Origin of the sequence: Vibrio splendidus (assembly GCF_001557875.1) — a bacterium.
Classification (GTDB): domain Bacteria; phylum Pseudomonadota; class Gammaproteobacteria; order Enterobacterales; family Vibrionaceae; genus Vibrio; species Vibrio splendidus_F.
Genome location: NZ_LNRF01000005.1, coordinates 1 through 57,671, shown reverse-complemented (window position 1 = coordinate 57,671; position 57,671 = coordinate 1). Strand labels below are relative to the sequence as shown.

Genomic DNA, 57,671 nt, shown 5'->3' with positions numbered 1-57,671 from the left:
AATGTTGACTCGACAACACAAAGAGAAATTATTATGTCTAAATATCAAGAAGCTAAACGCATTGTTCGCGAATACTTTGATGCAATGGAAAACGCAACTCACGAGAACGTTGCAGAAGTTCTGAAAGCACACACTTCTGAAGATTACTTGTGGCGTGGTGTTTACCCATTCCGTGAGCAAGAAGGCGCGCAAGCTGCGGCTGACGTATTCTGGGCTCCTATGATGAAATCAATGACTCGCATGCAGCGTCGTCAAGATATCTTCATCGGTGGTAACAACGAAGTTAACCCAGATGAGATTTGGATAATGAGCATGGGTCACTTCATGGGTCTATTCGACGCTGAATACCTAGGCATGCGCCCTACTGGCAAGATCATGAACGTTCGCTACGCAGAGTTTAACTGTGTTGTTGATGGCAAAATCACTAAGACAGGCCTGTTCCTAGACCTTCTAGGCATGATGGATCAAGCGGGTTGCTACCCACTTCCACCATCAACTGGTAAGCACTTCGTATACCCTGGCCCACGTAACCATGATGGTCTGCTATTCGAAGATGCCGCACCAGAAGAAGGCATTGCGACACTTGATCTAGTAAACAAAATGGTTGATGACCTGTCTGCTCTTAACGACAGCGGCGCGATGGGTTGCCCACCAGAAGTACTAGCGAAGAGCTGGTCAAAAGACATGATTTGGTACGGCCCATGTGGTATCGGCGCGTCTTACACGATTCCTCGCTACCAACAGCAGCACCAACTTCCTTTCCGTAACAACCTGAAAGACAAGAAGTTCAACGGCCACGTTTGTCGTTTCGCTGAAGGTAACTTCTCTTGTTTCTTCGGTTGGCCAAACCTATCAAACACACCAACAGGTGGATTCCTAGGTATGACTGGCGGTGAAGTACGTGCAAACATGCAAGTGGTTGACGTTTACTACCGTGACGGTGACAAGCTGTCTGAGAACTGGGTTCTTATCGACCTTCCATACTGGCTACAACAGCAAGGTCTAGACGTGTTCGAACGCACTTCATCCATCATGAACCCAACGCTGTAATCGAAACGCTTTAATCCAAAAGATTGAAACGAAACAGTGGCAACCTAAATAGACATCTGATTTAGGTTGCCACGCTTACTGGGAGACCCTTCTCGCTCCTAGTAAGTGCTCCACCAACCAATTCATTATTGCTCCACTAATAATTGAATCCACTAGTACCTCATGGATGGGGTACACCCTGCCAAACCATTACCAATATAACGGGCTCGAAAGCACGGTGGCTTTCTACGGCCTGAATAAAGAGAATTACAATGAAAAAGTCGATTCTTTCAGCAGTGATCCTAACAGCACTTACCTCAGGTTCTGCTTTTGCTGCACACACTTTTACCAATGACGCGGGCGATAGCCTAACACTAGATGGCCGTTTCGACGTTCGTTACCAAGATAAAGGTGGCGATCACAACGGCGAATGGAACAGCGGTAGTTCGCGTTTCGGCCTTAAGGGTCAAATGGGACTAAACAACGACTGGACTGGCTTTGGCCATGCCGAATGGGGTTATAACTCAGGCGCTAACGGCGATAACATTTACGACCGACTTCTATACGCAGGCGTTGAGCACGAGAAATACGGTAAGATTGCTGCCGGCACAAAACAATGGTCTACCTTCTACGACGTGGCTTGGTTTACCGATATGGGCCGTGTATTTGGTTCACGTGGTTCTGGTTACTACAACCTATCTGACTGGGGTATTGCTTCTGGTACAGGCCGTGCTGAAAACTCAATTACTTACCGCAACAACATCAATGACAACTGGAAATACGGCTTCACTTACCAAACCACTCGCGAAGATGTTGGCCTAGCAGACGGCTTAACAGCAACGCTAAAAAACGGTATGGGCGCATCAACGCTGTACACTATTATGGATGGCCTAACCATTGGTTTAGCTTACCACCAGAATGAGTTTGATGATGTCGATGCGGGCGTCCAAAACATCAAAGATGGCGATACACAACGCATTGGTCTATTAGGCGTTAACTATACCAATGATGGTCTATTCGTTGGTTTCACCTACAGCCAAGGTTCAAACTGGGAAACCACCAGCCAAGCTGAATTCTACGACCACCGTGGTGCTGAATTCTTCACTTACTACCACTTTGAAAACGGTCTGCGTCCAACCTTTAACGTGAACTACTTAACGGATACCGACGACAACGCAAACGGCTACGAACGTCAGCTAATTATCCCTGGTCTTGAATACCACTTTAAGAAGAACAAGTTCTTAGTTTGGACGGAGTACCAGTTTGATAATGGTAAAGACAAGTCTGTTGGTAACCATTACGAAAACAACGATGACCAATTTGCTGCGGGTATTCGTTACTACTTCTAACGGCGTAGCGGTGTGTTGCTCATTTTACGGGTAAATTCGTAATCAAAAGCTCTGCTCTTACGCAGAGCTTTTTAGTCACTATCTCTGTAACCATACTTGTTAACCAACACAGAGAATGGGTTATACCCAATATCAAATTCAAAATAGTCATTATTCCTTATTTTTCATATTATTCCTTGGTATTGCTTTATGAGTACGTACCTAATTATGTTACTCTGTGCGCAGTCAATTTGGTTCAAAAGTATGGTCTATGAACTCTCCAAAATACTCCACGGCATCAAAGCCAACCGTCACCTCTAAAGATGTCGCTAAGCTGGCTGGCGTTTCTCAATCAACTGTATCTCGCGTATTTGTACCGGGCAGTTCAGTGTCTGAAAAAACTAAGCAGAAAGTGTTCGATGCCGCAAAGTCGTTGAATTATCGTCCCAATGCCTTTGCCCGCAGCCTGACGACAAATGAATCCAAATTGATTGGCTTAGTTTTCCCAGATGCCGACTACCCTATCCACATGAAAACTCTGCAGCTTATCTCTACTGAGCTACAAAAACAGGGTTACTCTGCGGTATTGATTCCTTGGCAAGTGGATGGAAACGACAACCACTCGATTCCTAATATCTTCCAATACCGAGTTGATGGCGTGATTGCTGCTTCTGCGACCTTTAATAAGTCGCTTTATGAAGAGTGTGAAGAGTTCGACATCCCCATCGTTCAATATGCACGTGTGGTTGAAGGGACTAAAAGTAGCCATGTAGTGAGTGACAACTACGCCGCAGGCCAAGTTGCAGCGCAGCATTTGCATAGCGTAGGAACAAAGTCAGCGGTTTACCTAACAGGTAACGTACCGACCTACACCAACGGTGAGCGTGAATCGGGCTTTTGCTCAGAGTTCGAAGATCTAACGGGCAAACAAGCTCGTGTTATTGAAGCTGATTATGACTACCTTGATGCTCTAGGTACCATTAGGACTCTGTTTTCAGAACCCACACATCCTCAAGCGATTTTCTGTGCGACAGATAACCTGGCGATGGCGGTAATGGATGTGGCGCGCTTAGAGTTCAACCTGCGTATTCCAGAAGATCTTCAAGTGATTGGTTTTGATGATATCCCACAGACTCAATGGTTGAACTACCAACTCACTACCTTCAAGCAAGATTTCAGACGCCTTGCACGTGAATCCGTAAAAATTGTCGTTAGCCAGATTCAAGAACAAGACACGAGCTTAGTTAAGCTGATGGTGCCAGTGAAATTTATTGAACGAAACACCACGCTCAAATAGAACCAACGTTAAAACGCATTCAAATAAAAATCCCGCTCAGTGTGAGCGGGATTTTTTATGATATTTAACTAATTACCTACACCACTGGTCTTCTCAGCCGGAGACTCAGGCGTCATTGGAGGCCACTCTTGGAAGGTTGCTAGATGTTGTTGGACAGCAGCTTGTGCAGGACCAAATGCCCACATTTTTTGCCCCATCCACTTCAAGTACATGCCCGACTCTTCTGCCGCTCGCTCATATGGGTCGCGACGTAAGTTAAACAGTAATGGCGCGTTTAGCTCTTCTTTAGGGCCACTCCAACCGTGGTTCTGTACAATGAAGTGCGCCTTCCAATCACCAACACGAACCGCTTGCAACTTATCTCGCTCGTAGTAGTAGATCTCTTTTCGGTTCGACTCGCCTTTCTCAGTCAGCATATCCACTTGGTTGTAACCATCAAGGTGCGCTTTAAAGCCATCGTGACCTTTCAGCAGTTTCTCTTTTAGATCCGTTGGACCACCAGCCGCAGCGACCAGAGTGGGTAACCAGTCCATACCATCAAAGATACCATTGCCTACAGTACCCGCAGGGATTTTACCCGGCCAGCTAACCAGTGCAGGAGCTCTTACGCCACCTTCCCAAGTTGTCCCTTTCTCACCGTGATAAGGTGTCATGCCGCCATCAGGCCAAGTCATGATCTCTGGGCCGTTATCGGCAGTGAAAATGATGATGGTATTGTCGGCAATACCGAGCTCTTCCATTTTCGCCATCATCTCGCCGACATGATCATCAAGATCTTTCATGACCACTTCTTGAAGTCCCCAACCATTTTGGCCAAGCATGGCTTCGTATTCAGGTGAAAGGTGCGTCCAAACGTGACCACGTGATGGACAGTACCAAGTGAAGAATGGCTTATCCGCTTCAACCGCCCTTTCGATGAAGTTGATCGCGTGTTTATTTACTTCATCGTCGAGTGTACGCATACGCTCGATCGACAATGCACCATCATCTTCGATCGTTTGACCACCTTTACCGTCTGCTCTTGCGTAAATAACATTACGAGGTGCAAAGGCATCCAAAGAGCCATCTTTGGGCCAATCTGGATCTTCTGTGTATTCCATTGCATTCAAGTGATACAACCAACCCCAATACTCATCAAAACCGTGCATTGTCGGTAGGAATTCATCTCGATCACCAAGGTGGTTTTTACCAAACTGACCCGTCACATAACCCATGGTTTTAAGGATTTCAGGAAGCGTTGGTGTGTCTGCACTTAAACCCACTGGGCCTCCCGGCAATCCGACTGAGTGCATGCCTGTTCGAACAGGGAGTTGACCCGTTAAGAATGCAGAACGACCCGCCGTACAAGAGGGTTGAGCGTAATAATCGGTCAGGAGCATGCCCTTTTCAGCAATACTATCGATGTTTGGTGTTTCACTACTCATCACACCATTGTGATAAGCACTCAGGTTTGATATCCCAATATCATCCGTGAAGATAACAAAAATATTCGGTTGCTCTTGGGCTGACCATGCTGATAGCGAAACGCTGCTCAACACACTCAGAACAACAAGGTGGAAAATCCTTTTCATAGAATGTCCTTATACTGTTTCAGATTGCTCTTTGTGAACCATTTTTACTCCTACCAAACCAAAGCCAAGCTCCAATAATAGATAGACGACAAGTAGCCAGTGGGGCATGCCATCTATCAACAAGCTAATGACTCGGCCAGCAGCCAAACCCAACATGAAGACCACCAAACTGTAGAGTGCTGGCAGTCGGTATTTCTTTAGTAGCGCCCCTGCTATCCAAAACAACGCCAACGCTAGGTACAACCCCATTACGGCACGAAAAATGTGAATGACATTGATAGGGCTAGCATCAATTCCGAAAAGATAATCAAGGGAGACAACGGGGGCATAACCGTACGACAACGCAATCGGTGTTAAACCTAAAACAGCAACGAACAAAAAACGCTTTGTGGCTTCATATCCTTACTCTTTTAATTTGGCTCTTTTCAAAAAACATAGTCTACAATCAGCAATATACAAGTTGCATATGTGAGAAATGGATAGTTAAAACACATTCACATTCGTGCTATTTCACATCGAAGATAAGGATATCAATATGGCTAAATGGCGTTACCTACTCGCATCAGCATTGGCTGCCAGTTCAACCGTAAATGCTCAGGAAGTAAGCGAACAAGCGGATACAAAAAAGTGGCAACATAGCTTCGAAATTTACGCGCTCGCACTCAATATCCGTGGAGACAGCACCATTGGTGGCTTGTCAGCAGATGTCGATGTTGATCCTGCATTCATCATGGATCATCTTGATATGACCGCAATGGTGCGTTTAGAGGGTATCTATGACAATCAGTGGGGCTATTACATTGATTACAGCTTCATGAAGTTAAGCGGAAAAACGAACTCAGTTTTAGGTAGCAACCTAGAGGTATTGAAAGGCAATCTTGATATCCGACAAGGTGTTTTAGATGTGAAGGGGTTTAAGCGCTACCAATACGACTTTGGCTCGATTGATTATCTGTTTGGGCTTCGTTGGTGGGATAACGACATTGATGCCAAGCTTTACGGTTCAGGTGGTAAGCTAAGTACAGACCGATCACTCGATGAAGATTGGGTTGACTACCAAATAGGTGTGAGATGGATAACTCAGATCAATAAGGATTGGAAGTTTCACGCAACTATTGATGCAGGACTTGGCAGTGACACCAACTTTACTTCATCTCTGCTAACTGGCGTGCGATACCAAATAAACAGTTGGTCTGACTTAAATGTTGCCTACAAATCGACCTGGGTTGATTACGAAAACAAGGGCACCTTTGAATACGATACCGCATCGCAAGGGTTCCTGATTGGTTGGGCTGCTCATTTCTAGTCAAACAATAAGAGGCAAGCCTGATATCGTTAGGCTTACCTTACAATGTCAATCTTTCAAGAGTTAATGCCGGTTTTAAATAACGAACAAGCAAAACTACCCATCAACGACCTAGTTATTCACAGTGTTTGGAACCACACACTCTTTCTTCATGATAGTTAAGCCGGCCTCGAGAGTTTCTGTCCATGCTTGTTCGACGCTTTCATCATAGTGAGGATCGTATTTTTTAACCGTATTGAGTAACGAATTGAACCACTCGTTGAGCTCTTGCTCAGAGATATCCATTCCTAAATCTTTATGTCGCTTCCCAAGCTTTTTCACCGAGTTTCGTACGCTCGGCAGACCAGCAGAGTTGTAGATAAGGATGATCGAGGCTTTAAGCATCTTAGTTTGTTGCTCTAACCCTATCTTTTCAAAACGTTCTGAAAACCTTGGATTATGCTCACAAAAATCCGCCAAAAACGTTTCAAGAAATTCTTGGTCAATCCGGCAGCGCTCGAAGCTTTCATAAAACAGTTCGTTCGATGTCATCTAGCTGATCCTTTGCAAAATTTTGAGTCTTCAGGAAGCTAACAAGTTCAGAGCCGCGACTTCACCAACTCCGAACCATCAACATGATCTAAGTATACGCTACTGTGGCATAACGTAAACTATGGCATAAAGTGAGTTGCACAGATCTTGTTTCCATCAGGATCTCGCAAATAAGCCATGTACAAACGACGCTCGTCAGAACCTCTCGCTCCGGGGCCGTTTTCAATGCTGGTACCGCCATTTTCGACGCCAACTCGGTGCCATTCATCTACAACTTCAGGAGAAGACGCAAGAAAACCCACCGTCATGCCGTTGCCGTGAGTCGCAGGCTGACCATCAATCGGCTTCGTTAAGCCCAACACGCCCGTTTGGCTAACGTAAACACAGCGCCCTTTAGGGTCAACGGAACCTTCGCTATAACCAAGCACCTTCATGATGGGGTCATAAAAAGCCTTCGCGCGTTCAATATCTTCGGTACCGAGAAAAACATGGCTGAACATAACTAACCTCTTCTTTTATTGAAAGAACCACCTAAACTAGACCTATAATTCGTGTTTGTCTAGGCACGCTATTCGGTCACAACTGTTGCTTAACCCATTGAGAAAACACCTGAAACTTAGTTCGTTGCTCCATGCCTTTCGGGCACACTAAATCATACCCTTTGCCCGATTCAATGCTCATAAATGGCGCGACCAACAAGCCTTGTTCTATCTGCGGTTTCATGAACTCTAACCGTCCTAATGCCAGCCCCATAGATAGTATCGCAGCATCCATCGCCAAGCGGTTATCGCTGTAATAGTCACACTGAAGCGCGCAGTCGGTATCACTTTGAACTTCATACAACCAACGCTGCCACGCAGTGATATCTCCACTGTGAATGAAGCGAACATCATCTAAGTGTTGAATGCCTTGTTCTAGTTTAAAGCGTTTCGCGTATTCAGGGCTGCACACTGGGGTTCTTACTCCACTGAATAATCGCTCACTGTAATGGTTTGGGTAATGGCCTTCGCTATAGAAAATTGCCACGTCATAAGGTTCAAACTGGAAGTCTGACTGGTTCTGCTTGGTTTGCAGTTTGATGCTTAGATTCGGATACAAACGTCTGAATTCCGGCAAGCGTGGCATTAACCACGAGGAAGCGAAATAAGGCGATGTCGCGATATACAACTCCCCGCTTAGCTCACCCGTTTGAATATCCATGAGTTCGGAAAAGATAGACTCAAATGAGACGTTCAACATAGATAGCACACGCAGACCTTCTGGCGTCAGTTCGAGCTTTCTTGTCTTGCGCACAAACAGGTTGAACTTCAATTGTTGTTCGAGTTTTTTAATGCGATGACTGACCCCTCCCTGAGTTAAGAAGAGCTCATCGGCGGCAAGCGTAAAGCTTAAATGTTTAGCCGCAACACTGAAGGTGTGCAGCAGTGACAGCGTTTGTTGGCGATTTTCGAACAGCCCCATGGATTAACCTCACTAATTCATAAGTCGTCATAACTGGTTTGTCGGTGTATGTAACCATCATATAAATTAAACCAAGTAATCTACAACATTAAATAGTGAACAGCATGCAACAGAATCAAAAACTCAAAGTAACTGTGATTGGTGGTGGATCAAGTTACACCCCAGAGCTCGTTGAAGGACTGCTCAAGCGCCATCACGAATTGCCTATCTCTGATCTGTGGTTGGTCGATATCGAAGAAGGCATGGAAAAAGCAGAGATAATCGCGGCGCTCACCAAGCGAATGATAAACAAAGCAGGCTGTGAGATTAATGTTCACCTCACCACAGATCGAAAAGCTGCCCTGAAAGACGCGGATTTTGTCTGCTCTCAATTTCGCGCCGGAAGAATGGAAGCCAGACTACGCGACGAGAGGATTGCTCTGAAATATCGTATGATCGGCCAAGAGACCAATGGCTTGGGTGGCTTCTCTAATGCTTGCCGAACCATTCCGATTGCACTCGAGATAGCGAAAGAGATGGAAGAACTGTGTCCGAATGCATGGTTACTCAACTTCACCAACCCATCAGGCATGGTAACGGAAGCACTGATTAAGCACTCAACCATTAAAACCGTTGGTCTATGTAACGTTCCCGTCAACATGGAGCTAGGCGCGGCGAAAATGCTTGGTGCAGAACGTAAAGATATAACGATGCAAATCGCCGGATTAAACCACCTAGTTTGGGCTCGTAAGGTGCTTCATAAAGGTGAAGACAAGTTGGCAGAGCTCATCGAGCAACTCCTCGGTGGTAACGATCAAATGATGCCAAAGAACATCCCTCCCTTTGAATGGGACGCTGAATTGATTCGTTCTCTGAACATCGTTCCTTGTGCTTACCTACGTTACTACTACCAATCCAGAGACATCTTAGACAAAGAATTTACTGCGTCTGAAAACAGCACCAATCGCGCAGACTTAGTTTCCAAGGTTGAACATCAGTTGTTAGAGATCTACAAAGATCCCATGCTCGATACCAAGCCTAAATTGTTAGAAGAACGAGGTGGTGCTTACTACTCTGAAGCGGCCTGTGAGCTCATGAACAGTATCCACAATAACAAACGTTCTATCATGCACGTCAACACTCGCAACAATGGTGCGATTCAAGGATTACCCAATGACTGCGCGGTAGAAGTGAGTTCGGTAATCACCAGCAGTGCGATCCTGCCACTGAACGTTGAACCTTTTGATAGCGACACGCTGCGCTTGATTCAACAGATGAAAGAGTTTGAAACTCTGACCGTTAAAGCGGCGATGACGGGTGACATCGCAACAGCAAAACGTGCTCTGATCTTAAACCCTATCGTCGATAGTGGTTCGCACATCGACGAGGCTTTGCAAGAAACTATTCGCGAGAACTTAGACTTCATGCCCGCGTTTGCTCATCGACTCGCTTAATGTAGCCTTTGTTAGCAGCCAATAAGCTCGGTGATAACAGCAAATGAGCTAAGTCACAGCAGAGTTCATTCAAGATATTGAATCCAAATCTTTTAATAAGAGGTCATGATGAAATTGATACTCAACGCCGATGATTTCGGCCTCACTGAAAGCGTGAACCACGGCATCGTCGACTGCTTTAAGGCGGGGTTGGTTAAGTCGACCACCATCATGATGAATCAACCGGGTACACAAAACGCGATTGAGCTCTATCATCAAGGTTTAGTCTCTGAAGTTGGCTTGCACTTTACGGTCACTGCAGGCAAACCATTGACGTCACCAGAGTTAGTTCCGAGCTTAGTCGACGAACACGGCCACTTCTTTAGCAATGTTACTCTGTTCGATAAATCAGATGTGAATGAAGATGAGGTGGTGCTTGAACTCAACGCGCAATATCAAGCCGCCCTCGATGCAGGTTTAGAGATCAACCATATCGACAGTCATCACTTTGGTGGTGTGTTTAAACCTCTAAAAGCAGCATTTACCCGCACAGTGAATCGCATTGGTCTTCCAGTTAGACGAATCGATAACATCTTGAGTGGCCAAGATACACTGCGAGTGCCAACGCCAGATGCTTTCGACATGCGTTTCTTTGACCAAGGCGTATCGCTGAATGGCCTGAAAGATTTATTACTGAGCTACCAAGCTATGATGCCTAACGGTGTACTTGAGTTAATGTGTCACCCTTCATCAGTGGCAAGTGAACAGCTTAAGTCCCTATCAAGTTACAGTGATAAACGAGTCGAAGAGTATCAACTGCTCACTAGCCCTGCGCTAAAACAGTGGTTGGCTGACCATCAGATTGAGTGCATTGGATTCGACGCTCTCAGATAGGGAACCTTAAGTCAGGGCTACTCAACAATCCTTTGTGCGCCCTGTCCTTGGTCATGCAAGATATCATCAGGATTTAACAAGTTGCACTTTTGCATACTCAAGCATCCACAACCGATACAGCCTGTTAAGTTCTCTTGTAACGATTTAATCTGCGCCATCTTGCTGTCCAGTTGCCCCTGCCATTTCTTCGCGACGCGTTCCCAATCTCGCTTAGTCGCGGTATGGTTCATCGGCAATGTTGATAACTCTTCGGTGATCTCTTCGAGCGTGAAGCCTATCGACTGCGCGACTTGTATCAACGCGATTCGACGCAGCATCGCCGACTGATACCGGCGCTGATTACCATTAGTACGAATCGAAGCAATTAACCCCTTGGTTTCGTAAAAACGTAAAGCCGAAGGAGCCACGCCACTGCGCTCTGCCAACTGGCCTATGGTGAGGTATACGATGTTTCTCATGATCTTTCACTTCCTGTTTGCATAGCCGTTTCGTCCTGATAATGAACAGTATAATAGAGTTAACGTTAACTTGAATTTTTGGTTCAACTTTAGGTTTTGCCTAGGTTACAAAATACCCCCAATAAAGACCCCTAACGCATTGATTCTCTAAGCTATGATTTTTTTTGCCTATTACCATACATGTTGTCGAACCCAGGAATGCCTTGCTCCCAAACGGGCTTATCTTCACCGACAATCGTTTTCAATGTATCAATGAAGAGCTTGGTTTTTATGGGTGCATCTCGATGTGGGTACACCGCATAGAAAGTGCCAAAGTCATCTAAGTTTAAGTGAGTCATAATAGGCACCAACTCACCACTGAGCACTTTATCTTCAATCATCTGCGCCGTGACGACCGCGAGAGTACTGCCAGTTAAAGCGCTCTTGGAAATCATCTCAACGTCATTCACTTTGTAGGTAGCATTAAGCTGGAAATGCTGCATTTGCCCCTCCTGATCGACATAAGAAAACTTATCGATCAACAAACCCGGAGCAGCGTAAATAGTCGCAGGTAATGACTCCAGCTTTTCGATGGTGTTGATCTCGCCATGCTGAGCAATGAACTCAGGTGAAGCAACAATCAACAATCGACTTCTGGCTATCTTACGGCTGATGAGACTAGAGTTTTTGGGCTTACCAATACGGAAACCAATATCAAACCCTTCTTTAACCATATCAACGATTCGATCTTCGAGTCGCAATTCAAAGTCCACATTTGGATACTGCTTCTGGAAAACCGCAATCGCCTGCTGAACATATTGTCGACCGAACATGGTAGAGCTGGTGATTCTTAATAACCCTCTAGGCTCTGCATGATAATTTTGCGCCAAGCGTCGAGTATCATTCAACAATGCACGCAGCTGATACGCTTGATTGACCATCTCATTGCCTGCGGCAGTCAGAGATAACGAACGAGTGGTGCGATTGAGTAACCGAACATCAAGCTCTTCCTCAAGGCGGCTGATCTGTTTAGATATAACGGAACGGTCGACATTTCTTTGCTCCGCAACTTTGACAAACGAACCTAGCTCAACCACTTCAAGTAACAATAATAAACGACTCGATATATCCATAACGCCCTTTGTTGCATTTAGAGCACCAATAAAGTGCCAATATGACTATTTTTCTCATCTTATTACAAATCTATAGTAGCTGCACATAACGGAGACAACATTCAGTCCCGACCTAATAGAGGAACACCCCATGACACTACTATCTGTGACTAACCAAAATGGCATTGCAACCGTATCGATCAACAATCCACCAGTGAACGTGCTGACTTTCGACTTGATCAACGAGATCAATGCTTTTGTGATTTCATTGCAAGATGATCGTGATACTAAGGTTGTGGTATTTAAATCATTACATGAGAGCTTCTTTCTGGCTCATCTAGATCTCAATGTGATCAACGGTACGCAAGGTGGACAAGCCGGTTCGATTGAATTCAACCATATGATTGAAAACATCAAATCAATGAAGCAAGTCTCTGTTGCGGTGGTTGATGGCGTAGCTCGTGGGGGCGGCAATGAATTTGTGATGGCGTGTGACCTTGCTTATGGCACTGAAAACTCAGCGTTCGCACAACCAGAAATTCATGTGAACATCCCAACAGGTGGTCAAGGCGCGGTGCAATTTGCGAGACGCATGGGCAAAAACAAAGCGCTACAAGCTTTGCTGCTCGGCAACGACTTTACTGCTCAACAAGCAGAAGACCGTAACATCATTACGCAGTTCGTACCGAAGGCAGAGCTAGAGGGTTTCTTAGCCGCGACACTCGGTGTAATCAGCCAATTAGAAGTACGTGATATCGTGATGTACAAAGAGATCATCGCTGCTTCAATCAAAGATGAGCAAGCGGGTGCCGAGCTAGAACTGCGTTACTTCTTAGAGCGTGCAAAAGAGCAAAAAACCGCAGCAATTATCGGTGCGTTTCTAAAACACGGCGGTCAAACCGAGCGTGAAGCGAAAGATATTCAAGGCATCTTCGTTGACACCGCTGCAGAACTATCACAATAGGCAATAACACAATTAAATGGCCTTCGCTTGATGGCCATTTATGTATCTATTTATCTATTTATCTGCGCACCAATGTAGTAATTATCTCACTCACTGAAGCAGTTAGATCTGACTCATGATCGATTTCAAGTTCTCGGCCATTTCGGCATTGATGATCTCACCCGTTTCTACATTAAAGTTGTCGTAGAAACTTGGCACCGACATCGAACCTTTCACATCTGCATCAAAGTAAGGTGCAGACTGTACCGCAGACGACAACACAGAACTTGCGCCACCAGGGCCTGGTGATGTGGAGAGCATAACCACAGGTTTGCCTTGATACACTTTCATGTCGATTCGTGATGTCCAATCAAACACATTCTTAAAGGCTGCGGTGTATGAACCGTTGTACTCAGCAAAAGAGATGACCACAGCATCAGCTTCACCAATCTTGCTAAAAAAACGCTGCGCATGTTGATGAACGCCGGACTCTTTTTCTCTGTCTTCACTGTAAATAGGCATCTCGAAATCATTAAGATCGAGAACCTCTACTTGCGCGCCCTCAACTAAGCTTGCGGTGTACGCTGCTAATTGTTGGTTAATCGATGCTTTACTGTTGGTCGCGCCAATTGCTAATACTTTCATTGTTGGTTCCTAATTCATTTGTATCACCTTTCCACATTCATGGTTTCAGAGGCGATTGTCTGTGTATTTAGATTGGGGATGATGATAAAACCTCAAGTTAACTTGAGGTAAAGCGATATTTTTAAAAAATAGGAAGTAATTTAAAAATACTTATAAAGCAGTTAATTACGAAAGGTTAAACATAGATTGGCATTGCACTGGCAAAAATAAGCACACCCAAAATACAGTGAGTGTGCTTTATCGAAATACTATTTACTTCAGTTGGTTTAATGGACTGACACCAGAGTAAGCGACTCCAGATAGCTCGGCCATTTCGCGATTCCATGTTGCTAGATCGTGAGGGTTAAACTGATTCAAATGATCATGACCACAAGCTCTCGCCATCACTTGCATCAATTCAGTCGAAGCTTCGAAAAAGTTCTTCAATTGATTCGATGCCTTCTCAACATTTAACCGTTGGCGTAAATCGGCTTTTTGAGTCGCAATACCCGCTGGGCAATTATTGGTGTTACACATTCGGGCGGCAACACAACCTATCGACTGCATGGCACTGTTTGAGATGGCGACTCCATCAGCGCCAAGCGCCATCGCTTTTACGAAGTCCATCGGAACACGAAGCCCACCAGTAATGATTAAGGTGACTCTGTCACTTACGCCTTGCTTGTCTAGATAGGCTCTGGCACGAGCAAGCGCTGGAATGGTCGGCACACTAATATGGTCACGGAACATTTCTGGCGCCGCCCCAGTACCACCGCCTCGACCATCCAAAATGATGTAATCGGCACTGGCATCAAGCGCAAACTGAATATCCTCTTCAATATGATTGGCACTCAACTTGAAGCCAATTGGGATCCCGCCTGTCACTTCTCGAACACGATCGGCGAACTTTTTGAAATCCTCGACGGTTTTTAGATCAACAAAGGTGGGCGGAGAAATCGCGGCGGTACCCGCTTCAATGCCACGTACCTCTGCGATCTTACCTATGTTCTTCGCGCCCGGTAAGTGCCCGCCCGTTCCGGTTTTCGCCCCCTGCCCACCTTTAAAATGGAAGGCTTGGACGTTTTTAAGCTTGGATTCATCGTAACCAAATTGTGCACTGGCTAGTTCGTAAAAGTAACGTGAGTTCGCCGCTTGCTCTTCGGGCAACATTCCGCCCTCACCCGAGCAAATTCCGGTTCCCGCAAGCTCCGCGCCTGTCGCTAAAGAGATTTTCGCTTCTTCAGAGAGTGAGCCAAAACTCATGTCCGACACAAACAAAGAGATGTCCAATTTAAGTGGCTTCTTCGCTTTAGGCCCAATAATCAGTTCAGTACCGACGGGCACATTTTCCAATAACGGCTTGGTCGCCATTTGTGCAACCATCACTTGAATATCATCCCAGTGAGGTAAGAGGTGCCTAGGCACGCCCATAGAGGTCATAGGCCCATGATGTCCCACTTTGGACAAACCATCACGCGCCAGTTGGTAAATAAACTCCACGGTAGGCTCTTCTTTGGTTGCGCTTGCCTCAGGAGATAAATCAGGGGCTGTCGCTTGAATGTGAACTTCAGGGCCTTCTTGCCCCACTTGCTCTGTAGTGAACTGTTTATGAGTGCCATCGCAAAAAGGGAGGTTGTTCGAATACTTACAGCGGCACAGGTAAGCGTCGCCGGTTTCCTCGGCCACGAAACTCTTTGGTTTGAAGCCCGTTCCTGCATGAGAACCATCACAAAACGGTTGGTTTTTCGATTTGCCACAGGTACAGAAGTAATACTCCTCGCCTTCGGTTAGCTCGACCTTAACGGGTTTGTTATCCGCTATTACTGGATTCTTCATAGTTCGCTCACCTTTTCTTTTTTATGATTTGATGACTGAAGCGATGACTTGCTCACAAGAGTAAAGTAAAGGTGAGATACGCGGCGAATTCAATAAATGAGCCAGAGAAAACAAGCTTAATAGACAGCCTAAAAACAGAAGTATTGCTTGTTCAACACAAACAAAAATGGCCACCAAATCGGCAGCCATTGTGTTTTAAATCTGAGTCCAAGCTAAACGGGAAGGGTTAATCAAATAACTCGATGACCAGCTTGTTGTCTTTAATCACTAAATTAGGTTCCGATGACTTGATCAATGACTCTTGAACCTTATTGCTGTCCAATTTGTAAACCGGTGACTGAGACAAAGCAAAGCCAATCATAGAAACGGCAGGCTTAAGTAACTTCTCTATTTCAGGAGAAAGCTGCTTTCCCTTCTCCTCAAAGCGCTCAAGACGCAGAGACTTTAAGTAGACCTCACCACTCTCTTTGTCGTATTCGGGAATCGCGCTGAATTCGATATCCAGATCTAGCCCCATGTTTGGCATGTTAAACACTTGAACCTTTGCATTGGTATTCGCCAGAACAGACACTCGCTCGGCATCAGCTCGACCAATTTGCACCGCTAAGTCATCAACCGCCACTTGCGCATACATAACGTTTTGCACACCGACTTCTTGTTCTAACATCACCGAATCTTGCAGGTAGTTCGTCATTTCTTGTTCAGTAACGCTGTAGCTCACACAACCACCTAGCACCAGCGCAGACGCTGCTAAAATGAACTTTTTTGCTACGTTAATTATCATCAATATCAGCTCTTTATCGTTAGTGATTAGCGCGGAGTTTACTGTGTGATCATCAATAAATAAAACAGTAAAGACACGATATTCGTGAATACCTTTAATTAATAAGCACAAATATCAGTAAGTAAAGCACCTGATTGGCCTTCCTGCTTAAGACAACGCCATTTGTTAGTTCAAATTCGTCAAATTTGTGTAGTCGAATTAATTAAACTCTTCTAAGCTTATGGGATATTTAGGGGGCTTACTGTAGGTTTCATCATGGAGTCGAAACATGAAGAGTGAGCACAATGCCATCAGCGAGAGTATCACCTGAACCTAAAATTCGTTCTGTGGTTCTGCTATGTAACTCAACATGCCTGCACCATAATCAGTGGGCGGAGGAACTGCGCCTCCATAACTGGAAAGCTCAAATTGCAGAAACGACCGAACAAGCCATTCACTGGCTCAATTCCCACAGCCACTGCTGCGCACCAATTGTCGTTTCCTGTCTAACATCATCCTCGGTCGACAAGCAATGTGAGCAAATATCAACGTTGAAGGCACGCTTTCCAAGTTTAAAAGCAATCGCTATCTTCAAACAACCACCAAGCCGCAACTTATCGCTCATTAAGCAAACCTATTGGGATTATTACCACCTACCAATTGATACAGAGTGGCTTTGTCGAAATTTAGGGCATGCGTATGGCATGGTAGACACCAAACAGAACAAACCTAAGCCTGCTTCATGCCATGAATATCAATTGGTGGGGAAATCCAGCACCATCCAACAACTTAAAAAGAAAATAACTAAGATCGCTAACAACGATTTCCCAGTACTGATTCAAGGGGAAACAGGTACAGGAAAAAGCCTCTGTGCACGTTTAATACATGAGGCCTCAGCCCGCTGTCAGAAACCGTTTATCGCTGTAAATTGTGGCGCAATACCACAGTCACTGGTTCACTCCGAGTTGTTTGGCTTTGAAAAGGGCTCGTTCACGGGAGCAAACAAGCGCTACGTCGGACATGTAGAAAGAGCGAATGGTGGCACACTATTTCTCGATGAGATCGGCGACCTGGAACTGTCGCTGCAAACTTACCTGCTCCACTTTCTAGAAAATAACTTGATAGAGCGATTAGGCAGTAACAACCAACTAACTGTAGATTGCCGTGTAATTTTCGCCACCAACGTCAACATAGAACAAGCCGTCGCGGCGGGTAAATTTCGAAAGGATCTCTTTCATCGGATCAATGTACTTCCATTGGATCTAGTGCCACTCAATGATCATAAAGAAGACATTGAAGATTTGATTCGATTTGAACTAAAACACAATTACGCATCCAAAATCAAACTGCCTAGTGACACCCTTGAGCAAATGAAACAGTACCACTGGCCGGGCAATGTCAGGGAATTATTCAACTGCATAAAAAGAGCGATTGTTCTTTCTAACTCAAGCGCCCTTTCTACTCATCATATGAGGATTCAATTGAAAGGTGCATCGCTCGCCACTGAGAGTGACACTGGACTTTCTTCAAAAAATGTTCGTCGAGTGATTCAGCAACACCACTACAATATTTCCCAATCTGCTAAAGCGTTGTCTATTTCTCGGACAACCTTGTACAAGCTGATCAAAAAACATCAGATAGTAATTTAAGTCGCCTAGTTAATTAATTACCTAACTAAAAAAAGCAGCCTAACGAACTAGGCTGCTTTAGAGTTTAGTTGTACTCAGTTAATGAAAGTACTTATGGCTCAGGAACAGTAAATGGACAAACATCACAGGTTGCAATGTTCGATGTTTCCATAAATGCTTCTTGCAAGAACAGCGAGTCAAACGTTGCTGTCACTTGATTCGATAGCATTCCGTCTACTCCAGTTGGTAACACATTTGGCGCATAAGTTTTGCTTACTTGTGTACACACTTGACCAATCGCATCACCAAAGTTCGGTATCCACTCTCCTTCACCCGTTTTACAAGCAAACAACTCAGGTTCGGCACTTAATACGCTACATATATTACCAGCACCACACGTGGTCACATCCTCAAGATCATCACAAGGTAAAGCGAAGTCGAGGTAATAACTGCTGTTGACGACTTCGGTAGGTAAGTCAGAACGGCTCAAAGAGTCATCCTTAGAATCCACCAGCGATTCAATGGCCAATGGGATATCACCAGTATTACATATTTCAACATCATAGGTTTTCTTAAGCACAACTTGACCACTATCAACCTCTAAGAAGCTATTACATACCTTAGAAATCTCAACCATCGGACTCAAGTCTATTGGCGGACAATTGTAAGCTACAGGAGCTTGAGCATTCACGATAAGCCCATCAAGGTCTACTGAACCATCGATCACACCAACGGCACCATTATTCACAGACAAGTAATTACCCATGAATGAGAATGACTCACCGACACTCCACACTTCATCACCGTTACCCACGACAGGAAGCGCACCTAATATTGGTGACTGAGATAAAAAGGCCACTTGGTAATCACCATTGGTGCCTAACGAACCAGGACCGGAGTTGGTGACCGTCACGGTGTAATCGATGTTAAACATGCCATCAACCGTAAAGCTGGTTGTGTTACAAGTCGCCGCTATACTGATGCTACATAAACTGAATGAACCGACAACGAAGTCAGCCAAAGATGCATCAATCGAACGTGAAGCTCGTGACTCGACTAAGAAGCTACTGAAACAAGGAATATCCTCAATACCAAACTCATCATTCAACAGAGCTGACAAGTTTAATCGACCTTCCACAAAGCTCTCTGTCGGAATTGACGTTGTTTCACCAGTTTTAGCTAGGTAGTCCCAACCTTGCACGTTCGGTAGCGGTATTGCCCCGATAGAATCATCATTTGAAATCGCACATATCTTATCGACACCAACAGCGCCACTGCCACATCTTGCACCCACGAAATCATTCGATTTAGGGTCACCGTCTGTTTGGAAAATTCTCGTCATATTGTCGGTGACATCGCCATTATTTAAATCCCACTGAAACACTTCTATATAGGGATTACCGCCACTCGCCTGAGGAAATGAAATCAAGACAAGAATGTCTCCATTGACATGCTGCCCAACAAAGTCGCCCTTAGTTTGTCCATCTGGTAATCCTACTTGGTCTTGTAAGAACCAGAAACCAATGTACATATCACCATTGTTGGCATATCGGTCGGCACCAAAATAAATCAGCAAATCACCTTCGCTTTCAAAGGCAGCAGCATACGCATTGGTAAAGTCATCTTTTGGTTGTGGTGACGCAGTACGGAACGCCCAATCCGTAATATCTGAATCGTCTTTTGATCCCCCCTTCCAAAAAATTTGATCGATACCGTTACGGTCTTTTTCGAAAAATTCTGCAATCCCAACCATGCTGTTGGGATCATTTACATCGTCCCAATCAATACCGCTATTATCACTGGTCGCATTACCATCAAGTTCCATAACATCAACCGTAGCCCACACCAACTGAGGGCTACTAAACAACAAAAGCACACTGAGTAAATAATTTATAACCTTCATGTTCTCTCTCCATTTTTCCGTACTTATGCTTTCAGGATGTTCTGCCCGCCCAAATTGGAGAAATCCTTTAGCAATTCGTAGGTTCGATAGAGCATATTCCAAGCCAACATCAACTATCTGATTTGGTTGATGTTTATATATTTAAGGCACACCTCTATTGGACGTTTTGTTATCATTTGTCCATAAACAAGGGATTTGACCACATAATCAAGGACTTGAAAGGGTGAACAAAGTGTCAAAGTAAGACATCTTTAGAGCTTTGATTCGAGGAGAGTGATCTTTAAAAGGTACAATAGCGTAGCCATTTTAACATTCTAAAATAATACGCGATTGAACTTAAGGGTGCCGACTTAACGGTCAACTGAAGGTTCTTTTAAGCAAGCCACAGGCGAACAAACAATGACACAACTGAAGATATTTTATGATGGCACTTGTCCATTATGTGCGAAAGAGATGGCTGCGCTCGCCAAGTACGACACTGAGGGGAAGATCCAGACTATCGATATCTACAGCGAAGCGTTTGCAAACTATCCTCAGATTGATGCGGATGCGGCCAACACAGTGCTGCATGCTCTTGATGAGAACGGAAAGCTACTACTTGGGTTAGATGTGACCTACCAAGCATGGAACCTAGTAGGAAAAGGTTGGCTTTATGCGCCATTACGTTGGGCCATATTTAAGCCATTTGCAGACTGGTGCTACCTGAGGTTCGCCAAGAATCGATATAAAATCTCATTCTGGCTAACCGGAAAATCACGTTGCAACGGAAACAGCTGTACGAAATAGTATTGAGTTAAGACATACCACTGGCGACTTTGTAGTAAACGATGCCAAACAGTGCAGCAAATACTAGTACGGTAAGAACGACTTTCAACCAAATAAACTTCATGCTTTGTCCTTTTCAATCGAGTTACTGATTCAGGCGACAAGTTATCACAACAAGACATAAGGTTGTGTAATGATTGATAGAACTTTGTAGTGAACCCTGATTCCCAGAGAGAGACTTTATGTCGGCAAAAGAGAGAAACCTTCCCACTCATAGACTTTCTAGATTCAGCAAGTTCGCCTCGCTGGCGACAAGAGTCGCAGGTAACGTGCTAACAGAAGGCACCAAGCAAATTGCGCAAGGCAACAGGCCCAAGGCAAAAGATTTACTGTTAACGCCACAGAACATTGCTCGCTTGACCGACCAGCTCGCGCACCTGCGTGGAGCTGCGATGAAATTAGGGCAAATGCTTTCAATGGATGCGGGAGATGTCTTAGAGCCAGAGTTAGCCGACATTCTTTCTCGCCTGCGCTCAGACGCTGACCCACTGCCAACAAAGCAGCTCAATCAAGTCTTAGAAAGCTCACTCGGAAACCATTGGAAAACCGAATTCCTTTCCTTCAACTTTAAACCGATTGCCAGTGCATCCATCGGACAAGTTCACCAAGCGTACAGCGATGCTGGAGACAAGCTCGCCGTCAAAGTCCAATATCCAGGCATTCGAAAAAGTATCGACAGTGATGTAGATAACGTTGGCACACTGCTCAACATTGTTGGCTTGATACCCAAATCGGTCGACTACAAAGGTTTGTTAGAAGAGGCTAAAAAACAGCTCCATGATGAAGCGGACTACGCTCGCGAGGCTGACTATGCGACTCGTTATCACAACGCACTAAAAGAGCACTCACACTTCGTCGTACCTAAGATTCATCCGCAAGTCTCTTCAGAATCCGTGCTCGCCATGGACTTCATTGAGGGCGTATCAATAGAACAGATAGAAAGTTACGACCAAAGCACCCGTGACTTTGTGATGCACAGCCTGCTTGAGCTCCTATTCAAAGAGTTGTTCGACTTTAAGATGGTGCAAACTGACCCTAATTTCGCCAACTACCTTTATGTTGAAAACACCCGACAAATTGGCTTGTTAGATTTCGGAGCAACCCGTGAATACAGTGACCGCTTTAGCAAGGGTTATCGCTTGGCCTTTTCCTCTGTAATTAACAACGATGAGCAAGGGCTCAACCAATCGTTAGAGCAGATTGGATTCTTCAGCAAGACAATTCTCCCTGATCAACGCCAAGCGATTCTAAACCTTGTGAAAATGGCGTGTGAGCCGATGTTGGTAGATGAAGATTACGACTTCAAAGCAAGTGGTTTAGCGCAACGTCTTCGTGAAGCTGGAACCATTTTGAGCATGGAACAAGAGTATTGGCATACCCCACCCGCCGATGCGTTGTTCCTACACCGAAAAATTGGTGGTATGTATCTATTAGCAGCTCGCCTTGGTGCGAAAGTGAATATCTGTCGCTTGGTCGCTCCCTATCTTATGTCAGAGAGCAAAAGCACAACTCAAAACGCTAGTTAAAGAGACAGTAAATAATACGCAAAGTGATCATTTCAACGTGCTCAAGAGTAATAACCATTACGCCAACTAAAATGAGCCAAACCTATGAAATGTTCACTACTTTGCTCAACCATCCTGATTACAAGCCTCACGAGTTCCATCGCCTTTGCAGCGAGCTGCCCCGAGATACTCAATGGCAAACAGCGCTTGTTAAATTCAACCGAAGAAATTGCGCTGTGCGATGAGTTTAAAGGCAAAACTCTGTTGGTGGTAAACACCGCTAGCCAATGTGGCTTCACTCCGCAATTTGAGCAGCTCGAACAACTTCATCAAACCTACAAAGACCAAGGCTTCACCGTTATTGGTTTCCCAAGCAATGATTTTCGCCAAGACAGAGGAAGCGAGGAGCAATCCGCTAAAATCTGCTACCTAGATTATGGCGTCACCTTTCCGATGATGGCGCGCGCTTCACTCTCAGGGCCAGACGCAAACCCAGTCTTTGCCGAAATCCAACAACAAGCCGGTATCAAACCAAAATGGAATTTCTACAAGTTCTTGGTCAGCAAAGAAGGCAAAGTGATAGCAACCTTCCCGAGTTCTACATCGCCAACCAGTAGTACCCTCAAAAATGCAATAGAGCAGCAGTTATGAGGTCAGATTACATGGACACAACTCAAACACGCAACACCATGGCCAAGCTCGGTTATATGGGTTTAATCCCCTTTTTATTCGGCCTACTGTTATCACTCACCGACAGCCAATTCTTTAGCTTGAGCGGCGAAACACTCTTCATCACCTACAGCGTGGTTATCTTGAGCTTTTTGTCGGGCATCTTGTGGGCCAATGGGATAGAGAACTTCGAAAGCCAATCCAGCAACAAGACTCTGATTCTAAGCAATGTTATTGTTTTGGCAGCGTGGCTAGCGGTGCTACTCGGTGAGCAGCAAGAGTTCCTCACCACACTGATTCTGATCTTAGGCTACATTGCGGTTTGGCGAGCGGAGAGGTCAATAAGAGAAGAGAACCAAAGTGAAGGCCCCGACGGCTATTTTGATATGCGAACCCGATTAACCTCTAGCGTGGTTTTGATGCACGGTATCGTGATGTTGACCTAAGGGTGCGATGTCTGCACCTAGATAGACACAATGAAACGGAAGCTAGACGATGAGCTGCATGACCAAACGAGGCTCATCGTCACCAAAATAATTGCTCTCTTCCTTGATGGTCACGAAACCCATCGACAAATACAGATCACAAGCCGAGCTGTTATTTAGATCAACGGTAAGCAACAGCTTGGAATCTTGTGGCAAGGTTTCTATCGCCTGCTGCATCAATGAACGGCCAATCCCCATGCCTCGGTAAGCAGTATCAACAGCCAGAGACAAAACCCAATACTCTTGTTGTTTGTCGGTTGGTGTCATTAACACATAGCCCGCAACCTGCGAATCCTGTTTCGCGACCAACAAGCCCTTTCCCCAACAATCAAAGGCCTGACGAAAGAAAAACAGCGGATAGGCGTGATCGCCAAACAAAGCATGTTCCAATTGGTAAATATTAGCGAGCTCTTGTTTTCCCGCACAAACAACATTCATACATCGACCTTAAAAAGATTAACCATAAACTAAACAAGCAAAATGAGAACTACTGACGGCTCACCAACAAATTCGCACCCGATATGGCAAGAAACACAGAGCATGCTTTATTGAAGCGCTTAGCCATTTGAGGTTTTGAAAACCAATTTCGTAGATATAAACCAAATGCCGAATAGATAGAAATCGCGAGCATTTCTAACACAAGAAATGTGCTTCCCAAAACAAAGAATTGAGTATTTACGTTCGCTGAAACATCAACAAATTGAGGAAGGAATGCAGTAAAAATGAGTATCGCTTTTGGATTGCCCGCTGCGAGTGCAAACTCTTGTTTAACCAGACCAAGCCAATTCTTATTTCGTTCGACATCCGCGACCGGGCTGGCTTGTGAGCGCCATAGGTTGAACGCGATCCACAACAGATAAATCGCACCAAATAGCTTGATCAAGAAAAACAGCGTTTCAGAAGTATAAAGCACAACCGCTAAGCCAGATGCAGCCAAAGCAATCATGCCAGAAAAAGCGAAGATTCTTCCTAGGCCAGCGACAAAGGCGGCCTGAAATCCATAACAACGGGCGTTGTTCATTGATAACAAATTGTTTGGGCCCGGAGTCATGTTGAGCGCAAAACAAGCGGGGATAAACAGCAGTAACTTCCATATTTCCATTGGTATTTCCCAGTCTCAATATGCCAAGGTTGTCGTATCATTAAATGAGATATGACCTTTTATAGCAGCTATTACAACTAGTACCAATCCTACTGCCGTACCCTTTCAACTAATTCTCAAAAAATTTCTCGTACTCTGGTGTCGCTAAGTTTTCTGCAATCCCCATTTCACCCACTATGTAAATGGCACTCGCAAGGGTTTCGATGGTTTGATTAGGCTCTCTATCGGGCACTTCACCAACAACAGGAACCGACTGACGAGCAGATGTTGAATTGCAGACCACGCTTTCACAAACGATATTGTGTTGTTCCTGCTGCGAAACTTCAGGCGGCTTGAAATCCGATGAATTGAAGTCGGGAACAGTAATACCCTCACTTGAAAAATCAGAGGTGCTGTATGAGGCCGCTGAAAACAGAGAAAGGAGCAGCATCCACTTATTCATATATCTTTCCATCGTTAGCATTCACTGAATTTATAAATATTATCTAATTCGAACCATTATGAACAGTGTTTTATTATTACGAATAAATAAGCTCCTGTGAGCCTATCAGAATGCTCAGCACTCGGGATAAGACGAGTTCAATTCACGTGTGAATGCTTACCCAGCATCAACTTATCAAGTAGCGTCTGAGGAATAGGGATAACAGAGTTTCGAACAAAAACGATAAGTGTCACGATCGCTACAAAGCTACCTACAATAAAATCATGAACATCATCCAGCACCCACCCAAGAAGCCTATCACTGGTGATGGCAAGTACGGCGATACTCACCGCAGCCATCCACTTACGATGATCATAAGGCAAGTATTCCATCTTTTGACTCACGATATAGAGCAGTAACAATCTCACGGTATAAGTGCCACAGAGCACCATCACAACGCCCCATACTTCATAGATAGGTGTCACAACAAAATAACCAATAGCTGCTAAGGCTGCACACCCACCCTGTATCCACATTTGCGATTGACTTGAGTCACCACTAAAGCAGCCTAGATTAAGGTAATCCCCTGCACTCTTTATTACACCAATAGCCAAGAGTGCCACGACGATAGTCCCCGCGTACTGATAACTACTTGGTAGAATCAAATCAATAAATCCAGGTACAGTGAGGATCATCAAACAGCCCAAAACAATGGCCAGATTAACGCCTACTAGCGCTCTCTCCGCACACATTTTATGACCACCGGATTGTTGAAGCATGGCAACACGATTTGGAAACCACCACAAAGCATAAGGCTGCAGTAGTAAGCCAAGAAGCAACGCAAACTTGCCACTGACGGCGTAGATTGCAAGTTCTTCAACACCAACAAAGTTCGCCATAACCCATCGGTCTAGCCCTGTAATCATGTATATCGAAGCACCACCGACTAACGTGGGTAACCCAAATTTTAGAATCTTAGCAGAGTACTTGAGGCTGCCAAATGTACCCATCTCTTGCCATTGATAACGTAATAAACACAGCATCAACAAAACACTCGACACCGCGGACGATATCAGAACACCATCAATGCCATAGCCTGCTTCCAGTAGGATAAAGGTCATTGCAGCTTGCACACTCGCCTTCAATACATTGAGCATGCAAAAACGTTTGGCCATCGCATTCATTCGCATCAATGTTAGCGGGATAGAAATCGCACCATCTAGCATGGTAGGTATCAGTAGCAGTAGGATTTGATAAGGCTGGAACTCGACTGGCAGCATCAATAACAACAGCGGCATACTAAGAGCTATTAAGGCACCTCCTAACACGCAGACTAAAACACTCAAAGTGAAACAGTTGGAGACAAGCTTTCTCTTTTCTTCACCCTCAGCCACCCCCACATATCGATACATTGCCTCAACAATACCGAAACTAAATAGGATCGTCCCTATATCAGCCAGCAAGACGATGGCCTCTAACGAACCGTATTCAACCAACGTCATTTTATGGGTGATATAGGGGATCATCACAAGAGAGATCCCTTTCATCATCACAATACCGATGGCGTAATAGGCGGACTGTTTTAGTGAACCCATAGGAGACACCTATTCCCTACCATGCAGGCGTTAGGAAACTCTTACAGTCCCCAAGAAGATGTCGTAACGTTCGTTTTTGTGGAGCCAAAACTAACGAACGGATACTGTATGAGATGGCCAGTCGGTTTTTTTGTAAGCCTCGATAATAGTCAGCGTAGCCTTCCAGAATTCTTGCTTTTGCGATTTTGAAACTCGAAGTTGATAGGTCCCATCGTTGACTGTCATTTTGGTAACGCTGAAGAATAGCTTCTATAGACTGCAAATTTCTCAATTTAAGACTTTCCGTTTGGGTAACGGAACTCGATCTCATCAAGTAGCCTACTTGCACTGAGTTCAATACACCAATCTGATGATTTTCACTCATTCGAAGCCACAACTCCCAATCTTCTGCGTATTTGATATCAGGGTTGAAACCGTCTGTTTGAGAAAACACATCCGCTTTCACCATGACCGTCGATGTTCCAATGACATTGTTTTCAATAATGAACTCTAAAGGCTTCTCGATATTGATGAACAGCTCGTCTTGATCTTGAAACTGCGACCAATAACTAAAGCAATCGACTATCACTTGGTAGTCTTCAGTGAGATGTTCGTAATTGGTAAAGCTCATCGCGAGATCTGGGTATCGTTGGTGAAATTCGAGTTGATGTTCGAGCTTTTCGGGTAACCAGAAGTCATCAGCATCTAAAAAAGCAATGTATTCACCCGTTGCTTTCGCTATTCCAAGGTTTCTCGCTTGAGGTGCGCCAACACCCAAAGTGGATAAGGTAATAATGCGCTCATCGTCTATCGACGCGAGATACGTCGACGTTCCATCGTTACTGTTATCGTCAATGACAATGAGCTCAACATCTTGATGAGTCTGCTTTAGTACACTGCCAATTGCTTTCGGCAGGTAATCCAAGCAGTTGTAGGTAGGAATAACAACACTTACTTTAGCCATAATGACGCCCTCAGATTTATACGTTATATGGCTGACGTTGCATGTTCTATGCCGAGAGTTTCTAGCTACAAAATCACTTCTAGATCAGCCACCTACGCCTCCATTCCCAAAATGACGACAAAACGCATCAGGTCGAAAAACCTACAACTTCAATTTGACTATCAATTTGAGAAAACGGGACACTTCTAGGTGGCTAGCCTTCAGAAAACCATTGAAATGCCCGCCAAAGCTACGATTTGATCTTGGTTCGTATCTTGCTTTATTGGTTATTAGTTTGGCTTGATAGCTTTAATCATATGGATTTGAGGAGCAAAGAATGAAGAAAGTAGCATTTGTGGCGCCAACCTACCCTGTACTCAGTGAGACCTTCATTCAAACAGAAGTCGACTCCTTGAAAGATTGTGGACACGATGTCTGTGTCATGACCTTCAAAATTGAAAACAGCGAAAAACAATTTGACTACGACATTGTCGAAATTGGCAAAGACGTTCAGATGGGTAAAGTGACCAACATTAGCTGGCTAGGATTGGTCAAAGCTATCTCATTTATTTCTAAGCAAACCAGTATGCCTAAAAAATCACTGTTCGCTTATGGATTCAAATTAGCACTGCAACTCGCAGAAAAAGACGTAGAACACGTTCATGCACATTTCTGTCAGCACACCACAGCTCACGCTATCGTAGCAGCAAAGCTTCTCAATATTACTTGCTCGTTTGTCGCTCATGGCCACGATGTTTACGAATTCGCTTATGATATTGAACAGAAAATCTCTTCGAGTGATTTTGTGGTCGCTGTCTGCAAAGACATGCTCGCGGACTTCAATACCATGGCGAAAGGAAACGTTAAGCTCCTACACTGCGGAGTAAATACCAAACAATTCCAACTCAATCCAAAAACTGAAACGAAACAACTTCGCTTTGTTTTCCTTGGCCGGTTAGTTGAACAAAAAGGTCTCCACCACCTTATTGATGCATTAGCACCGATAGCCCAACCTCTTGATATTCATCTTGATATCATCGGTACTGGTGATTTAGAGCAACAATTAAAATTGCAGGTAAAAGAGCAAGGGCTCACTCGAAACGTGACCTTTCTTGGCGCCAAACCTAACGAGTGGGTGAAAGAGAAACTGTCGAACTATGAGAGCCTAATCGCACCATTCTGCTTTTCCGAAACAGGATGTGTGGATACCGGACCACTCGTTTTAAAAGAAGCGATGGCCGTAGGCACACCCGTCATTACGACCAACATCATGGGATGCAAAGAGATCGTCTCACCTGAAACCGGTTTTGTGGTTAGCGAAAAGAACGTTGAGGAATTAAGAGAAGCGATTGAGCGTTTTGCTCAGTTGAGCAGCAATGATAAAGCGTCAATGGGATTAAAGGCACGTCAGAGAGTGAAGGACAGTTTTAATTCGATAAAGCAAGCTCAGCAATTATCTCGCTGGATAGAAGACCCGGCTCGATAGTAGCTAACTAAAATCGCTAATTACTACTAAGGCAACTAATTAACACTTAAGAAGCTAAGCACCACCAGGCTCCACAAGAAAAGCAAAGCGCTACATCAACTTCAAATGTAACGCTCAATTTAGCATCTTCTAGCTAATTATGAGATCTTCGGTTTTCAGTAACTTTTATTAGCTTTTCATTAAGAATCCTAGCTAGCCAGCTCGCAGTGCCAAAATAGATTCAATATCTTCGATATCACGATATTGAGTCAGTTGTTGCTCTTGCGATGAAATAGCCACAATCGACATTCTGTCGGCCAATTCGTTACCTTCAATACCAACGTGTCCATTCACATGGTAGATGGTAATTTTTGAAACCAGTTCTTGGTAGAGCGCATAGGCAGGTTTAATAATATCGAGGTTTTTGATCTCGCCGCCCGACTTCGTCCACCCCTTTTTCTCCCAACCAGTTGCCCACTTAGTAATACAATCTATCGAGTACTTAGAGTCACAATAAATCGCAACAGACAAACCTGAGTTTAACTTCTCTCTCGCGAGCAAAAACGCCTGTTTAAGGCCATGTAACTCGGCGGTATTGTTGGTACCAACAGGCTGATACAAGCCATACCACAATTCTGTTAATTGGTTGTTTTGGTAAACCGCCAACCCCGTCCCTGCTTCACCAGGGTTTGGCTCACAAGCACCATCGGTAAAGATCTTGATATCAAAAGGCATATCAGTGATTTGCTGCTCTGAAAGAGGCGGCACCTTTGCTTTCGTCGACTTACCCGTAGAGCTTGGCTTTGTAGCCGTAAAACCTGACGCAGACGACGTTTTACCACCGAAAGCAGACTCAGCCTCGCCTAGTGTTGGAAACGATTTATATCTCGCACCAGCAAAGCCATCGACTTGCGATTTACACTCGTTCCAAGTGGTAAAAATACCCGGTGTGCGACCGTTCCAGACCACATAATATTTCTTAGCCAAACTAACTCCTTTCCAAAACCTAAACACACATACAGTGAATCAGTACATTAGATGCCACCACGCTATACGTTGCAAGGTCTATCAGTTAAAAAGGTAATCAACCGCAACGAGGTTATAGAACAAAAATACCGCCATGCTGACGCCGATCGTTAACAGCACATTGCCTGTTTTCCAAATCAGCAAGCCAGTCACCACCGCACCTATCAAGTATGGGTTTTCAAGGCTTGGCCAAAATGTTTGTTCAGGAGCAAATACAATGGGTCCCCAAATCGCTGTCAGTACCGCTGGGCTTGAATAGCGTAATAGGCGTCTTGCGGTTTGATTGAGTCGAAGCGGGATTGCAGGTTCTAGAAACAGATACCGACTAAAGAAAACAATCGCAGTCATGAGTAATATCGTTAACCAAATCATCTCTATTTCCCCTCTACGATTGTCTTGTTACCGTTGCTTCGCTCTTGGAACGATTCGCTGAAAAAGCCAGCTAACATACCGGCAATCGCTGCAATCATTAGCCCACCCTCAATATTGTTAACCGACATGGCAACCGAAGTGACCAGAGAAACAACCACACATACCACGACGGGTAGAGTGCGAATTAATGGAAAGACCAAAGCGATAAAGGTTGCTGCAACCGCGAAGTCGAGCCCAATTTCGTTGAGTGACGGAATTTGACTACCGGCGACAATGCCAACAAAGCTTGCAATATTCCAAACGAAGTAAAATACCCCACCTACGCCAACTGCATACCAACGATTAAATTCCTGCTGAGACTGCCCACTGCAAATCGCAAACAGCTCATCGGTAAGCCAAAATCCAAGTAATAGACGCCAACGCACAGGAAGGTGACTGATTTTGTCGCGCATCGATACACTGTATAAAAAGTGCCTTGAGGTAATGAACAGTGTGGTCAGAAGCATAGTACCTAAGCCAATACCCGCTTTGAACATGCCTGCAGCAACAAGTTGTGCCGACCCTGCGAACAAAATAGCCGACATCGCTTGCGCTTGAAGTTGATTCAATCCGGCATCTATCGCATATGAACCGGCTAGAATTCCCCAAGGGATTACCGCAATACTCAAAGGCATTCCCGCTAAAACGCCCTTCCATAACTGTGTTCGTCTATCCATTATTTCACTATCCATATAATTCTTTTCTCTCTCACATTGGCTATTCAATGTAAAAAGAGCTGAGTTAGTTCGATTGTACAAACTTGCTCGATTTCGTACCCCTGTTCGCCGCACTTAGCCACGCCAGTTTAGAGCATTTTGACGTATTGCCCTGGCGTGTAGCCATTGGCCTTTTTGAAGTGTCGATGAAAATGGCTTTGATCATGAAAGCCACATTCTTGAGCGGTATCTGAAATGGTATGTCCTTGTTTCAATAACTTACGCGAAAGCCTTAGCCGAGATTGGATCTGATATGCATGCGGCGGAAGACCAAACTCTTTTTGAAAGGAACGTACTAAATGATACGGGCTCAAAGCCGCTAACTTTGACAGCTCCTCTAAGGACACATCAGCTTGTGGAAAATCATCTAAGAACTCTTTCACTAAGACAAGTTGGCGCTGAGTTTTCCCATCTAGTTGGGGTTTAAGCGGCGATTTTCCGTGTCGGCTAATCAGCTTAACCAACATCCCATACATCAAGGTCTCTCTTAACAAGCGATTGTCGGATTCATCAATCGTGTTAAAGGCCAACCTCAATTGATTGGCGAGCTCAGGGTCTTCAACAACCGCTCTTGGGAAGTATGGCGCACCGTAGCTCGGTAGGTTTAACTCTTGAGTGATCTTGGCAAGTTGCTCTGGGAGTGGATACATCGCTCGATACGCCCAACCGCCTTCAGTGGCAGAGTGGCCGCTATGAACTTCATCGGCATTCACAAGAATAATCGCATCTTGTGGTGCAATATGATGTCCGCCCGTTCGATAGAAACGCTGAGCGCCCTGCTCAATAACCCCAAGCGTGTAGCCCTCATGGCTATGGCGCGAGAAGTTCTGCTTCTCGTATTCAGCATTAAGGATTTCAAGGCCACCGAGCTCTTCCGTTATCTTATATTCGGCCTTTTCTTTAGAGCGCTTCTTGTTCTCCATAACGATTCCCAAGCCTGTTAATTATCGAGCGACTTATCAGTCTACTCTATAGGCTCTTTCAACTTTTGTACAAAATTGCGCTTTTGTTTGTTAATACTGTTTTTATCGTTGCTTTAGGCTCTCGCGATATTGCTTTCTAACTGAGAGGAAAGTCTAGGTATGCCCCGAGTTGGCAATAAATTGACAAATTAGTAAGGAAGTCATGGCAATACTGTCTTCTAATCATCGGCAATAGACCTGATACACCATGAAAAACACGCTAATCCTTCTCTTTCTCTTCAGCCTAACTGGGTGTACTCATAACCAGTCGAAAGCACTAAGTATGAATTCCTCGTCCGTTAATACATACCCACAATCCATGTCAAACCTTCAACTGTGCGATACCTTGTATTACGGGAGACCGAGCAACCAAACACTCGCAGCAATTGGCAGTGAATTTAATCGAAGAGGATTATCCAAGAGTTGGTGTGATACCGAAACCAACAAGCTCTATCTAACAAAGACCATTGATTGGGTTGCTGACCAAATAGAAGACAAGGAAGCTTCTGAGGAAGAGGCATCTGCTACAGTGCTACCTGCGGACTAATGTAGTTCACAGAGATGAATAACTCATTCTCTAGAGTATGCATTAAAGCTGAACATGGACAATATAGTTAACAAAATACCTTTATAGGCTCATTATTGTCATTACTCTTCAATGATAACTTCACTTAGCCGATACCAACCATCCGGCTGTTTCCCCGTATTGGCCAAATTCAAAGGCTCGCTGTCGCGACTTTCACTCACAGCTATTTCGATATAATAGTGACCGACATTCAGCCCTATCGGCAATGAAAAGTTCGCAATAGATGTATACTCCCCAGGGAGCCAAGCTTCGCTACTTGTACTATCTTTTGCAAACGAAACCACCTGATCGTTGCTGTTTACTAACCGATAATACGCATAATAAGGTTGGTATGTTGGTGCCACGCCATCGTTAAAAATATGAGCTTCCAGAGAAAGGTTTTCCCCCGTCGACAGGTAAGCTGAATGACGAATCGTATCGACTCGAAAGCGATACCCAATTTTAAGCAACGCATTATCTAACAAATCGCGGTACTGTTCGGGAATCGGCTTCGATTTCAAATTTAGGCTACTCGCATGCTGATTAATCGCCCAATCTAATGAGGCAGCCACTTGAGCTCTTGTGTAGTGTTGCGTGGCTAGCCAACCATGCATGTCACCACAGACTTCAAAACTAACCGGCTGGCGCTGCCAAGCCGTATCAAATATTGGTGTTTGCGAGTTTACTTGTTGAATTCGGTACGGGTAGTCATCGTTCATATGACTCCAAGTAGGGCCAAAATTATGCCAATCGCCCCAGCAATCGGCACGCCACCCTGCACCTTTTTCAATTGCGTATACGAGAGAATCTCCCCCACTGATAAGCATTAATTTTGCAGTATTTGGAAACGCTGAAAAATGCAGATCAACGAACTTATTTAGCTGCTGATATGAATACCTACTAAGTAGTGGCTCAAGCTCCGGAAAGTTGCTGTTATGCCACTCTCCCCAAGAACCCACCATACCGATGTCAATCTGAGCAAGCCGCGAGTCATTATCGTAACGTTGCCCAAAAGCACTAAGTAATTTTTCTACATAATATAAATAGGTTGGGTCATCGAGATCGGCTACGAAGGTTTTTCCATTTTCAACCCACTGCCCTTCGATACCTTTATCTATGAGCCATTGTGGAATTTTTGTTCCTGAGAATGGTTCATCAAGTGTCATAAAACGCAAAGCTACTCGCTTTGATTGCTTGGTATTCTGTTCAAGCAAGTCATCAATGAGAGAAAAGTTGTACTCACCTTCGCTTGGCTCAAGTTCACTCCAATAATATCGGTAGTATCCCATTCCCGAGACAGGGTATTGCTCAAGAGTTAATACGCTACCCCACCCATCGTGAAACGTTTCAACCCCCATGCCTGGATTAGAGATAGGCGTATTGAGTGCCGTGATTGACGTCACTTTCTCCCCGACTTCGTCAGCATAGGCGTGTGAGGTAACAAGGCACACTAAGGATAATAAGTATAGCCATGAGCACTGCCAGTTAATGACTTTTTTCACTTGTTTATTTCCTATCATTTATCACGCCACTTCAACTCTTACAGTGATTGAAACCAATCCCATATTCCCAATGAAAAGCTCTCGAACAAGTCAATACCTAGAGCAGACTTTAACAAATACAAGGCCAGCAGAGCGAGCATCGCACCGGCAAGGACGAAAGTGGTGAGTAATACCGTTGTAGCATAAACTATCCATTTAGACTCACCTTGACGATCTGAAGTACGACGATCACGCCCACTCAACAGCACTACATAGTAGCGCTTGCCAAACCAAGGAAAGCTTTTACGGATATCAACGGAGTGTTTTGCGACTAAGCCAACTTGATTAACTGCTTTTTCAATGGCTTGCCTTTGTTCTTCACTCAAGCTTTGTTGCGTTTCTTGCTGTAAAACTCGGTAAAATTGAGTCACTGCCCGGCTCTTATCAAGCTCATCCGTGTCATTATTTTTATTAAGACGATTCGTCACGCTTGCTTCCCAACATTTTATTGTAAACACCCACCGTTTGATCAGCGATTTTATGCCAATCATATCGTTCTAAAAAGTGTTGATAGTCTTGTAGCGGAACCACACACCTTTTCTGTATTGCCAGAGATAATTCATCTATATCTTTAACTGGGAAATAGCCATCTGGTTCAAGTCCAACCGCACTGTTTGGCGCGATATCGCTAACCACCACGGGTAAGGAATATGACATCGCTTCTAGCAGTGCAATAGGCAGCCCTTCATGATAAGAAGGCATTACGAATAACTTAGCTTGAGAAAATACAACTTGTAGTTCCTCTCCTTTAAGAAAACCGGTCAGTATCACGCCAGGAGTGTCATTCGCGGCTTGTTTTAATGAGTGACTGTATTCACTTTCATGATCAGAGTCTCCGATCAGTACAAGCGGCATATCAAGCTTGGATTTTGCGTAGGCTTGGAGAAGATCATGGAAGCCTTTTTCTTCAACAAAACGTCCTACCGCGACAATATATCCTCGCGCAGTTAACTGGTAGCGCTCTAATATAGATGATACGACATCCACAGGCAGAGGCTTAGCCGGGTTAACTCCATTATAAATAAGATGTGCATCATCTCTTTGATAAGATTGCTTAATAAGGTCATTAATCACCTCTGATATGACAATGACTTCATTGGCATATTTAACGGCAAAACGCTCACCAAGCTTCAAAACAATCTTTGCTAACCTCCCCCATTTCTCACGCTGATAATCTGGACCATGATGGGTGAATACCACTTTCTTTCCAATCAAACGTAACAGTGGCACGACTAACCCTGGGCCGATCGCATGAACATGCACCACATCCGAGCCATCCGTTAAGGTAGAAAATGCCGCAATAGTCGAGTGAACAATAGCTTCTAATGATGTTTTTTTAGGTGCCCACAATGCTTTGGTCTCGACCCCTTTATAACTCCTCGTTTTATAAGCGACATAAGGAGAACGAGCGATAACTTCCACCTCAAACCCTTGCTTAACGATAAGAGGGTAAAGGTGCTGACAGTGAGTTTCGACTCCTCCCAATACATCAGGAATGCCACGCGTCCCTAGTACGGTTACTTTCATGATTGCTCACCCAATAAATTTTGATACAAATCGACCAACTGCTGATGATGTGCTCTCAATGAATAGCGCGACTCTAAGCGTTGTCTTGCTTGTTCACCATAGTACTTTGTAAGCTCTGGCCTTATCGCAAACTCATCCATCACATTGGCAAGATCATGGGCATTACCCGCTTCAAATAAACGCCCCTCTTTTCCATCTCGAACTTGCTCAGGGATACCTCCAATATTTGCGCCGATAATAGGCTTCCCGTACGACATAGCTTCAAGCACTGACATAGAACAGTTTTCATAGCATTCGGAAGGGACAATAACTGCACTCGCTTGTTTTATGAGTAAATGCAAAGCCTGACCTGTTTTAAAACCTAGCCACTCGACCTTACTCTGTTTCCCTGATAGGGAGTCTGCAAGTGGTCCTGTACCGGCTATTTTTAATGGTATCGATTGGTTAGACAACTCGTAAGCCGCTACCATTGTCGCCACGCCTTTTTCCTGACTCAACCGCCCTAAATATAAAAAATATCGATGATCTGCCACATCTTGCTGATCAACGTTCTCGTCAATGCCATTCACTATGACCTCAATTCTATTATTAGGGAGCTTACGACGAATGATATTAGCTAAAAACTGACTAGGTGAAACTATCACATCCAGTGATTGATAGTTCTGAGCGAGCGATTGATACAACGCCTCCACAACAAGCAAGCCACTTTTAAACCATGATCCTTGTTGGCAACGATATCTTAAAGCGTTGAAAACACTTCCTTGCAAACACGCTTCACAGGTGTGTCCATCACGATACATGGTATAACTAGGACAGGCTATTTTAGTATCATGAGCGGTGAGCACCGTTTTACATCCGGCGTGCTTAGCAACCTTGATAATTGAGGGAGTTAGCTGGTGATAAATGTTGTGAAAGTGAACGATATCGGGTTGCTCAGTAGTAATCAACTCAGAAAGCTTTTCACACGCTTCTGCGTTATGTACAAACCGCATTGCCGTTTTCAACGCGCTGAGTAAAGTAGCATTGGCGTGATAATCCACATTATCGACGAAACTAGCACTGTAATCAGATACCAAGTTGTCATTGTGAGCCATTGAAAAGTCGATAACCGAAAACCCTCGATCCATCAACATTTCTCTTTCTTGAAAAAAGACCGTTTCAGCGCCCCCCTTTAAGAAAAAAAACTTATTCACCACCAATACTTTCATGACACATCTCGCTCTAACACTTTATGTGGCGGTGGTTGATTTGGGTCTTTAATGGGCAACAACAAACCATTTATCAATCCGGCTGAGAATACGGTCAAATTAATAATGCTCTGCGCACCGTCCTTTATTGAGCGGTTTTTAAACGCTTTCGCAGCAAAGAAAAGCATCAATGGCAACAGGCTAATGGTCAACAACGAAACATTACCCACCAGCAAGGCCAAAATTAACCAAGCAAGATAGCAAGCAAAGATCAGCTCGTTACGCACCACACTCACAGCTTTTCGAAAGTACGCTTTACCAAACGCGCTCTTTAGCAATTCGCCTGACGCAAACAAATAACCACGATTCCATCGGTAGCGCAGTAACGTCAACGTCGGCATATCATAAGAAGTATGATGAAAAAACGGGGTATCCAAGCGACGCAATTTGTAACCAGCATATTGGAGCCTCATACCAAGCTCAGCTTCTTCATAGGCATGCAATGTGCGATGTGTAAGATAACCGATATCATTGACTGCACTCGCCCGGTACAGCCCCCCCCCGGCTAAATGACTACAATCACCAATAGGGTATATTTTGTGATGCCTTTGTTGACGAGATTTAAATTCGTAGCTATTCGCTTCATCCATTTCAACCGTCCCCGCCACCGCGGCGTAAGTCGACTCTTTTTCCAGAAATGCTATCGCCGCATCAATGAATCCGTCTTGTAAACGCATATCACCATCCAATAACAGTAGATAGTCACCAGTGCTGTATAAATAGCCAAGTTGATGGCCTACGCCGCAGCAACGATCATTAGCGTTGATTAACGTCACGACTTTAGCGCCATTCTCTAACGCAATTTTTTGCGTATCATCATCAGATAAGCTATCGGCTACAATGACATCATATTGATAATTCTTGAGCTGACTTTGAACGCTTTTAATCGTCGCAGCAATACCACCTTGTTCATTGAGTGTTTTTATAATCACGGTGATTCTAGGTAAAAAACTCATAACCTTGCCCCCGATTGAATAACAGTCTTGCGTATGATTAGACTTCCGCCAAGTGAAAAATAGAAAAGGAACTGCAACATAGGCACCAACATTAAAATTTGGCTGTAAGGTAAGCTTAATAAACCTGCAAAACTAAATGCAATAAACGCAGGTTGCCAAGAGAGCAATTGAATGTCTTGCATCGATAACTGCTCACGTTTTAGCGCTTCCTTAGGCATCGACACCTTTAACGCCAATAAAATTGGACATAAAAATAGGACTAATCCAACGACGCCAAATTCCCACAACATCATGCTTAGTGACGTAGAATCTAGAAGGACATTAAATATTTGATTTAAGAAACCTGGAGCTACCGAACTACCGTGGTTGGTTGCATTTAACCCATAACCAAACCACACGTTAGACCATCCATAAAGCTGACTATTATCCAACCAGAAAAATAGCGTGGTCATCCGCCCTAATTCTCCCGTTGGTAAGATGTAATTTGAGTCATATATATACTCTAAAGAATCCCAAAACACCTTTAAAGCACTGTGGTCAGGGTCGGTATCAAAAGCGGTTGCGTAAGAGGCAGCAAGGACAACTATTGCCAATAAAACTAACAACCCCATGGTACAAACCATAAGAAACACTTTCTTAATATCCTTTTGCCTAACGCCGTAAACATAACTAGGGCACAGCCAAACAAAAATTAAAAGTATAGGAGCAAGCAAAATGACGAACTTAACTTCACCAAGAATGCACAAAATAAACGCGGCAACAATATGCAGTATCATGTTAAGCCGACTAACTACACCATGCCTAAATTCAGACAATTTAAGGAGCATTACAAGTAAACAGAACAACCCTAATGCTGCCGTGTTCCCCCCGCCCATAGGGTCACCACCGAAAGTCCCTACCACAGAGTCCCACTTTTCAAATTCACCTTTCAAAGCGACACGTTGCGGGACAACAACTAAAATCTGATACAAGATAACTGGGAATTGTAGATAGAAAATCCAATATAGCATCTGCACCACGCGGTAAAGCTGCGACTCTCGGATAAACCCCAATAGTAAGCATAGAAAAATAAGCGACAATGCAAGTTCGTTCTTCCAACCTACAATGGTCACCGTCAGCCCATTTTGTAGAACTGTCGACACTAAGATCAACGTATAGGCACCCACCAACAACAATGTGAGTACTGTTTCTATATTATCTAACTTAACCGCTTCATAATTGGTTTGCATCAATAGCAACAAAACCATCGCAGAGGCAGCAACAAATGGTAGCCAAAGCACTGCGCCTACACCAGTTAGGTACTGTACTAACCCACAAGCAACTAACGTAACAAACGTGTATACCTGCAAAAACAGACCATTATTTATCTTCAAGTCGCCTCCATAGTTCGACGAAGTCGCACAGCCGTTTTATTCACTTTGAAATAAATAAACAGATACCGAATTGAAGACAGTACTGCGAAGGCAATAACCGAATATGCATAATCACTTATAAAAAATGGCAGCGCACCAAAAGCCAATACCACCACCATAAGTTGCTCCAGCTGAATGCGAAGGAAATACTTGGGAGATCCGAAAACCAGCTCAAGAACAGTCAAAGGGCACACCGCTAGCGCCATAAACAAATACGGTAGCATATAGCGAGACGTTGGCACTGAAGCGACCCATTCAGCGCCAAACCCTAATTGCATCACTATAGGGTAGAAAATGAAGACGCCAAGTACCGCCGCCATCCCCAACGCAAAGAGTAACCGGCGCACTTTGGAAAATTCAGCGTAATTGAACTGATTATGCCGAAAGTCGACGGACCAACTGGAAAAAATAGAGTTTCTTACAGCGTTACCAACAATCACAATAGGCGCTAAGCAAAATCGGCTGACTACGGCGTAATAGCCAGCCACGGTAGGGCTGAACCACACGTTAATCAGAATAACGGGTAAATTATTATTCACCATTGCCAAAACCTCAGCGCTCCCAACTTTGACAATATGATGTTTGTGTTTACGGAAGAACAATGACTGAGACGAAAGCGAGAATTGCTTCATGTTTATCACGTTCCTTGGTAGTGAGTAACCAATACATAGCAGCATGTACACTAACAACGATGCCCCCCAAGCCCAATAAAATGCACTCAAATCTTCGCTGACAGAAACAAGTAACAACACCAATATAGAAATCGATGTTCTTTGTAGGGCGAGGGACTTCATTTTTCCATCTCTAAGCAGTAAATTCTCAGAGATCAAAATCCATGCATGCGCCAACGTTAACATCAGAATTTGAAGTATGGGACGGTCAAAAAAACATGCTATACCAATAGAGTAAATGAACGACGCACAAACACTAAACAGCAAGCAAAACGATACGTTTTGCCCTAGTTCATTAGGTTGTTGTTTTGGCAGTAATAACTGTGATGCAAATGTACAAATTTGTGCGCCTATTAAGGCAATACTGTACGTTAACGCGTATGAGCCGACTTCCGACATCCCGTACCAATGCGAAATCAACCATATCGATCCTGCCCCAATCAACTGAGACAATATAGATGATGTTGCAATAGTGGAAATGCTTTTAAGCAAGCTCACTAAGAACCCTCAATATTGAGCAAATCCATACTACCTTGAGCAATAAAACGCAGAGATTCTTCACCTACAATCAGGTCATCACTCACTTGATTGAGAACTCCAAAAGCTGGCTGGTTCAACAACGGCGACAACTTATTCAGTTGATACTGTATTTCATTCGCCGTATGTTGCTCAGATTTGACCACGACAATCAGGCTATCCAAAAGGCGCAATAGGAGCTGTGCATCCTTACTATCATTCAGAGCTGGAAGCTTAATGATGACAGATTCAAAACGCTGACAAAGTGCCAACAATGCAGATTCACATTCTGGACGAGCAAAAAAAGTTAATGGTGATTCAGCCAAAGTACCAGGGGCGATATAAGACAATCCCTGCGATATTGGCATAATGACTTGCTCAATATCGAGTTGTAGTGCTTCTTGTAATGATGAAGATTTGTTTTCATCACCTATTTGTATCGAATTCAATTGGCTAAACACCAAATGACTAAACCCAGCCATTTCCTCCTGCTCGTTTAACTTAGCGGTACTGCAGTGACTGTCCGCAATAATATCTCTTGTAAATTCGCCTTCTCCACGATAATCCAAATCAAGCAGTAAGGTGGGTCTCACTTCACTGACCGCGGCAGCTAATAACAACGCAGTCGTCGTTGCCCCTTCTTGTCGGTATGACGATACGACACCAACGCATTGGCTGCTGGGGCGAGCTAAAGATAGTGCGGTATATGCGCCATTTCCGATCTCGTTTGCGTATTGATTGGAACGAATTTGCTTACCTAACGCCCATGCCGGCATCGGTTCACTAATGAATGTGGGCATATCCGTCAGTGGAATCAACCCAAGCTTTGTCTCTAACTGTGCGAGAGTTGTTATTGTTTGTTTAGTGGCAGCTCGAATAATGACAATCAGAGCGCTAATTATCATTGTCATTATACTTACCATCACGACTAACAATGGTTTATTAGGTTTCGCTGGGCGCTCACTGACCACCGCAGGGTCGTAAATTCGTGCGTCTTGCTCTCTATATGTTGTGTTAAGAGCATGCTCAGTTGTACGCAGATAAAGCTGTTCATATAACGATTGTTTTTGAGTAAGGTCGGCCATCAAAGCGTCATAATGCTCACGCTTATCTGCAAGTGTAAAAAAGTCCTTTTTATGCAAGGCTAATAGCGCTTTATAGTGGTTCTCTTTGATAAGTTCTGCTTGATATTTTTGCTGAAGCCCTAGTTTTAATTCATCAAGCAGCTGTACGGTTTGTTTATGAATAACCTCTATTTCAGCATTGGCTTCAAGAACTTTAATGTGTTTTGGTCCATATCGTCGATTAAGATCAGACAGTTTCCTTTTGGCTTGTATAAGCGCAATTCTAAGATCTTGTAGCTGGGGATGTGAAGAAAAATCAGGCAACGAGGTGAGACTCGCCGTGTCACCTTCCATGTATTTGTTCACTAATTCATAATTGGCTTGCGCGATCAGGCGCCGCTCCTTTGCATCCGCTAATTTATTGGTAACAATCCCGAGTTCTTCTGTTTCAAATCCATCAATACCGCGAAAAGTCAGTAAGCCTTCGCTTTGTAAAAACGCGTCTATTTCTTGTTTTTGCTGGCGAATTTGCTTTTTGAGCACGCCAAGCTGTTGCTGATTCCACAGCTTAGCTTGTTGGGTTTTCGCTATTTTTTGCTCTACCGTATAGTCAATAAAAGCTTGAGCTACCCCATTTGCTATCATTGAGGCTTGTGGTGCGTTCGCGGATTCATAAGACACATAAACTAATTGAGTTAAGCGTACTGAAGTAAATGTTAGATGCCGTTTCAACTCTTTAACAGCATGATCAATGCGTAACTCTCTAGACAATGTCCAATCGCCATTATCAGTTAGCATTGCCCCGTTAAATTGTTCATTTTGTTGCAACTCTAGCTCTTCAACGGCTTTGACCAATACCACTCTAGATTGCATAAGGTTAAATTGAGTTTCATAGTACTGTGAGCGAGCAGAGTCATAATCTTCTATCTGGTCAATCGGAGAGGCATTATCCGGTTGCGCCTTAATCAACACTGTCGCCGTCGAGACGTATTTAGCCGTCATCGACCAAATCACCGGCAGACTTAACCCTGTTACTACCACTGTAATGAGCAATAACTTAAGCCCATGACTTTTCAGCGCGCCCAGAAGCGGTGCAAAGTTGACGTTACTTTCTAAAGGTTTACCACGTTCTACCATTAATTTTATCACCTTAGAAAAAGCTCTTCTCAACAATAACAACATCGCCAGGATAGACTGAGTGTGTCATGTCGACTTTCTTTATCAATTCTTTTTGCCCTGATGGGCGAATGTTAATGTCACTTCTATCGGCTCTATCGGTGAAACCACCTGCCATAGCAATCGCTTGTTCAACCGTAAGTTGTGGTTCATATTCATAACCATTTGGACTTTCAACTTCTCCAAGAAGGTAAAATTTCCGGAATTCTTCCATAGTGACGGTTACCATTGGCGAGCGAATAAAACCAGCTTTCAAACGAGTTTCAATGTCGTGCTCTATCGAATCTGTCGCTTGTCCCGAGAGCTGTACTCGACCTATATAGGGGAAATTAATATCACCACGCTTGCCTATCTTTAGCGACATCGACATTTCTTTTTCCCCATACACCCAGATTCGTATCGTGTCTCCTGGTCCCAAAAGGTACTCTCGGGTCTCACTGTTAGCCGACTGATGGCTATTTTCAAGAGTCTTGGAAGTAGTGCCTTTCACTTCTTTTTCAGGTGCTGTCGTGTTTGCGGATGCGGCAAAACTAATACAGCTCATCAACACACAGTAACCTAATAGCAGTAGCTTTATTTTTTTCATCTCTAGATCTGTACCTTTAGTGTCAATCCAATTGTGTTTTTGTCATAGCCAAGTTGACGACTCACCGGGGATTGGGAGTTATCTCCGATGAAAAACACCACTTCATCCTCGTTCGAACGTTTACGAGCGAACTGATAGTTCAACTCAAGTCTAATTGAAGGCCGAAAATCATATCCTAACGAGACTGACGCAACGTCTAGATCATCCTTTCTATCATTCTGTTCTACCCGATAGTCATCGACTTCTCTTCCATAATCAACCGTAGTACTTAACCGCTCGACCCACCAATGATGTTTCCACGATATACCGACCTTAGTGTTAAGAATATAACCACCTTCTTCCGTTGGGTCTTTGACTCTGCGCCAACCATATAAAGACCACTTCGAATGCTTGAGTGGTTGCCAGTTAATATTAGCGTCCCAATTTAAACCACTGAACGATTGTGCCTCACTGTTATTCGGAAAACGCTTGTACAACCATGCTAAATCAGTCTCTATTATCAGTTTTCCCGTTCGTTGGGACTTCAAACCGACGAGCGCATAATGTTCGCTCGAATCCTTAGCCGAATTTGCTTCATAGCTTCTTAGATTACTAATTAGACTGTATCGAAAGCGAGTCCGCGATGAATACTGGTCGAACAATTCAGCAGTTATAGTATTTTCTTTCCATTCCTGCTCTTTTATATAATGGTAGAAGTCACTGGATGCGCTTTGTATTTCGTCCAACTCATCAAACGTTATATCTTTAACCTGCCAAGCAAAATCTAATTTCCCCCGCCCCTCAGGCGCTCCATAGCTATATCGTATCTCACTATTTAGGAACCGGTTTTGTAACGGTGTATTCACCCCAAAAGATGCAAACTGAGTAGGATTGAAACCTTCCGTTAGCTCTGTACCCCTTTCCTCATGCCCCCAATCTTGCTGGATAAACCAATCAAGACCGTGCTTAAGCCCAAACCTCAACGAAGATTGAAACATTAAAAAATGGTCGGTGTAATCATCATCACTTGCACCGTCATAGCGCGAATAATCACCAGAGTAAACCAGCACATATCGGTCCTCTCCGCGCTCGCCTACTGCACGCAAATACGGTGTTAATTTGGTATAAGTTGAGTCTATCTCATTCACCGATTCAACTTGGTACGTCACATTGGAATCCTGACCATACTCAACGCCAACCTGTGACTGAACATCAATACCCGCGACTGAGATATGCGACTTGGGAGTAAGCTCGGCATGACAAACTTGGCTAACCAAACCAAGAGAAAACACAACATTGATACTTACTAGGCTAGTACGCCTTTTCACTAACAAACCCTTTGAAAACTGTTAGAAACACTATTTTAATGTCCAACCAAAGCGACCAATTCTGTAAATAAACGATGTCATACTGAACCCGCTTACTCATTTTATCGACGGTTTCGGTCTCTCCACGATAACCATTAATTTGCGCCCAACCTGTTATACCGGGCTTTATTTTATGCCTAATCATGTAGTTAGATACGATCTTCCGGTACTGCTCATTATGCGCAACCGCATGAGGTCTTGGCCCTACGATAGACATTGAACCTTGTAACACATTAAAAAATTGAGGAAGCTCATCTAAAGATGTTCGGCGAATAAACGCACCAAACTTTGTCACTCTTGGGTCTGAATGCGTTGCTTGTTTAAAATCGTCCCCATTCTCCATCACATTCATAGAGCGAAATTTCCATACCTTTATCTTTTTTCCACCCAAACCATAACGATCTTGTTTAAACAAGATGGGACCTTTAGAACTGAGTTTGACTCCGATTGCCACAGCACAAAGAACAGGCGTAATAAGTAACAAAATGAGGCTAGCTAAGACAATATCTTCGATACGCTTAGTCACCCCGCCCATGCCATCAAAGGGAGTACCGAAAATACTTAACGTTTGTACATGACCAATTGACTTAAATTGTGACGCAGAAAGGTTATAGCTGTATAAATCAGGAACCATAAAAGTATCAACGGTTGTATCAGATAAAAGAGTTAAACAGTCAATTATTCGCTCTTTCGCAACCATAGGTAACGCTATATAAACTTCATCAATCTCGTTGTTTTGTGCCTTTTCAATCAGCACTTCCACTCTTCCTACATAGCGAGACTTGATCATGTACCCAAATCGCTCTTCCTTTCGATCATCATACAGCTCAATCTCGATATCCTGACTCCTATAAAAAGTCAGCAATTGTTTTTCCACAGCGAGCGCCGCTGGTGACAATCCGACAATCGCGATTCTCTTTACCTTTTTGTACTTTTTAAAGCAGTGTCGGTAGATAGTAAAGGCAACTACTCGAATTAAAATGGTCGATAATATAGCGCTGGCGAACCAAATATAATACAAGCCATTACGAAAGTGACTTATTTGACTTCCCACCAAATCCGCCACGTTATATTTAACGATTTCCATCGCAATCAAGGTGAGGAAGGCTGTCGCCATAATACGAAGGATAGAAGAGGCAAGGCGTCGGCGAATATGAGGTCGGTATAAGTGGCAATACTCACCAAACAACAAAAAGAATGTCGCGACAAAGAAAGCCCCTGCAACATCGATAGCAGTCTCATCAACAAATGCCGTATTTACAATAATTGCTAAAGAAAGGTTTATTAGCAAAAAATCTGTAGCTTTAAATAATGGAGCATAACCGTCTTCTGCAATTTTCAGGGCTTGTTTTATATTCATACGCGAAAATACACCTCGAGACATATAGTTAACTGTATTCAATTGATATTAGCCAATTTTTGTCCATTTTTTATTCTGTGGGTACAGAAAGCTATAAGTTACCCGTTAGGAGAGAGTAGGAACGTGTTTGGTAGTCAATTTTACGATCGGCTTATCAATCAACTCGCTGCTATCATATCCCCCATTTTTGAAGGGCACACTACACACATTAAAAATTTTACAAAATACTTTCAATGGATTGATAGCATTGTTCGATACATCAGGAACGAGTAAACCAATGTGTAAAGTCTTTTTCCGGAGACGATCGAAGTGTGGAGGACAGTGAGAAAGGAGTGAAAGTGAAACGATCATTTTCTTTAGGCTTGAGCGATGGATAATTTGATACCGTTTTTTAGTACCCAGTAAAACATTGCGTTTTAGCTTACTTTTAACGTATATAAATCGATGATTTTAAAAGATTCAGATAGCAAAAAGCCGCTCATAAAGAGCGGCTTTTTTAAGGGGTGGGAACCCAGCCACATCCCGGCACACAAGTCACTCGCTGCGGCTGCTCCCTTCCAGGCCTGACCGAGTTCACGAGCTATTGTTGCGGGAGGACCAGGCCCCCATAGATTCGTTTTCTAAGAGGCTTGCCTCAAAGAGTGATTGGATTATTAAGCATCACAGCAACCATTGCAAGCCCTTCCACCCTATTTTTGAACAATTGCGGTCTAAGTGCTTATCCTTTATTCAAACCACTAGAAAATCGCAGGTAAATTCACCATTTACCTGCATTTGGAAGGTTTGGATTGCTGAAGTACTAGACATCGATGTCTTCGTTATCTTCTGTGCGAATGATGTAGTCTGTCATCCACGCGGTGCCTAATAGACACAACCACACCACAAAGACAGGGCTTGGTACTTCGATACTTGGAGTAATTACCAGAGCCGCAAAACCGACCGTTGGCAGTGTCCAACATAATAGTTTATTCCAGCGGAAGGTTTTCAAGCGCGTCAGCGTTTCCATCGATGCCATGATGCCCGTTATACACAAGGCCACCAAAGCAGCATAAGGTAAATCGGCTATCCATAATGGAAGTATTAAGCCTAATGACCACCAGCTGTGTCGGCTGGCTGGCTTAAGATGATTGGCTGCCCACCAAATTACGATGATAGATAAGGTCTGAAGTGTGGTAACCCACGGGACGCCTTCAAGCTTGCCTGCTGATTGCGTGACCATGATCCCGACCTGCAAAGTAGTCACAATCAAGCCGGAAATAATCACGACTGACAAACTACTGCGTCTTGAGAAGACCACCATCAATAGCGGAAATAGTACCCATGCACTGACAGACAGCGTAATGGGCTGCAAAGGAAGGGTTAGACCATAAGTGGTCATGGAAACAAGCAAAGCTAATCCTGCTATGCCCCCCTGTGGTAAAATCCATAAAGCAGGAATTACCATTGCAAGCACGGGGATGTCTCCCTCACTTAAACTGATTGCTCTCGCGCAAACAACCGCTAATAATGTGGTTATCAAGAACTGAAACGTTGAAAATACCATAGCCCTCTCCTTCTACCGATCCGTGGTACCATACCAATCGTAGTAATTAACTGGTCACCCTAGCTTGTTAAAAAACTCGATAACCTCGTTAGATTTTTTGATTGTAGAATAACTACTTATCAAAACTTCTTATCAAAAAGAGCGGCCTTGCTCTCAAGCTTTTTCCCTACGCTATTTTTGAACACTTACTTACTGTGATTGGTATTTATGAACTAGGAACATTTAGTATGGACCAATTTTTGAGCCAAATCTTTGCTGTGATTCACCAAATTCCATATGGAAAAGTAACAACTTATGGAGACATAGCACGTTTTTCAGGATTTCCGGGCTATGCGCGCCATGTTGGTAAAGCGCTGGGTAACCTACCAGAAGGTAGCAAACTGCCTTGGTATCGAGTGATAAACAGCAAGGGAGAGATCTCTTTAAAGGGGGATTCGTTCGACCGACAAAAGCAGCATTTGGTCAAAGAAGGGGTTGAAGTGAGTGATGCAGGAAAGATCAAACTCAGAATATACAAATGGCAGCCCTAGAGCTGCCACTAATTGCTAATTCAACTGACTAATTTAAGCCAATCAAGATGCCTTAACGTTGGCATCGACTTTGAATTAACGAACACCAACCAAACGTAGGTCTGCTTGCTGTGTATTTTCTACATCAGTAATTACCGACTTAATCGTGTCAGTAGTGAAACGCAGTTTTCCATCAACATGAATTGTCGCGCGCATGTTGTAACGGTGGTTAGCTTTAATCTTGTTGTTGTCGTAGCTCAGTTCGAATGCGAACGGTACTTGCTTACCGTCTGTGGTGAACTCTTGAGTTGCGATAACCGTCGATGGTGCGTCAGCCAGTGAGATATCTTCTAGCGTAACGGTAACTACTGCATTCTCTGGTAATGCAATTCTTTCACGGTAGCTTACTGTTCCTGAAATCACTTGAGTGTTCTCTGCAACCACTTCTTGAGAAGCGTTTGTTTCTGATGTTGCTTGGCAACCAACAAGTAGGCCAAACGATACTAAAGACGTAATAAGAATTAAAGCCTTTTTCATATTCAATTTCTCTCAATATGTTTGCCGGACTCGGCAAATCTCCTCAGCAATTATAAGAGAGCTTTCATATTCTGTCTCGAAACCCTATGATTTATTGACAGATATCTGACTAAGCTAAATGATTAACACCATAATCTGACACCTATTTTACCAAGAGGCATGCTGGCGATGAGTCAACCTTTAAAAGAATTACTCAATTTACTTCAGCTAGAGAAACTAGAAGAAGGTCTGTTCCGCGGGCAAAGTGAGAACTTAGGTCTGCCACAGGTATACGGCGGTCAAGTATTAGGGCAAGCGCTTTCTGCTGCTCGTTACACTGTTCAAGACGACCGCAGTGTGCATTCGTTCCACAGTTACTTTCTATTTCCCGGCGACCCTGAAAAACCCATTATTTACGATGTTGAGAACCTAAGAGATGGACGCAGCTTCAGCACCCGCCGTGTTAAAGCGATTCAGAATGGTCGCCCTATTTTCTATCTCACAGCTTCTTATCATGGCGATGCGCCAGGCTTTGAACACCAAATTGCTATGCCTGATATTCCTGGACCAGAGAACTTTGCATCTGAAACTGAATTAGCGAGCCACATTGCGGAATTCTTACCAGAGAAACTACGCAAAACCTTCTGTGGCGAAAAGCCGATTGAGATGCGCCCGGTGACGGTCGTGAATCCACTCAATCCCAAAAAGACGGAAGCAAAACAATATCTTTGGGTAAGAGCAAATGGCGCGATGCCGGACAATCAATTGATTCACCAATACCTGCTTGCTTACGCATCCGATTGGGGGTTCTTGGTTACGGCACTTCACCCCCACGAAGTCTCTATCATGACACCAAACTTCCAAGTGGCGACGATTGACCACTCCATCTGGTTCCACCGCCCATTCAAGATGGATGAATGGCTGCTTTACGCGATTGAAAGTCCAACGGCAGCTAACACTCGTGGCCTAGTGCGCGGCGAGATCTTTAACCAAAAAGGTGAACTAGTAGCGACGGCAGTACAAGAAGGTGTGATGCGTTTTACTAAGTAACGGATAAACACTTCTTACAAGCCCCAAATACGCACAAACAAAAAGAGGCTAGGTTTAATACCTAGCCTCTTTCTTTAATGACGCTTAAGAAAATCCGTCACGTAAAAATCAATAAAACCTACTCAACTTCTAACGTTGGCTCAAACTCGCCTTGTACGCGAGTTTTTATACCATCCCCCGCATCTCGCAACAAGTTAAATGGTGATAACACTACGCCTTTCACCGCCCCTTCTGCGGCTCCCTGAGCGAGCTCTTTACTCTTATCAGCTAACAAATTAGCTTGTGCCAAAATACCCGGAACTTCCGCTCGTAGCATTTCAGATTCAGTGACGATGACAGGAATAGTCTGCTCACGGTAAGACTTACTTTCCGCAAGCATTGGTGGCATTACGTCGACGCGATATCGTTTTAACTCAGTTAATGTTGGTGGAATAACATCTGTTCTTACCTGCTCAACTTCCGTTCGAACATTTTTGACTTCATCTAATATCGCAGGGATTTTGTTGTCGACCGACGCTACGGTTTGATTCACGTCATCGATCGTCTTTCTCACGTCTTCGACAGTATCTAAAACTCGAGGGGCTAGCTCGTCGACATGAGATGCAAACTCTAGCCACTCTTCAACTTTAAGACCTTTCGTCAATATCGATAAATCCTCGATAACCTGCGGATAAGTATCAACGATTTCACCGACTTTATTGGTAAAGGAGTAGATGGTGTAACCCAAGTAAAAAACGGCAACGGCCAGCACTAATTGGATAGCAGTAGAAACTTTTGCAAACATGAATAATCCTTTTCTTTATCGCAGAGGCAATATCTAAACTGAGAAATAGTTAGCTTAACGCTAGATTTAGCTTAAAGCGGCAATGCTGTCGTATACTTCAATGGCTCCATCGCAAATGTCGAGGTCACATTAGAGATACCATCAATACTATTCACCAAGCGCTTGTAGAAATCATCAAAGCACTTCATGTCTTTAACCTGAACCTTCATCATATAATCATATTCGCCGGCCATGCGATAGAACTCCATCACTTCTGGAAATTCCGACACGGTATTCACAAAACGACCATACCACTCATGAGAATGATCACAGGTTTTCACCAATACGAACGCGGTAAAGGAAAGATCCAATTTTTCCGGGTTCAGCAGTGCGACTCTTTTCTCAATAATGCCGTTCTCTTCAAGGCGCTTAAGCCTTTTCCAACAAGGCGTTGTGGTGAGGTTGACCGCTTCAGAAATATCGTTCAATGACAGCGTGCTGTCTTCTTGCAGTAACCCTAATATTTTTTTGTCTACGGCATCTATCACACTTTCACCAAATCGAATTTAAAGAGAATAATTTTCTACAATTTAAGCAAAACAAAGCAAATATGGCAAAGTTTTTCTCTCGAATTATAGATAAATTAGAACCATACCAATTACAAAGAATTCCTACACTCGATCAGGAGAACGCTTATGTGCACTGACCATCAATGGATTAACAACGCGATTCGTAAAATTGAAGCCGATTACCAACGCTCAGCGGATACGCACCTTATTAAGCTCGATCTACCAAGTATCGAAGGCATTGATGTTTACCTTAAAGATGAAAGCACACATCCTACAGGCTCTTTAAAGCACCGTTTAGCACGTTCTCTGTTTTTATACGCTATCTGTAACGGTTGGGTTGGCCCAGAAACAACGATCATTGAATCTTCATCAGGCAGCACGGCGGTATCTGAAGCGTACTTTGCTCGCCTACTTGGCCTGCCGTTTATTGCTGTAATGCCAAAGTGCACAGCGAAGAAGAAAATTGAGCAGATTGAATTCTACGGCGGCCAAGCGCATCTTGTTGACCGCTCAGATGAAATTTACGATGAGTCTCGTCGTTTAGCAGAAGAGCTGAATGGTCACTACATGGACCAATTTACTTACGCTGAGCGCGCAACTGACTGGCGTGGTAACAACAACATCGCAAACTCGATTTTCAATCAAATGCAGATGGAAGATCACCCAGTTCCAGCTTGGGTAGTAATGAGCCCAGGTACTGGCGGTACTTCAGCGACTATTGGCCGTTTCATTCGCTACCAACAGCATGAAACTAAGCTTTGTGTTGTCGATCCTGAGAACTCTGTATTCCACGAATACTTCCAAACAGGCAATGCGAACGTGAAAGGCAGTACGTTCAGCAAAATTGAAGGCATTGGTCGCCCACGAGCAGAGCCAAGCTTCATTCCTGGTGTGGTTGACGAAATGCGTAAAATCCCAGACGCAGCAAGCATCGCAACGACACATTGGTTATCTGACATTCTTGGCCGCAAGGTTGGCGCATCAACCGGTACTAACATGTACGGTGTGCTCCAGCTAGCCAGTGAAATGAAAGCGCGTGGCGAGAAAGGGTCTATCGTGACTTTACTATGTGATAGTGGTGAACGTTACCTAGACACTTACTTCAATGACGAGTGGGTAAACCTGAATATCGGTGACCTACAACCTTATGCAGCGAAGCTAGAAGCTTTCTCGCAAACAGGTGAACTGGCTTAAGTTCATATAAGCCGATAGTTCGAAGTAGAAAAGAGCCCTTTATGGGCTCTTTTTTTATATCTTTGATAACCAAATTGGCGAGTTCTATTCTGGTTTTTGCTTCGCTTCAAATGCCGCGAGCTGTTCAGGCGTCGCTTTTGGCTGATGGTTTTGTTTCCACTCATCGTAAGTCATGCCATATACGCGTTCACGAGCGTCATCGATATCCAAGTCCAAGCCTTGTTGCTCAGCTTCCGCTTTGTACCATTTGCTGAAACAGTTACGGCAGAAACCAGCCAAGATCATCAGATCGATGTTCTGAACATCTTTATTGTTATCTAGGTGTGCTAACAGGCGACGAAAGGTTGCTGCATCCAGCTTATCTTGTTCTTCTTGAGAAAGATCTTTGTATTTAAATTCAGCCACTTTACTTTCCTTTATTCGATTTATTGTATTAATTCGTTGAGCTCTGTTTGTTATACAAAAAAAGCCTGCAATTCGCTAGGAGCAAACGCAGGCTTTTCAATATTGTTACACTATTCCGTGCTCATTAACCATGCGAGTTCATTAACCATGCACATTCATTAACCGTGACTGGTTCTTCCCACGTTGTCATGGCTAAGCTCTTTATTAAGCTCCGCTTCCACGTGACCCGGAGAGCGTGTTGAGCCAGAAATCAGTCGATACATCGCAGGGATTACGAACAGAGTTACCAGTGTCGCGAAGCCCATACCGAAGAAGATAACCGTACCCACTGCCACTCGGCTTTCATAACCTGCGCCCGTTGAGGTAATCAATGGAATTGCACCAGCTAATGTCGTGAAAGCTGTCATCATGATTGGACGTAAGCGTCGAGCCGAAGCATCAATGATCGCCTTTTCAAACTCAATACCACGGTCACGAAGTTGGTTAGCAAACTCTACGATCAAGATACCGTTTTTGGTTACCATACCGATCAACATGATCATACCAATCTGGCTGTAAACGTTGAGTCCTTGACTCATCAGCACCAGACCTAAGAAGCCACCAAAGATACCCATAGGTACGGTGAACATCACCACCAGCGGGTTAATGAAGCTTTCAAACTGCGCGGCCAGTACCAAGTACGCGACCAACATCGCTAGCGCAAACACCACTAAGATACTCGATTGGTTCTCTTTGAAATCTTTTGACTCGCCAGAGTAGCTCACTGAAATATCACCCGGTAGCTGCTCAATCGCTTGTTCATCAAGAAAGTCGAGTGCATCACCCAGCGTGTAACCTTCAATTAGGTTCGCTTTAATGGTCACCGATTTCTGCTTGTTATAGTGCGACAAACGAATCGATGAAGCCACTTCTTCAATGTGCGTCAGCGTATCGAGTGTAACCAACTCACCAGACTGAGTTCGCATGTAGATTTGGCTTAAGTCGTTCGCGTTGTTAAAGCTGTTTTCGTCACCACGCAGGTAAACATCGTACTCTTCACCACGATCAACGAAGGTGGTTTCACTACGTCCGCCAAGCATGATTTCTAACGTATCTGAAATGTCTGAAACACTCACACCCAGCTCTGCTGCACGCTGCTTATCTACGGTTACCAATAGTTCTGGTGTTTTCTCAGAGTAATCGATGTCCGCACCTTCCATCATTGGAGAATCTTCAGCGGCTTGTTTTAAGATCTCTGCCCACTTCTGAAGCTCAGTGTAATCAGAACCACCCAGTACGAATTGAACAGGCTCACTTGAACCACCTTTGAAGCCCGGCATGAACGGGAATACGCGCACATCTGGAATACCATTCAAAGATTTACGAACTTCGTTCAACGCTTCTTGTGCTGTAACGTCACGCTCATCCCAATCTTCTAGGATCATGATGACGAAGCCCGTTTGGTCGCCCGCATTACCACCAAACGCTGGTGATTGAATACTGAATGACTTCAAGAAGCCTTGACCAAGCAGCGGCATTAGGCGTTCTTCAACGATGTCCATGTTGGCAGACATACGGTTATAACTGGTTGCATCAGCACCACGAACAAACGCAAAGATAACACCACGGTCTTCTTGTGGCGTCAGTTGTGACGGCACTTGCTGCATCAAACCATAGCTACCACCCATACACGCGATAATGATGATTGGAGCTGCCCAACGCCAGTTTAGAGCACGGCGCAATACCGCGCGGTATCCAGACTCAAGTTTACCAAATACACGCTCGACAAACAGGTTGAAACGATTTGGTTTAACGTTCGCTTTTAGGATTTTACTGCCTAGCACTGGCGTTAACGTTAATGCGACCAGAGACGAGAAGATCACCGACATCGCGAGCAATACAGAGAACTCGGTAAACAATAGGCCAACCATACCGTCCATGAACGAGATTGGTAGGAATACCATCACCAATACAAGTGTCGTTGCGATTACCGCGAAGCCAACCTCTCGTGTTCCTTTGTAAGCCGCGAGCAGGGGTGATTCACCACGTTCAATATGGTGGAAAATATTCTCAACTACCACGATCGCATCATCAACCACCAAACCAATCGACAGGATAAGTGCCATCAAAGTGATAAGGTTAATAGAGAAGCCAAAGTAGTACGCCGCAATAAACGACGAGATGAGAGATACAGGTACGGTTACCGCAGGAATAAGTGTCGCACGTGCTTGACCAATAAAGATGTAAAGCACAAGGATAACCAAGCCACCCGTGATAAAGAGCGTACTGTAAACCTCAGAGATCGAACGGTCGATAAAGACTGTTGAGTCATAGTCGACAGCCAAACGAGTACCATCTGGCAAGAACTTTTGAATTGCTTCGACTTCTTTATGGACTAAGTCAGCCACCTCAAGCGGGTTCGCATCTGACTGAGGTACAATACCCATACTTACGTTAACAATGCCATCACTCTTAAAGGTCGAGTTCTCATTTTCTGCGCCAATGTAAACATCCGCTACGTCTTTCAAGTAGATAGGTGTGTTATCAGAAGCACGTTTAACGACTAGGTATTCAAAGTCTTCCGCTTCAGTGTAAGAACGAGCGGTACGAACCGACATCACAATCGCATCGTTACGTACTTCACCACCGGGGCTTTCTATGTTCTCACTGTTTAGTGCAGAAGTGATATCCGAGGTAGTAACGCCACGACCCGCCATCTGCGCAGGTTTCAGCTTGACATACATGACTTTGTACAAGCCACCTGAGATATCCACCGAGCTCACGCCAGAAATCAAACTAAAGCGGTCAATCAACACACGTTCGGTGTAGTCGGTTAACTGCGTTCGGTCCATCTCTGTCGAGCTTAAGTTAATGTAGACCGATGCTTCACCACTACCATTGTTCTTATAAACAATGGGGTCGTCGGCTTCATCGGGCAATGAACGTTGCGCACGAGCTACAGCATCACGAACGTCACTAACACCGGTATTAAGGTCGTAACCAAGCTCAAAAGTAATCGTGATACGCGACATACCGTTACGTGTTGTGGATTCGATCTCATCGATACCACTGATGCCGGATAACTGGTCTTCAAGGATGGAGGTTATTTGGCTTTCAATGATGGTGGCGGACGCACCTTCATAGCGGGTACTGATCGATACTACCGGGCTTTCAATATCTGGCATCTCACGAACCGCGAGCTTGTTGAAAGAGACAATACCAAACACAACCAATAGTAGGCTCAATACGACAGCCGCTACTGGTCTCTTTACAGAAACATCAGATAACAACATTAGTTAGCGCCTTCTTGTACTTTTTTATCACTCGCTGCATCAACTGGGCGATTGACGGCAAGCTCTTGAACCAAGACACCGTCACGCATATTCACAATGCCTTGCACCACGATCTTCTGACCAATTTCGATGCCTTTGTCGATCACAACTTCGTTGTCGATACGAGCACCTAAGAAAACTTCGGTACGAGTCGCTTTGTTATCTTCACCGATAACATAAACGAAACGCTTCGTACCTGAATACTCAAGCGCTTGAACGGGAATGATTGGCGCTTCCACTGGTGGGAAGTCCATATCCGCTGCCACTAACATGCCTGGCTTTAGATAATCATTATTGTTATCAAAGTGGATTCGAACTCGAAGGTTCAAGGTTTCAGCGTTAATACGAGAATCAATACCTACCACTGTGCCAGTAAACTGAGTGTCGCCCCATGCGCTGGTGCGAGCCGTTACTTTCATACCTTTAGACAGTTTAGAAAGGTAGCGCTCCGGGATTTGCAGATCTAATTGCATTACCGATAGGTCATCTAGGGTCACGAGTTCAGTACCTGCTGTCACCATTTTACCGCGACTAAAGTCGATAAAACCAACAGTTCCCGAGAATGGCGCGCTGATGTGAAGATCTTTCAGATTGGCATTTGCAGCAGCTAAGCGAGCATTGGCGATCTCTACATTGGTTTTCTGAGCGTCAATTTCAGTTTGCGTGATCGCGTTACGTTTCACTAGGCGTTGAAATTCCGCTAGCTTACGTTGTTCGTCTTTTAGATAAGCTTGAGCCTCTGCAACCGCCGCTTTCGCTTTGTCATCGTCGAGTTGAACCAACATCTGCCCTTTAGTGACATCTTGATTAGCTTTAATGTTGATGGAATCCACTCTGCCAGCCACTTCAGAAGTGATCATTACCGATTGCTCGGCTTCTAACTTACCGACCAACGAAAGAGATTGGCTAACTTGGTGAATATCAACCTGCTCAGTAACAACAGTGACAGTGCTAGGGCCCATACGCTTAGCAAGTACGGCTGGAGACGCCGTAAGAATAGACAAGCTAAGCAGGGTTAAAACAGATTTATTTTTCATAATTATGGTCTGCAAGTTTAATTTTGAAATCTATAAATGAAATTAACCGTATTCTATCAACTGATGAATGCTGTAACGTCAAGAAGTGTAAATCTAGATTAAATTCCATTTACGTTTCATCATGTTTTAGACGCATTGAACACAATACAGAAAGCCAGTCACCTCAAGGTGTTACCTATCAGTACGTAAACCTTAGTACAGATGTTCACTTCACGAGCAATATGCGTCCTTTTCACCATCTTTGCCCAAAAAGGCAGCATTTAACACAAAACCATAAGAAAAACCCTTTACAGGTTTAGCGTGTTTGCTATGATGCGCTCCGCACTTAAGAGATGCGTTGGGAAAAACATCTCTTTAGCCTATCCATTATGAGTTAGGAAAAAACACCCTGGAGGGGTTCCCGAGTGGCCAAAGGGAGCAGACTGTAAATCTGCCGGCTCCGCCTTCGATGGTTCGAATCCGTCTCCCTCCACCATATTTCTTCTTACCTCTTTTGAGAGCTAAGAGAACAACCTGATTGATGGGCTTATGGGAAAACATCAATTTAGGCTTACTTTGTGAAAAGTAAGACACACCCTGGAGGGGTTCCCGAGTGGCCAAAGGGAGCAGACTGTAAATCTGCCGGCAC

At 44.2% G+C, this 57,671-nt stretch carries 55 protein-coding genes, 1 tRNA gene and 1 other RNA gene; 18 read left to right on the top strand and 39 right to left on the bottom strand.

From position 1 onward, the window contains the following. The first annotated feature begins 33 nt into the window (after nt 1-33). The 3 genes from ATB74_RS13545 (at nt 34) to ATB74_RS13535 (ending at nt 3,654) form a co-directional block, all read left to right on the top strand. Nucleotides 34-1,050: a nuclear transport factor 2 family protein gene (locus ATB74_RS13545; RefSeq protein WP_061018887.1), complete on the top strand. Its 1,017-nt coding sequence runs from the start codon at nt 34-36 to the stop codon at nt 1,048-1,050. 251 nt (nt 1,051-1,301) lie between these two features. Beyond that, entirely contained in the window at nt 1,302-2,378 is a 1,077-nt protein-coding gene (locus ATB74_RS13540) for a porin (protein ID WP_061018886.1), read from the top strand. A gap of 250 nt (nt 2,379-2,628) precedes the next feature. Next, on the top strand, nt 2,629-3,654 hold the full coding sequence (locus ATB74_RS13535) for a LacI family DNA-binding transcriptional regulator (protein WP_060982907.1): 1,026 nt from the start codon (nt 2,629-2,631) through the stop codon (nt 3,652-3,654). Between the two features lie 68 nt (nt 3,655-3,722). On the opposite strand, the gene ATB74_RS13530 is transcribed toward ATB74_RS13535, so the two are convergent. Both ATB74_RS13530 and ATB74_RS13525 read right to left on the bottom strand, forming a co-directional pair. Next, nucleotides 3,723-5,225: an arylsulfatase gene (locus ATB74_RS13530; protein WP_061018885.1), complete on the bottom strand. Its 1,503-nt coding sequence runs from the start codon at nt 5,223-5,225 to the stop codon at nt 3,723-3,725. 9 nt (nt 5,226-5,234) lie between these two features. Continuing rightward, a complete protein-coding gene (locus tag ATB74_RS13525; protein WP_060982909.1) occupies nt 5,235-5,603 on the bottom strand; it encodes a DUF4345 domain-containing protein in 369 nt (122 codons plus the stop codon). A 157-nt stretch (nt 5,604-5,760) separates the two neighbouring features. On the opposite strand from ATB74_RS13525, the gene ATB74_RS13520 reads away from it, so the two are divergent. Beyond that, nucleotides 5,761-6,531, top strand: a complete 771-nt coding sequence (locus ATB74_RS13520; RefSeq protein WP_060982910.1) for a DUF481 domain-containing protein — start codon at nt 5,761-5,763, stop codon at nt 6,529-6,531. A gap of 111 nt (nt 6,532-6,642) precedes the next feature. On the opposite strand, the gene ATB74_RS13515 is transcribed toward ATB74_RS13520, so the two are convergent. The 3 genes from ATB74_RS13515 to ATB74_RS13505 form a co-directional block, all read right to left on the bottom strand. Then, nucleotides 6,643-7,062 (bottom strand): globin, encoded by a 420-nt coding sequence (locus ATB74_RS13515; protein WP_061018884.1) that lies wholly within the window; start codon nt 7,060-7,062, stop codon nt 6,643-6,645. A gap of 119 nt (nt 7,063-7,181) precedes the next feature. Next, nucleotides 7,182-7,562 (bottom strand): VOC family protein, encoded by a 381-nt coding sequence (locus ATB74_RS13510; protein WP_048609300.1) that lies wholly within the window; start codon nt 7,560-7,562, stop codon nt 7,182-7,184. A gap of 76 nt (nt 7,563-7,638) precedes the next feature. Further along, nucleotides 7,639-8,523 (bottom strand): LysR substrate-binding domain-containing protein, encoded by an 885-nt coding sequence (locus tag ATB74_RS13505; protein WP_061018883.1) that lies wholly within the window; start codon nt 8,521-8,523, stop codon nt 7,639-7,641. Nucleotides 8,524-8,627: 104 nt separating this feature from the next. On the opposite strand from ATB74_RS13505, the gene ATB74_RS13500 reads away from it, so the two are divergent. Continuing rightward, a complete protein-coding gene (locus ATB74_RS13500; protein ID WP_061018882.1) occupies nt 8,628-9,956 on the top strand; it encodes a 6-phospho-beta-glucosidase in 1,329 nt (442 codons plus the stop codon). Nucleotides 9,957-10,064: 108 nt separating this feature from the next. After that, nucleotides 10,065-10,829, top strand: coding sequence for a carbohydrate deacetylase (locus ATB74_RS13495; protein WP_060982915.1), 765 nt, complete (start codon nt 10,065-10,067; stop codon nt 10,827-10,829). A gap of 17 nt (nt 10,830-10,846) precedes the next feature. On the opposite strand, the gene soxR is transcribed toward ATB74_RS13495, so the two are convergent. Together soxR and ATB74_RS13485 are read right to left on the bottom strand one after the other, a co-directional pair. Next, on the bottom strand, nt 10,847-11,287 hold the full coding sequence (gene soxR, locus ATB74_RS13490) for a redox-sensitive transcriptional activator SoxR (RefSeq protein WP_061018881.1): 441 nt from the start codon (nt 11,285-11,287) through the stop codon (nt 10,847-10,849). Between the two features lie 152 nt (nt 11,288-11,439). Beyond that, the gene (locus ATB74_RS13485) at nt 11,440-12,399 is read right to left on the bottom strand and encodes a LysR family transcriptional regulator (RefSeq protein ID WP_061018880.1); all 960 of its coding nucleotides are present in this window, start codon (nt 12,397-12,399) and stop codon (nt 11,440-11,442) included. A gap of 130 nt (nt 12,400-12,529) precedes the next feature. Here ATB74_RS13485 and ATB74_RS13480 point away from each other — a divergent pair, with 130 nt between their 5' ends. Next, nucleotides 12,530-13,342: an enoyl-CoA hydratase/isomerase family protein gene (locus tag ATB74_RS13480; protein ID WP_061018879.1), complete on the top strand. Its 813-nt coding sequence runs from the start codon at nt 12,530-12,532 to the stop codon at nt 13,340-13,342. A gap of 102 nt (nt 13,343-13,444) precedes the next feature. Here the strand turns inward: ATB74_RS13480 and ATB74_RS13475 are convergent, their stop codons facing one another. The 3 genes from ATB74_RS13475 to ATB74_RS13465 all read right to left on the bottom strand — a co-directional run bounded on the left by ATB74_RS13475 (nt 13,445) and on the right by ATB74_RS13465 (nt 16,565). Further along, nucleotides 13,445-13,966, bottom strand: a complete 522-nt coding sequence (locus ATB74_RS13475) for an NADPH-dependent FMN reductase (protein WP_061018878.1) — start codon at nt 13,964-13,966, stop codon at nt 13,445-13,447. 252 nt (nt 13,967-14,218) lie between these two features. Continuing rightward, entirely contained in the window at nt 14,219-15,781 is a 1,563-nt protein-coding gene (locus tag ATB74_RS13470; protein WP_061018877.1) for a glutamate synthase-related protein, read from the bottom strand. Between the two features lie 226 nt (nt 15,782-16,007). Further along, entirely contained in the window at nt 16,008-16,565 is a 558-nt protein-coding gene (locus tag ATB74_RS13465) for a DUF1439 domain-containing protein (protein WP_060982921.1), read from the bottom strand. Nucleotides 16,566-16,849: 284 nt separating this feature from the next. On the opposite strand from ATB74_RS13465, the gene ATB74_RS13460 reads away from it, so the two are divergent. Beyond that, nucleotides 16,850-18,193, top strand: coding sequence for a sigma-54 interaction domain-containing protein (locus tag ATB74_RS13460; RefSeq protein ID WP_061018876.1), 1,344 nt, complete (start codon nt 16,850-16,852; stop codon nt 18,191-18,193). Between the two features lie 91 nt (nt 18,194-18,284). On the opposite strand, the gene ATB74_RS13455 is transcribed toward ATB74_RS13460, so the two are convergent. Continuing rightward, nucleotides 18,285-20,075 (bottom strand): hypothetical protein, encoded by a 1,791-nt coding sequence (locus ATB74_RS13455; protein WP_061018875.1) that lies wholly within the window; start codon nt 20,073-20,075, stop codon nt 18,285-18,287. A 399-nt stretch (nt 20,076-20,474) separates the two neighbouring features. Here ATB74_RS13455 and ATB74_RS13450 point away from each other — a divergent pair, with 399 nt between their 5' ends. The 4 genes from ATB74_RS13450 (at nt 20,475) to ATB74_RS13435 (ending at nt 23,520) form a co-directional block, all read left to right on the top strand. Further along, nucleotides 20,475-20,861, top strand: coding sequence for a thiol-disulfide oxidoreductase DCC family protein (locus ATB74_RS13450; RefSeq protein WP_061018874.1), 387 nt, complete (start codon nt 20,475-20,477; stop codon nt 20,859-20,861). 221 nt (nt 20,862-21,082) lie between these two features. Next, complete coding sequence (locus ATB74_RS13445) at nt 21,083-22,426, top strand: ABC1 kinase family protein (RefSeq protein WP_060982924.1); 1,344 nt, start codon at nt 21,083-21,085, stop codon at nt 22,424-22,426. Nucleotides 22,427-22,510: 84 nt separating this feature from the next. Next, on the top strand, nt 22,511-23,056 hold the full coding sequence (locus ATB74_RS13440) for a glutathione peroxidase (RefSeq protein ID WP_060982925.1): 546 nt from the start codon (nt 22,511-22,513) through the stop codon (nt 23,054-23,056). After that, nucleotides 23,053-23,520, top strand: a complete 468-nt coding sequence (locus ATB74_RS13435) for a DUF3429 domain-containing protein (RefSeq protein ID WP_060982926.1) — start codon at nt 23,053-23,055, stop codon at nt 23,518-23,520. Before ATB74_RS13440 ends, ATB74_RS13435 begins: the two co-directional genes overlap by 4 nt. A gap of 42 nt (nt 23,521-23,562) precedes the next feature. On the opposite strand, the gene ATB74_RS13430 is transcribed toward ATB74_RS13435, so the two are convergent. The 5 genes from ATB74_RS13430 to ATB74_RS13410 all read right to left on the bottom strand — a co-directional run bounded on the left by ATB74_RS13430 (nt 23,563) and on the right by ATB74_RS13410 (nt 27,620). Next, entirely contained in the window at nt 23,563-23,997 is a 435-nt protein-coding gene (locus ATB74_RS13430) for a GNAT family N-acetyltransferase (protein WP_061018873.1), read from the bottom strand. Between the two features lie 49 nt (nt 23,998-24,046). Continuing rightward, complete coding sequence (locus tag ATB74_RS13425; protein ID WP_060982928.1) at nt 24,047-24,661, bottom strand: LysE family translocator; 615 nt, start codon at nt 24,659-24,661, stop codon at nt 24,047-24,049. A gap of 109 nt (nt 24,662-24,770) precedes the next feature. Next, nucleotides 24,771-25,124, bottom strand: coding sequence for a hypothetical protein (locus tag ATB74_RS13420; RefSeq protein ID WP_081090117.1), 354 nt, complete (start codon nt 25,122-25,124; stop codon nt 24,771-24,773). A 116-nt stretch (nt 25,125-25,240) separates the two neighbouring features. After that, nucleotides 25,241-26,677, bottom strand: a complete 1,437-nt coding sequence (locus ATB74_RS13415; protein ID WP_060982930.1) for a lipopolysaccharide biosynthesis protein — start codon at nt 26,675-26,677, stop codon at nt 25,241-25,243. A 16-nt stretch (nt 26,678-26,693) separates the two neighbouring features. Beyond that, on the bottom strand, nt 26,694-27,620 hold the full coding sequence (locus ATB74_RS13410; RefSeq protein WP_060982931.1) for a glycosyltransferase family 2 protein: 927 nt from the start codon (nt 27,618-27,620) through the stop codon (nt 26,694-26,696). A 316-nt stretch (nt 27,621-27,936) separates the two neighbouring features. On the opposite strand from ATB74_RS13410, the gene ATB74_RS13405 reads away from it, so the two are divergent. After that, the gene (locus ATB74_RS13405; protein WP_061018872.1) at nt 27,937-29,085 is read left to right on the top strand and encodes a glycosyltransferase family 4 protein; all 1,149 of its coding nucleotides are present in this window, start codon (nt 27,937-27,939) and stop codon (nt 29,083-29,085) included. Nucleotides 29,086-29,277: 192 nt separating this feature from the next. Here the strand turns inward: ATB74_RS13405 and ATB74_RS13400 are convergent, their stop codons facing one another. The 4 genes from ATB74_RS13400 to ATB74_RS13385 form a co-directional block, all read right to left on the bottom strand. Next, the gene (locus ATB74_RS13400) at nt 29,278-30,051 is read right to left on the bottom strand and encodes a ribonuclease H family protein (protein ID WP_061018871.1); all 774 of its coding nucleotides are present in this window, start codon (nt 30,049-30,051) and stop codon (nt 29,278-29,280) included. Between the two features lie 81 nt (nt 30,052-30,132). Continuing rightward, nucleotides 30,133-30,462 carry an AzlD domain-containing protein gene (locus ATB74_RS13395; protein ID WP_061018870.1) on the bottom strand — a complete coding sequence of 110 codons (330 nt, stop codon included), beginning with the start codon at nt 30,460-30,462 and terminating at the stop codon, nt 30,133-30,135. Nucleotides 30,463-30,464: 2 nt separating this feature from the next. Beyond that, a complete protein-coding gene (locus ATB74_RS13390) occupies nt 30,465-31,193 on the bottom strand; it encodes an AzlC family ABC transporter permease (protein WP_061018869.1) in 729 nt (242 codons plus the stop codon). Nucleotides 31,194-31,306: 113 nt separating this feature from the next. Next, the gene (locus ATB74_RS13385) at nt 31,307-32,140 is read right to left on the bottom strand and encodes an AraC family transcriptional regulator (RefSeq protein ID WP_061018868.1); all 834 of its coding nucleotides are present in this window, start codon (nt 32,138-32,140) and stop codon (nt 31,307-31,309) included. 247 nt (nt 32,141-32,387) lie between these two features. Between ATB74_RS13385 and ATB74_RS13380 the strand changes: the two genes are divergently transcribed. Further along, entirely contained in the window at nt 32,388-32,726 is a 339-nt protein-coding gene (locus ATB74_RS13380) for a hypothetical protein (protein WP_081090116.1), read from the top strand. A 101-nt stretch (nt 32,727-32,827) separates the two neighbouring features. Here ATB74_RS13380 and ATB74_RS13375 read toward each other — a convergent pair whose 3' ends face one another. The 13 genes from ATB74_RS13375 to ATB74_RS13315 form a co-directional block, all read right to left on the bottom strand. After that, nucleotides 32,828-34,246 carry a DUF4832 domain-containing protein gene (locus tag ATB74_RS13375; protein ID WP_244270922.1) on the bottom strand — a complete coding sequence of 473 codons (1,419 nt, stop codon included), beginning with the start codon at nt 34,244-34,246 and terminating at the stop codon, nt 32,828-32,830. Nucleotides 34,247-34,284: 38 nt separating this feature from the next. Further along, the gene (locus ATB74_RS13370; RefSeq protein ID WP_061018865.1) at nt 34,285-34,713 is read right to left on the bottom strand and encodes a hypothetical protein; all 429 of its coding nucleotides are present in this window, start codon (nt 34,711-34,713) and stop codon (nt 34,285-34,287) included. Then, nucleotides 34,697-35,812: a glycosyltransferase family 4 protein gene (locus ATB74_RS13365; protein WP_061018863.1), complete on the bottom strand. Its 1,116-nt coding sequence runs from the start codon at nt 35,810-35,812 to the stop codon at nt 34,697-34,699. The genes ATB74_RS13370 and ATB74_RS13365 overlap by 17 nt, the downstream gene beginning before the upstream one ends. After that, nucleotides 35,809-37,020, bottom strand: coding sequence for a glycosyltransferase family 4 protein (locus tag ATB74_RS13360; protein WP_061018861.1), 1,212 nt, complete (start codon nt 37,018-37,020; stop codon nt 35,809-35,811). The genes ATB74_RS13365 and ATB74_RS13360 overlap by 4 nt, the downstream gene beginning before the upstream one ends. Further along, nucleotides 37,017-38,015: a glycosyltransferase gene (locus ATB74_RS13355; RefSeq protein WP_060982939.1), complete on the bottom strand. Its 999-nt coding sequence runs from the start codon at nt 38,013-38,015 to the stop codon at nt 37,017-37,019. The genes ATB74_RS13360 and ATB74_RS13355 overlap by 4 nt, the downstream gene beginning before the upstream one ends. After that, nucleotides 38,012-39,388 (bottom strand): hypothetical protein, encoded by a 1,377-nt coding sequence (locus ATB74_RS13350; protein WP_060982940.1) that lies wholly within the window; start codon nt 39,386-39,388, stop codon nt 38,012-38,014. The genes ATB74_RS13355 and ATB74_RS13350 overlap by 4 nt, the downstream gene beginning before the upstream one ends. Further along, entirely contained in the window at nt 39,385-40,596 is a 1,212-nt protein-coding gene (locus ATB74_RS13345) for a lipopolysaccharide biosynthesis protein (RefSeq protein ID WP_060982941.1), read from the bottom strand. The genes ATB74_RS13350 and ATB74_RS13345 overlap by 4 nt, the downstream gene beginning before the upstream one ends. Beyond that, nucleotides 40,596-42,815 (bottom strand): exopolysaccharide transport family protein, encoded by a 2,220-nt coding sequence (locus tag ATB74_RS13340; RefSeq protein ID WP_060982942.1) that lies wholly within the window; start codon nt 42,813-42,815, stop codon nt 40,596-40,598. The genes ATB74_RS13345 and ATB74_RS13340 overlap by 1 nt, the downstream gene beginning before the upstream one ends. Before the next feature lie 13 nt (nt 42,816-42,828). Next, nucleotides 42,829-43,431 carry a polysaccharide biosynthesis/export family protein gene (locus ATB74_RS13335; RefSeq protein ID WP_061019001.1) on the bottom strand — a complete coding sequence of 201 codons (603 nt, stop codon included), beginning with the start codon at nt 43,429-43,431 and terminating at the stop codon, nt 42,829-42,831. Nucleotides 43,432-43,442: 11 nt separating this feature from the next. After that, complete coding sequence (locus ATB74_RS13330) at nt 43,443-44,747, bottom strand: outer membrane beta-barrel protein (protein WP_081090113.1); 1,305 nt, start codon at nt 44,745-44,747, stop codon at nt 43,443-43,445. After that, nucleotides 44,731-46,146, bottom strand: coding sequence for an undecaprenyl-phosphate glucose phosphotransferase (locus ATB74_RS13325; RefSeq protein WP_061018858.1), 1,416 nt, complete (start codon nt 46,144-46,146; stop codon nt 44,731-44,733). The genes ATB74_RS13330 and ATB74_RS13325 overlap by 17 nt, the downstream gene beginning before the upstream one ends. Nucleotides 46,147-46,652: 506 nt before the next feature. Further along, nucleotides 46,653-46,749: signal recognition particle sRNA small type (ffs, locus tag ATB74_RS13320), an RNA gene on the bottom strand. Nucleotides 46,750-46,945: 196 nt separating this feature from the next. After that, nucleotides 46,946-47,689 carry a hypothetical protein gene (locus ATB74_RS13315; RefSeq protein ID WP_048664232.1) on the bottom strand — a complete coding sequence of 248 codons (744 nt, stop codon included), beginning with the start codon at nt 47,687-47,689 and terminating at the stop codon, nt 46,946-46,948. Between the two features lie 227 nt (nt 47,690-47,916). Between ATB74_RS13315 and ATB74_RS13310 the strand changes: the two genes are divergently transcribed. Then, nucleotides 47,917-48,219, top strand: coding sequence for an MGMT family protein (locus ATB74_RS13310; RefSeq protein ID WP_060982945.1), 303 nt, complete (start codon nt 47,917-47,919; stop codon nt 48,217-48,219). A gap of 75 nt (nt 48,220-48,294) precedes the next feature. Here ATB74_RS13310 and ATB74_RS13305 read toward each other — a convergent pair whose 3' ends face one another. After that, the gene (locus ATB74_RS13305; RefSeq protein WP_029222253.1) at nt 48,295-48,735 is read right to left on the bottom strand and encodes a YbaY family lipoprotein; all 441 of its coding nucleotides are present in this window, start codon (nt 48,733-48,735) and stop codon (nt 48,295-48,297) included. A 168-nt stretch (nt 48,736-48,903) separates the two neighbouring features. Here ATB74_RS13305 and tesB point away from each other — a divergent pair, with 168 nt between their 5' ends. Beyond that, complete coding sequence (gene tesB / locus ATB74_RS13300; RefSeq protein WP_048664245.1) at nt 48,904-49,764, top strand: acyl-CoA thioesterase II; 861 nt, start codon at nt 48,904-48,906, stop codon at nt 49,762-49,764. A 118-nt stretch (nt 49,765-49,882) separates the two neighbouring features. Here tesB and ATB74_RS13295 read toward each other — a convergent pair whose 3' ends face one another. Then, nucleotides 49,883-50,548 carry a hypothetical protein gene (locus ATB74_RS13295; RefSeq protein ID WP_061018855.1) on the bottom strand — a complete coding sequence of 222 codons (666 nt, stop codon included), beginning with the start codon at nt 50,546-50,548 and terminating at the stop codon, nt 49,883-49,885. A 71-nt stretch (nt 50,549-50,619) separates the two neighbouring features. Then, complete coding sequence (locus tag ATB74_RS13290) at nt 50,620-51,075, bottom strand: Lrp/AsnC family transcriptional regulator (RefSeq protein ID WP_061018853.1); 456 nt, start codon at nt 51,073-51,075, stop codon at nt 50,620-50,622. A gap of 147 nt (nt 51,076-51,222) precedes the next feature. Here ATB74_RS13290 and ATB74_RS13285 point away from each other — a divergent pair, with 147 nt between their 5' ends. Next, the gene (locus tag ATB74_RS13285) at nt 51,223-52,290 is read left to right on the top strand and encodes a PLP-dependent cysteine synthase family protein (RefSeq protein ID WP_017064069.1); all 1,068 of its coding nucleotides are present in this window, start codon (nt 51,223-51,225) and stop codon (nt 52,288-52,290) included. A gap of 84 nt (nt 52,291-52,374) precedes the next feature. Here ATB74_RS13285 and ATB74_RS13280 read toward each other — a convergent pair whose 3' ends face one another. From ATB74_RS13280 to ATB74_RS13270, 3 genes are all read right to left on the bottom strand, one after another. After that, nucleotides 52,375-52,695 carry a DUF1244 domain-containing protein gene (locus ATB74_RS13280; protein ID WP_004736423.1) on the bottom strand — a complete coding sequence of 107 codons (321 nt, stop codon included), beginning with the start codon at nt 52,693-52,695 and terminating at the stop codon, nt 52,375-52,377. Nucleotides 52,696-52,853: 158 nt separating this feature from the next. Beyond that, nucleotides 52,854-55,967, bottom strand: coding sequence for a vibriobactin export RND transporter permease subunit VexH (gene vexH / locus ATB74_RS13275; protein WP_061018851.1), 3,114 nt, complete (start codon nt 55,965-55,967; stop codon nt 52,854-52,856). Beyond that, on the bottom strand, nt 55,967-57,043 hold the full coding sequence (locus tag ATB74_RS13270; protein WP_061018850.1) for an efflux RND transporter periplasmic adaptor subunit: 1,077 nt from the start codon (nt 57,041-57,043) through the stop codon (nt 55,967-55,969). The genes vexH and ATB74_RS13270 overlap by 1 nt, the downstream gene beginning before the upstream one ends. Before the next feature lie 390 nt (nt 57,044-57,433). On the opposite strand from ATB74_RS13270, the gene ATB74_RS13265 reads away from it, so the two are divergent. Further along, nucleotides 57,434-57,518: transfer RNA gene (locus ATB74_RS13265), tRNA-Tyr, on the top strand. The last annotated feature ends 153 nt before the right edge of the window (nt 57,519-57,671 follow it).

Excerpts from the sequence above, each read along its gene's own strand:
- soxR (WP_061018881.1), bottom strand. The coding sequence starts at position 11,287 with ATGAGAAACATCGTATACCTCACCATAGGCCAGTTGGCAGAGCGCAGT.
- ATB74_RS13485 (WP_061018880.1), bottom strand. The coding sequence starts at position 12,399 with ATGGATATATCGAGTCGTTTATTATTGTTACTTGAAGTGGTTGAGCTA.
- ATB74_RS13305 (WP_029222253.1), bottom strand. The coding sequence starts at position 48,735 with ATGAAAAAGGCTTTAATTCTTATTACGTCTTTAGTATCGTTTGGCCTA.
- ATB74_RS13340 (WP_060982942.1), bottom strand. The coding sequence starts at position 42,815 with ATGGTAGAACGTGGTAAACCTTTAGAAAGTAACGTCAACTTTGCACCG.
- ATB74_RS13355 (WP_060982939.1), bottom strand. The coding sequence starts at position 38,015 with ATGAGTTTTTTACCTAGAATCACCGTGATTATAAAAACACTCAATGAA.
- ATB74_RS13310 (WP_060982945.1), top strand. The coding sequence starts at position 47,917 with ATGGACCAATTTTTGAGCCAAATCTTTGCTGTGATTCACCAAATTCCA.
- ATB74_RS13535 (WP_060982907.1), top strand. The coding sequence starts at position 2,629 with ATGAACTCTCCAAAATACTCCACGGCATCAAAGCCAACCGTCACCTCT.
- ATB74_RS13445 (WP_060982924.1), top strand. The coding sequence starts at position 21,083 with ATGTCGGCAAAAGAGAGAAACCTTCCCACTCATAGACTTTCTAGATTC.
- ATB74_RS13440 (WP_060982925.1), top strand. The coding sequence starts at position 22,511 with ATGAAATGTTCACTACTTTGCTCAACCATCCTGATTACAAGCCTCACG.
- ATB74_RS13450 (WP_061018874.1), top strand. The coding sequence starts at position 20,475 with ATGACACAACTGAAGATATTTTATGATGGCACTTGTCCATTATGTGCG.
- ATB74_RS13385 (WP_061018868.1), bottom strand. The coding sequence starts at position 32,140 with ATGGAGAACAAGAAGCGCTCTAAAGAAAAGGCCGAATATAAGATAACG.
- ATB74_RS13380 (WP_081090116.1), top strand. The coding sequence starts at position 32,388 with ATGAAAAACACGCTAATCCTTCTCTTTCTCTTCAGCCTAACTGGGTGT.
- ATB74_RS13545 (WP_061018887.1), top strand. The coding sequence starts at position 34 with ATGTCTAAATATCAAGAAGCTAAACGCATTGTTCGCGAATACTTTGAT.
- ATB74_RS13480 (WP_061018879.1), top strand. The coding sequence starts at position 12,530 with ATGACACTACTATCTGTGACTAACCAAAATGGCATTGCAACCGTATCG.
- ATB74_RS13500 (WP_061018882.1), top strand. The coding sequence starts at position 8,628 with ATGCAACAGAATCAAAAACTCAAAGTAACTGTGATTGGTGGTGGATCA.
- ATB74_RS13415 (WP_060982930.1), bottom strand. The coding sequence starts at position 26,677 with ATGGGTTCACTAAAACAGTCCGCCTATTACGCCATCGGTATTGTGATG.
- ATB74_RS13395 (WP_061018870.1), bottom strand. The coding sequence starts at position 30,462 with ATGATTTGGTTAACGATATTACTCATGACTGCGATTGTTTTCTTTAGT.
- ATB74_RS13510 (WP_048609300.1), bottom strand. The coding sequence starts at position 7,562 with ATGTTCAGCCATGTTTTTCTCGGTACCGAAGATATTGAACGCGCGAAG.
- ATB74_RS13430 (WP_061018873.1), bottom strand. The coding sequence starts at position 23,997 with ATGAATGTTGTTTGTGCGGGAAAACAAGAGCTCGCTAATATTTACCAA.
- ATB74_RS13360 (WP_061018861.1), bottom strand. The coding sequence starts at position 37,020 with ATGAAAGTATTGGTGGTGAATAAGTTTTTTTTCTTAAAGGGGGGCGCT.
- ATB74_RS13390 (WP_061018869.1), bottom strand. The coding sequence starts at position 31,193 with ATGGATAGTGAAATAATGGATAGACGAACACAGTTATGGAAGGGCGTT.
- ATB74_RS13465 (WP_060982921.1), bottom strand. The coding sequence starts at position 16,565 with ATGATAATTAACGTAGCAAAAAAGTTCATTTTAGCAGCGTCTGCGCTG.
- ATB74_RS13295 (WP_061018855.1), bottom strand. The coding sequence starts at position 50,548 with ATGTTTGCAAAAGTTTCTACTGCTATCCAATTAGTGCTGGCCGTTGCC.
- ATB74_RS13475 (WP_061018878.1), bottom strand. The coding sequence starts at position 13,966 with ATGAAAGTATTAGCAATTGGCGCGACCAACAGTAAAGCATCGATTAAC.
- ATB74_RS13520 (WP_060982910.1), top strand. The coding sequence starts at position 5,761 with ATGGCTAAATGGCGTTACCTACTCGCATCAGCATTGGCTGCCAGTTCA.
- ATB74_RS13425 (WP_060982928.1), bottom strand. The coding sequence starts at position 24,661 with ATGGAAATATGGAAGTTACTGCTGTTTATCCCCGCTTGTTTTGCGCTC.
- ATB74_RS13530 (WP_061018885.1), bottom strand. The coding sequence starts at position 5,225 with ATGAAAAGGATTTTCCACCTTGTTGTTCTGAGTGTGTTGAGCAGCGTT.
- vexH (WP_061018851.1), bottom strand. The coding sequence starts at position 55,967 with ATGTTGTTATCTGATGTTTCTGTAAAGAGACCAGTAGCGGCTGTCGTA.
- ATB74_RS13505 (WP_061018883.1), bottom strand. The coding sequence starts at position 8,523 with ATGGGGCTGTTCGAAAATCGCCAACAAACGCTGTCACTGCTGCACACC.
- tesB (WP_048664245.1), top strand. The coding sequence starts at position 48,904 with ATGAGTCAACCTTTAAAAGAATTACTCAATTTACTTCAGCTAGAGAAA.
- ATB74_RS13495 (WP_060982915.1), top strand. The coding sequence starts at position 10,065 with ATGAAATTGATACTCAACGCCGATGATTTCGGCCTCACTGAAAGCGTG.
- ATB74_RS13270 (WP_061018850.1), bottom strand. The coding sequence starts at position 57,043 with ATGAAAAATAAATCTGTTTTAACCCTGCTTAGCTTGTCTATTCTTACG.
- ATB74_RS13405 (WP_061018872.1), top strand. The coding sequence starts at position 27,937 with ATGAAGAAAGTAGCATTTGTGGCGCCAACCTACCCTGTACTCAGTGAG.
- ATB74_RS13420 (WP_081090117.1), bottom strand. The coding sequence starts at position 25,124 with ATGCTAACGATGGAAAGATATATGAATAAGTGGATGCTGCTCCTTTCT.
- ATB74_RS13325 (WP_061018858.1), bottom strand. The coding sequence starts at position 46,146 with ATGAATATAAAACAAGCCCTGAAAATTGCAGAAGACGGTTATGCTCCA.
- ATB74_RS13470 (WP_061018877.1), bottom strand. The coding sequence starts at position 15,781 with ATGAAGAATCCAGTAATAGCGGATAACAAACCCGTTAAGGTCGAGCTA.
- ATB74_RS13365 (WP_061018863.1), bottom strand. The coding sequence starts at position 35,812 with ATGAAAGTAACCGTACTAGGGACGCGTGGCATTCCTGATGTATTGGGA.
- ATB74_RS13515 (WP_061018884.1), bottom strand. The coding sequence starts at position 7,062 with ATGACATCGAACGAACTGTTTTATGAAAGCTTCGAGCGCTGCCGGATT.
- ATB74_RS13410 (WP_060982931.1), bottom strand. The coding sequence starts at position 27,620 with ATGGCTAAAGTAAGTGTTGTTATTCCTACCTACAACTGCTTGGATTAC.
- ATB74_RS13315 (WP_048664232.1), bottom strand. The coding sequence starts at position 47,689 with ATGGTATTTTCAACGTTTCAGTTCTTGATAACCACATTATTAGCGGTT.
- ATB74_RS13435 (WP_060982926.1), top strand. The coding sequence starts at position 23,053 with ATGAGGTCAGATTACATGGACACAACTCAAACACGCAACACCATGGCC.
- ATB74_RS13455 (WP_061018875.1), bottom strand. The coding sequence starts at position 20,075 with ATGAAGGTTATAAATTATTTACTCAGTGTGCTTTTGTTGTTTAGTAGC.
- ATB74_RS13285 (WP_017064069.1), top strand. The coding sequence starts at position 51,223 with ATGTGCACTGACCATCAATGGATTAACAACGCGATTCGTAAAATTGAA.
- ATB74_RS13540 (WP_061018886.1), top strand. The coding sequence starts at position 1,302 with ATGAAAAAGTCGATTCTTTCAGCAGTGATCCTAACAGCACTTACCTCA.
- ATB74_RS13460 (WP_061018876.1), top strand. The coding sequence starts at position 16,850 with ATGCCATCAGCGAGAGTATCACCTGAACCTAAAATTCGTTCTGTGGTT.